This window comes from Bacillus sp. 123MFChir2, from assembly GCF_000383235.1.
In the GTDB taxonomy this organism is placed as follows: domain Bacteria; phylum Bacillota; class Bacilli; order Bacillales; family Bacillaceae_G; genus Bacillus_A.
This window is the reverse complement of record NZ_KB910937.1, coordinates 1-57,671: the sequence shown is the minus strand read 5'-3', so window position 1 is coordinate 57,671 and position 57,671 is coordinate 1. Positions and strand designations below refer to the sequence as shown.

The window sequence follows — 57,671 nt, the reverse complement described above, 5'->3', positions numbered from 1 at the left end:
TGATGATTTCATATTGCTGCTTTGTTATTAAAACATGCTGTATAAATTACGAGGCTCTAGAGCGGAAGTATATCAATATTGAGATGGATTTTTTCATGGAAAAGTGACTTTTATTGATGATGGATTTGTATATGGATTTTCAGCAAACAAAACAATTTTTGAAAACATAAGTATAGGGGAGTTTTATAAGATTCACAACAGTTCTGTCGTTCTATTTAGAGCATACATATCAGTTGAAAGGGGGAAATATTGAATGGACCATATTGAAGAGCTCATGGATTATAGTTATGAAGTAATATGTGTGATTGGTGAATATATGAAAGAAGTACGAGATCATGAATTAAAAGAATTGTTACAACAACATTTACCATATTTATTGCAGGCATACAATGAACAGATTAACTTTCAAGAAGGTGAAAATGTGCAGCATATCATTGGCCAGTATTCAACTTCATCCTCAATGGAAATAGTACATACTAACTATAATGGTCAAAAAGATGATATAGAAATTGCTTTTTCGTATATTTCATATTTAAAACGGTTGGCACTTGAATATGCGCAAGTAGCAATTCAAGTAGCAAATCCAGAATTTCGCTCTTTTTTAGAAAGTTGTTTTTTGAAAATGAATCGAAATGCGTACAGTGTATGGCAATATGTGATGAAAAAAGAATATAGCATACAAACAATAATGGATGAAGAAAAATATGGGTGAAAAAGACAGCGTTATCGCTGTCTTTTTGTACTTATTTTGTTGAAATTCTACGTTTCTGAGTCGCTATATCTTCAAAAGACAAAATCTAATTAGTATCGCAATCGTATGAATTAAAGTGTTATATATAAAACCGTTTTAATGTTTGACATATAAGTCATTGCTATACAGAATACACCATGACCGCTTCTATGCATGGCCAGACGCTCTCGACCATCTAAAAAGAAAAGGGGTTTATGTCAGGTTTTTGATTTGGATTTATATATAGTTAAAATTAACAATGATTTACTATTTCTTTACTAATCTATAATATTTCCTTTAAAAAAGAGAAGTAATATGAGAATGTACATATTCTATCAAAAGGGGGATAAGCAAATGAATAAATATGTTAAATCGTTAACTGCAGTTGCAATTGCTAGTTCTTTATTTGTGGTAGGTTGTAGTAAAAGTGAGGAAAAGAAAGAAGAGACGACGCAACAAGAAGATAAGACAACGGATAAAGAAACAAGTGGGGGAGTAAAAGATAAAAACTCGAAAGATAGTTCTTCAAGCTCTACTGAAAAGAAATAATTGTTATATGATGATAGAAGCTTTCTCGATCAATGAGAAAGCTTTTTTGTTGTATATTTTTGTTGCTTCATAAATAATAGAGAGAGTGAAAGGATGTGAGTTAGTATGAATATATGTTTATTTGGGGCAACAGGTCGAGTTGGAGTTGGAATCTTAAAATTTGCATTACAGGATAATCATAAGGTGACCGCGCTTGTGAGAAATAAAGAGAAGCTACAAATACAACATGAGAATTTTCGTGTAATAGAAGGAAATGTATGGAATGAAGAAGATGTGAAAGAGTGTGCAAGGGGAGCAGATGTTGTAATTAGTGCACTTGGTACCGATGGAAACAGCACGTTATCAAAAAGTTTGCCACATATTATAGACGCTATGAACGAAGAAGGGATTATAAGGATTATAACAATTGGAACGGCTGGAATTTTGCAGTCACGTGTGAATCCGCAATTATATCGCTTTCAATCTAGTGAATCACGTCGAAAGACAACAGCTGCAGCGGAAGACCATGTAGTGGCCTATTTAGCTTTAGCGAATAGTAAATTACAATGGACGATTGTCTGTCCAACACACTTAATAGATGGAAAAGAAACAGCTATTTATCGTACTGAAGAAGATGTGTTACCGCTAGATGGTATGAAGATCACAGTTGGAGATACAGCCCATTTTGCTTATCAACTACTCTATCATGATATTCATTATAAAAAACGAGTTGGCATTGCCTATTAAAAAACCATCCTTATGATAAGGATGGTTAAAAAAGAATGTAGCATACAAATATAATGATCATTATGATTTGTAAAATCGCTTTAGCTATCGTACTGCTTAAAAATCCGATGACAGTAGCAACCCCAACCATAAATGCTTCTTTTGGTGCTTTTTTATGCATTAATTCTGTTACGAAAACGGAAAGGAATGGGATAATAATCAGTCCAAATGGCGGGAAAAAGAACGATCCAACAATGATTGAAACCATACCGATACGTTCGCTCCATTTTGTACTTCCATATTTTTTTAAGAAATAGCTATTTGTAATAAAATCCGCAATGAAAATAATAATTGTAAATATAATTTGAACGATCCAAAATGACTTTGTTAATTGCAAGTCGTTAATACCAAATTGATAAATGAAAAATCCAGCCCATAAAGCGAGTATACCTGGAATGATCGGGTAGATGAACGCGATAAACGATATAATAAAACAAGCGATAATACATATAGTTAATAAGAAATTCACAACATAACCCCTTTTTGTGCATCTATTTTACTAACCGCAATTTTTTTTACTTGATGCCCATCTAATTCTATTGCTTTAAACTGATAATTTTCATATTGAATACTATGACCGGGCTCAATATTTATGTCAATGATTTGTGACAAAAACCATCCTCCAATTGTATCTAAATCACTATCATCAATATGAAGACCAAACATATCATTTACATCAGAAATAAGTACTTTTCCATCAAGTACAGTTAATGTCGGATTGCGTTTTTCAATCATTGGTGTTTCATCTGTGTCAAATTCATCTTGTATTTCTCCAATAATTTCTTCAATAATGTCTTCCATTGTAAGAAGACCTGCAGTTCCACCGTATTCATCCATAATAATTGCTAGTTGGACGCGATTTTTTTGTAGGTGAATAAGCGCCTTTTTAATTGGTACGGTTTCGAATACCGTTAAAACTGGATGTATGTACGACTGTAGCGGTTTATAAATTCCTTTAGTTTGATCATGGAAGATTTCTTTCGTATTAATTATACCGACAACATCATCTTTATCTTTTCCGATAACTGGATAACGCGTATATTTTTCGGTAGAGATAATTTCCATATTTTCTGCGAAGGAATTTTCAGTTGATAAACAGATCATTTCAGTACGCGGAACCATAATCTCTTTTGCAACTCGATCATCGAATTCAAAAATATTGTTTACATATTTGTATTCCGATTGATTAATTTCTCCGCTCTTATAGCTTTCACTTAAAATAAGACGTAGCTCTTCTTCAGAGTGAGAGAGTTCATTTTCTTTTACTGGTTGTAATCCAAATAGTTTTGTGAAAAAGAGCGCTGTACTATTTAATAACCAGATGAAAGGATACATTATTTTATCGAATAGAATTAAAGGCCTTGCGAACTTCAATGTAATTTGTTCGGCTTTTTGAATGGCAAATGACTTTGGAACGAGCTCGCCTAGTACAACATGGAAGAACGTTATAACGCTAAAGGCTATAACAAAAGATAACGTGTGCGCCACCCTGCTTGTTATATTTATTTTTTCAAAAAGCGGCTTCAATAAATGCTCCACAGTTGGTTCACCAAGCCAACCGAGACCTAATGATGTAATCGTAATACCAAGCTGACAAGCAGATAAGTATACATCTAAATTCGAGATAACTTTTCTTGCTAGAAGTGCTTCTTTATTACCTTCATTGGCAAGTTGATCAATCCGACTTTTGCGTACTTTCACAACAGCAAACTCTGACGCAACGAAGAATCCAGAAATAAGAATAAGTAAGGCGATGAGAAAAAGATTTAATATGTCCAAGGATATTCTTTATTCTAAATTTAGAATAAAGATGTCACCTCCTGAATAAAAGTTTTACTTTAATAATATATGGAAAAGGAAAGGATAGTCAAAGAAAGCAGAGGGAAAATAATGTTTTAGTAAAAAACCAGCTATAAGAGGGGGAAGCGGGCTAATAAAAGTTTTAATCTATTTGTCCATATTGACGATTACAAAGGACACGCCAATATGGACTTTAATTGATTAACCAATGATTAGTTGGAAGTAAAGATTCACTCTATTGTTGTGCGAGATAGGCTATGCATGTGTTCGGCATGACGATTTCTTTTCCATAATAATTGTAAAAGAGAAAGCAGTATATATGGGATATATAGTAATAAAAGGCCTATCGTAATAAGTATAGGGGAAGCAGCACAGTATTGTACAATGAATTGAAATAACCCATTTACATGAAAAATACATTCCATATATGTAAAGGAAATTAATATGGATCCAATGATAGACTTTTGATTGGCAAGTAGAGAAACGAACAGTGTATTACTATAAAAACCTAAATCATGAATATGTGTTGTTTTTTGGACTGTATACAAGAAAGGAATCCATTTTTTAATGGCCTGGATTATTATAACCATGGACGTACTGCAAATAATTAAAAGGGAAGAAAAGTATGGAAAGGATATGTATGATGCTAGGAATAGACAGAGAATAATGACGCTACATTGTAGGAAAACAGTTCCAAATGAAAATGGAACCAAGCGTAACACTAAAAAATGTTTTTTATTTTTAGAAGATAATCTACTAAAAAATAGGCCAATTCCAAGACTGATGAAAAACCCGACAGTAAGTGAAAAGAAGAGCCGTATCATAGATGAAAAATATAATTTCCATATGTATGGGAACAATGTAGTTGAATGAAATGATTTTGCCATATTTTCTGGATGATAAGAAAAGAAAAAGAATAATTCATGCATCCAATCTGTTATCGGAATAGTAATGGAACGGAAATGTATGAACTCATTAATTATTGTATGTAATACTTCAGGATAGGAATGTTCACTGTTTAGAAAAACGGAAGGAATTGGGCTAATAAGGATAATGATTATAATCCCCAAGAGACAACGATATACATAAGAAATAATAGAATTCGCCATACACCCCACCTTATCTTGGAATATTCCGAAAATTATTTCTATTATTGTAACGTTTTTTTATAGAATATACAATCAATTTTAAGGAGGAAAGAAAATTTTTATAGAATATTTTCTTCGGTATTTGTTGAAAAAATGAAAGGTTTAGGCAGGATTTGTGACGAATAACGATTAGAATTCAGAAAAATTAAATAAATTTATTTATTTTTTTCTAAAAATATTATATATTTATGTCACAGAAATTATTTTAACATAAGGGGGATTTTTATGAGAGTAAAGGGAAACTATGTTTTAAAAAGAGAAGTATTATTTTGTAAGGAAACATATACGTTACAAGAAGCATTAGATCATTTAAATAAAACGGGATATCGCTGTGTTCCGGTTCTAGATGAAAAAGAAGAAATGTTTCTGGGGAATATTTACAAGGTAGACGTTTTAGAATACAAAGGTTCTTTAGACGATAATGTGAAAGAATTATTGCGCAATAAAGATGGCTATGTAAAAGAAGATTCTTCATTTTTTAAAGTTTTCTTTACAATTAAGGAGTTACCATATATCTCTGTTGTGAATGATAACGGAATCTTTCTTGGAATTTTAACGCATAAAAAAGTGTTTGAATTACTAGAAGATGCATGGGGGCTTCATTCTAGTGAATATTCAGTTATGATCGGAACACAAGATTATAATGGTGCTATTCAAAAACTATCAACTGTATTAAAAAAATATAGCGGGATCCAAAGTTTAATGACTTTTGATAACAAGGCACTATATGTACGTAGAATTATGTTTACATTAGGAGAAGAGTTTGCGACAGAAGAGTTACAAACGCTTTTAACAGATTTAGAAGATCATGGATTCCGCGTTATACATGTAGAAGAAATGAAAAATTCACGTGAAGTAGAAATTGTAGAGTAAGAGGAAAATCCATCCCTAAAAAATAGGGATGGATTTTGTATATACAAGTTAAAGACGACATAAAAATTTCTTTTTGTTGCGGTTATCAATTTTCTGTCCAAACGAGTGGCAGCATTCAAATCTGAAGTTCTTGTACTTGGTGGTGTTCCTGAAAAAGAAGATGTCATTTTACTGGAACCGGGTATGGAAGTGCCGAATGGGACAGCGATTAGCTAAAAATAGGGGGAGGAAAAATGGACATAGCACAAGCTTATTTGCAGTGTGCAGTAGAAAATGTTCAAGCTATAAAAAGGCAAGGGGATCGAGCGTTATCGCAGCTTACTTATGAAGAAATGTGCTGGATTCCTCATGAAGAAGCAAATAGTATTGCGATTCTTGTGAAACACTTATCTGGAAATATGCGTTCAAGGTGGACAAATTTTTTTACGACAGATGGCGAAAAGAAAGATCGAAATCGTGATGATGAGTTTGAGGGTGGATACGCTTCAAAAGAAGAATTGTTACATGCTTGGGAAAAGGGATGGTTATTTGTATATCAGGCGCTGGAATCTATTACAGTTAACGATATTCTAAAAACCGTATATATACGCCGAGAGCCGCATACCGTAATGCAAGCGATCGAAAGACAAATTGCTCATTATGCTTCGCACGTTGGGCAAATGATTTATATTGGAAAACTATTGAAGGGAAAAGATTGGACATGTTTAAGTATTCCGAGAGGAAAGTCTAATCAGTTTCTGTAAAAATAACGTTGAATATACCGCAAGTAAAACAAAGAAACATGATAATACAATTGGAAGTGATCCAATCAACAGCTTCAATTCTTTTCACCCAAGTAGCAATGTTATCAAATTCCATTTGGTCTATTCTCTATAGCTTGTACATATGTTTAGAGAGAGAGGGTGATCTAATGAATCGAAGCTACTTTTATGTGAAACGGACAAGTCTTCCAAAATTTATCTTCCTACTTTTATTGGGCATTATGGCAGCTTTTTTATTTGTTAGTATGATTGTAACCTCATTAAAGGAGACAAAGTCAACGTATTTATATAAATGGTTAAATGAGCTGTCTATGAATGGTTATATGTATGTACTTGGTTCAGAAAATCGCTATTTTACACAAGAATATCGCCATTTAAATACAGATTTTTCGATTTCTTCTTTTGTTTTATCTGCAGCGACAAATATTCGCTTTGATGACGTTCGTAGCTTAATCGGAATAGAGCTTCCTGGATTTTCAAAATATGACACGGAAATTGTAATTGCTGGAGAAGGAACAAATTATACAAATTTACCGATTGAATCGAGTGTACCTTTAGAAGAGCTTGTAAAAGAGCGGACGGGGGAACAAGAAAAATCTCAAAGAAACGAATCATCTGAAGAGAAAAAGAAGCCAGCCCAAACGACAGGAAATCGAAAAGTAGCATTTATTTATCATACGCATAGTTGGGAGTCATATTTACCATTGTTAAATTTAACGAATAATCCAGATCCAAATAAAGCAACTAGCTCAGTAAAGAATATTTCTATATTTGGGGATAGATTTCGCGAAAAGCTAGAAAATTATGGGATAGGTGCAACGGATGATAAAACAGATGTTGGAAAAATGTTGGTAAGTCGTGGGTTAAATGATCGCAGTTCATATAAAATGTCTCGTGAGATTGTGCAAGAAGCAATGACAAGTAATAGAGAGTTGCAATACTTTTTTGATTTGCATAGAGATAGTGCTAGGAAAGAAGTAACGACGAAAACAATTGGTGATAAATCATATGCGAAGTTGGCATTTGTTATTGGAAAGGGAAATAAAAATTATGCGAAAAACCTGCAGTTGGCAACAGCGCTACATGAGTCATTAAAGGAAAAATATCCTGGAGTAAGTCGAGGAGTTATTCAAAAAGATTTTAGCTCGGGAAACGGTGTATACAATCAAGATTTATCCGGTCAAGCTATGCTCATTGAAGTAGGCGGTGTTGATAATACAGAAGAGGAACTCGATCGTAGTATAAACGTACTTGCAGAAGCATTTAGTGAGTATTACTGGCAAGCTGAAAAGGTAAATGGTTAAGCGTAAGCAAGTGTTGCTTGCGCTATTTATTTTGCACAAAAGATGTTTCTGTATCTTCTGAAAAGGGATTTGGAAGAATGATAGCGAATTTTCATTTATAAAGCATATTTACCAATAATTATATTATGTAAACAGTCAATTGAAGTATAAGCATTCTTAGAATTAGATAAGTAATTGTCATATATTTGTTTAAAGAAGTAAAAAAATGGGCAAAAATACATGGTATGTGATGGGAATAATCAATTGTTGTGAACTGTAGTGGAAGTTGATAAGTGTGTTGTGGAAAATTATTAGAATAAAAGGATGTTATATGAAAAAAAAATGGATGCTATTTAGTATAGTCATTGTTGTTGGCGTGATTATGATTGCAATGCCCCAATATATAAAACATAAAGAAAAACAAGCAATAGAAGCACAAGGGAATATTGTGTTTCCAAAGGTACAAGAAACGACTGCGAAGATAGAAGGAGGACTTGCAGTTGTTAATAATCCAGATTCAACGCTTGTTCTTGTAAATAAGAAAAGGCGCTTGCCTGATTTGTATGAGCCGCAAGATTTAGTAATACCCCAAGTTCGTTTTTTATATGAAGGCGATAATGAAAAAAAGAAAATGCGTAAAGAAGCAGCTCTATCATTGGAGCGTATGTTTCAACAAGCAAAGCGTGAAAAAACCTTTTTGTTTGCTGTTTCGGCATTTCGTTCATTTGAAAGACAAAAAGCATTGAATACGATGTATAAAAAACAAGATGGAGAAGCAAAAACAGCGATGTCTAGTGCAACTCCTGGTACAAGTGAACATCAAACAGGATTAGCAGTTGATATTACATCACAATCGGCAAAGTTTCAATTAGAACCTTCCTTTGGAGAAACGAGAGAAGGGAAGTGGCTTGCTGAAAATGCCCATAAGTTTGGGTTTATTATCCGTTATGAAAAAGAAAAAGAAGAGGTAACAGGGTATATGTATGAACCATGGCATGTTCGCTATGTTGGACACCCATACGCTACCTATTTACATGAAAATCAGCTTACTTTAGAAGAAGCTATAAGGTAAAGCATCTATTGGTGTTTTTTTGAAAATATGGATTTTATCAATTAGGGGCATATTTTCGGAAAATGACAATGTTGCATAAGAAAAAAATATATGAGTAAACAAGAAAGCGATGTTTCCTATACGGAAATATCGCTTTCTTGCGATTGTGATTTAAATCATTTATCGTATCAGGAGAAATTTTCTTTTTTAGAGAAGATTTTGATTTTTCGTCACTTTTAGAGAGGGTTTATCATGTATAATAAAGAATATATTAATATATAATTTTAATGTATTTTCCCCTATTAATGGATGTTGCGGATGCAACGTGATAAAGTTTTCTTTCTCTCATATACATATAAAAATAGAATGGAAGCGAGGGTTGCACATGACAGGGTGGGTGATTTGGTTTGTCATTGCCGGTCTTTTATTTATTGCGGAAATGCTGACTGTAACGTTCTACTTATTATGGCTTGGGATAGGTGCTGTGGTCGGAGGTCTAATTGGACTATTTGTACCAAACTCTTTGCTACTTCAAGTTGTGATAGCATCTGTCGTTAGTCTTAGTTTGACATTTTTTACAAAGCGAATTTCTAAAAATTTTCGAGAAGCAAAAGGGTATACAGATGCAGTAGATCAGCTTGTTGGGAAAAAAGGTATAATTGTGCAAGCAGTTACAAATGAAGCGCATGGCATTGTAAAAATAGAGGGAGATATGTGGACTGCTGTGTCAGATGAACCAATTTTAGATGGCGAAAGCGTTATTATTGTAAAGAGAAGCAGCACGGTAGTACATGTGAAAAGGGAGTGTGAATTATAATGGTTGGTTTAACATTATCAATTATTTTAGCATTAATTGTGATTGTATTTATTGCATTATCAATTAAAATTATTCCGCAACAAAAAGTAGGTGTTGTAGAGCGTTTAGGTAAATTTCAGCGTGTGATGCATCCGGGTTTAAACATGATTATCCCGGTTATCGATCGTGTACGCCTTTATCACGATTTGCGTATTCAACAAACGACTGTACCGCCGCAAAAAGTAATTACGAAAGATAACGTACAAGTTGAGATTGATACGATTATTTTCTATCAAGTTGTTGATCCAGAGCTTGCAACGTATGGTATTTCAAATTATGAGCTTGGGGTTCGTAATATTACATCTGCAACAATGCGACAAATTATTGGGAAAATGGAGCTGGATGAAACATTATCTGGGCGTGAAAAAATTTCCACAGAAATCCGTTTAGCACTTGATGAAGCAACGGAAAAATGGGGTGTTCGTATTGAACGCGTTGAAGTTGTAGATATTAACCCTCCAAAAGATATACAAGCAGCAATGGAAAAACAAATGAAAGCAGAGCGTAATAAGCGTGCCATTATTCTTGAAGCTGAGGCAGCAAAACAGGATAAAGTTCTACGGGCTGAAGGGGAGAAACAAAGTAAAATTTTAATGGCTGAGGGGGATAAAGAAGCGCGCATTCGTGAGGCAGAAGGTTTACGAGAAGCGAAAGAATTAGAAGCGCAAGGGGAAGCGAGAGCGATTGAAGAAATTGCAAAAGCAGAACAAACCCGGATTCAAATGTTGCGTCAGTCAGGACTTGATGAGCGAGTACTTGCATACCAGTCATTTGAATCCTTAGCAGAGATTGCAAAAGGACCTGCAAATAAGGTATTCCTTCCTTCAAACGCCGTTGAAACATTAGGAAGCTTAGGAGCAATTGGAGAGTTGTTTAAAGAGAAAAGGCAGCTTTCTATAGATGCGAAAAATGAACAATAGAAACGAGGAAGAGAGATGGATGTCATTTCTCTTCTTTTTTGTAATGAAATTGAAGAAGTACAAAACTTACCTATGAATTGGAGAGTAGTTTTGTTAATCTTAGAAATTTCAGTTGGAAAATATGCCGAATGTAAAGTGAATGAATTAGTGTAAAAGAATGTATATGACATAAAGCTTGTACATACCCATGTATAGAAAGGGTGGTACGATGAAAAAGCATTTTATACATTCTCAAGTACATAGTAAGAAGATTATTATTTTATTGTGTTCTTATGCATTTGTTATTTTAGTGGCTGCATCTTTAGTTACTACAATGTTACATACAATGAAATCATTTTATGTGAATCAATGGTTTGGAAAAGTTTCCTCACAAGGATTTATGCAAATGATTGAAATGGAAAATCATTATTTTTCTTTTGAATATTTTCAAACAAAGGAACGAGAATCGGTAGGATCGTTATTGTTTTCATTAACAACAGATATGCGTTTGCAAGATATTCGAACATTTATGGGGAAAGAAATACCTGGAATGGCAAACTATTATTCTGACATTCTTGTAGCTGGAGAAGGAACAGATTATACAAATGTACCAAATGAATCAAGTGTCCCGCTAGAAGAAATTACGAAAGAGCGTGAAGTGGCTAAAGAAAAAGTTCAGGAAGCAGAAAAGAATAATCCTGTTCAAAAGAAAGGGAACGCTATAGAGGGAAAAAATGCTGTATTTATTTATCATACACATAGTTGGGAGTCATTTTTACCGTTATTACCTGAAGCGAAAATTCCAGATGAAGCATCAAGTCCAGATGTAAATGTGTCGCTCCTTGGCGTTAGATTAAAACAGCAATTAGAAGGACAAGGGATTCCAGCCTTGCATGACAAAACTAATATGGGAGACTTATTAGCAAAGAAAAAGATGAAATGGTATCAAGCTTATAAAGCTTCACATGGATATGTAAAAGAAACGCTCGCTCAAAATAAAGAAATTGCGTTTCCAATTGATATTCACCGAGACGATCAGCGCAAGAATGTTACGACAAAATTGATTAATGGGAAGGCATATGCAAGACTCTACTTTATTATTGGTATGGAGAATGAAGGACGAGAAGAAAATATGAAGATTGCAGGCGCAATCAATTCCTATTTAGATAAACATTATTATGGGCTTAGTCGTGGGATTTTCAAAAAAGACAAAAATAAGGGGGATGGGACATATAATCAAGATTTATCTTCGAATGCATTATTAATAGAAGTCGGTGGCGTCGATAATACTTTAGAAGAGTTGTATAACTCAATTGATGTATTAGCAGAAGCATTTAGTAAGTATTATTGGGATGCAGAGAAAGTAAATAGGTAGTGAAGTGGTCCTTAAAATTCTTATTCAAACAAAGAAATTTCAGGATCTTTTACATGTTCTGTTAATAAAGTATGTAACTGACTACGATGATGATAAAAATGAGCAACAATTTCAAGTAACCATTCAAATCGAGAGTAGGAAGCGCCCCAGTAGGAATGGGTGACTTCTTCAAGTTCTGTTAAGGAATAGGCTTGAAATGTTTTAGATAGAATACGGAAACCTTCTTTCATTGTTTGTTGAATTTCTTCAAGCGTAAGTGGTGTATGTTGTATGTAAAATAAATCTAACTCTTCCTTTGATGCTTCGTTTAAAATTAGAAAATCAGCATGGCAAATTAGAGATAGATGCGTACAAATTTCAAATAGAGAGCGTTTATTTTTGAGCGGTTGTAGCTGCAATTCAGCGTAAGTAACCTGTTCTAACATCTGTATTGTAGAATGAATCGCAAGTTCTAATTGGCGCAGTGCAGCTTGAACAAACATTGTATTTCCCCTCACATCTGTTTATAATAAGATTTTAAGGGTATTATATCATACTTAAGATTCTGAAGATTCTAGTAGTTTGACTAGGAAAATGAAAAGTATTATAGTGTTAAAGGTCCTATTGAACGATAAGGAGAATGGAATTATTCAGTTAGGAGTTAAAATGATGATTTCAAGATACGGAAGAGATACAATTGTTGAAATAAATTTAGATGCTGTAAAACATAATGTAAGAGAATTTAAAAAAAGTGTAAACGATGAAAATGTTGCGATGATGGCAGCTGTAAAAGCAAATGGATATGGTCATGGTGCGATTCAAGTTGCAAAAGCGGCGATTGAAGCGGGAGTAAGTCATATTGCAGTTGCTTTTATAGATGAAGGAATTGAACTTCGTGAAGCAGGTATAACAGTACCAATTTTAGTTTTGGGATATACGCCAGAGGAAGCTGTAGAAGACGCGATTGAATACGATATTATGATGACTGTATATAGAATTGAAGATGTAAGAAATATCGAGCGTATAGCAGAGCGTCTGCCAAAGAAAGCTTGTATCCAAATTAAAATTGATACTGGTATGAGCCGGATTGGTTTACAAGAAGAAGAAGTGGTCCCGTTTCTGCAAGAATTGCAAAATATGCAATATGTAGAAGTGGAAGGAATATTTACTCATTATTCTACTGCTGACGAAGTAGATAAAACATATACATTGATGCAAAAAGACTTATTTGAGAAAGCTGTAAATACTGCAAAAGATATGGGGATTCATTTGCCGCTTATTCATAGCTCGAATAGTGCAGGAACAATGGAGCTAAATAATGAATTTCAAAATATGGTTCGCGTTGGGATCGGGATATATGGAATGTATCCATCGAAAGAAGTGAATCATAAAACAGTAACACTTCAGCCGATTTTAACATTAAAGTCCAAAGTGGCTCATGTGAAACAGGCTAAACAAGGAAGAGGGATAAGCTATGGCAATACGTATGTTGCGACAGGGGAAGAATGGGTTGCTACGATTCCAATCGGATATGCAGATGGATTTAGTCGTCAATTGTCAAGTAAAGGACATGCGCTCATCAATGGTGTGAGAGTACCTATTATTGGCCGTGTTTGTATGGATCAGCTTATGCTGGATGTAACAAAAGTGATGCCTGTCCATGTTGGCGATGAGGTTGTCTTATACGGTAAGCAAGGGAATGAAGAGATTGCGGTAGAAGAAATTGCCGATTTGTTAGGAACAATTAATTATGAAGTAACGTGTATGTTAGATCGAAGAATTCCGCGTGTATATAAAGAAAATGATAAAATTGTCGGAGTTGTAAATCCATTGAGAAGAAAATGATGCATTAATAATTAAGAACGGACTTTTTTCTATATAGGTGAAAAAGAAAAGGGTAGATAAAGCAGAGTGGCCTCTGTGTTATCTATCCTTTTTGTATAGCTTAAGAATTCTCTATTTTAAATTCTCTTCTGTAAGTAATAGTGAGTATGTCCTCTTGGGAAATCTTCTATTACACCATATACTTCATAACCATGTTTTTTATAAAATTCAGGTGCTTGGAAACTAAAAGTATCAAGTTTGATGAGTGTACAATCGGTCTCTTTCGCTATTTTTTCGGCTTCCATTAGTAGTTTACTGCCATAACCTTGGTGACGCAGGCTATCATCGACCCATAAAATATCAACATGTAGGCATTGCCAAAATATAATACCGATTAAACCAGCTACGATTTCTTCATTTTCATTTTTTACTGTTAAACAGACGTTTTTTAGAGGTGATGGTTTACTTTCTGAAACTTGTGAGTTATTGAAGGAAATGAGTTGTTTTCTAATATAATCGCTATCTTTTTTACTCCATTTGTTTTGAATTTTCATCTTGTATTCTCCTTTTTATATTGTGTTGTTTGATAATTAAAAGAAAGATGGGTGTTCCATCCACTCGTCTAGGTCTACACTTCCTTGAACAGACAGTAAACAATATAAGTATCGATAGGGTTCATTTTTCGAAAAATTCATTTAAAATTATTATATAACATTTATAGGTAAAATAGGTATATTTTAGGTGATTAAGTGCTGGGACAGAATAAAAAAGGTGTTGTAAACAAATAAAATACATCGTTTACAGCACTTTTTTTGTTGCTTATGTCACCTAAAACCAAGTTCTCTTTAATAATTGTATAGCAGAGAGAATGTCGTCTGTTGATAGCCCTCCAAACCCCATTAATACGTAAGATTCCTTTTGTAAATCATTTACTGCATCATACAAAGATAAAGGATATACTTTGACATCATGTTTTGCAGCGGAATGAATAAGCTCTTTCTCATTCATTCCGTTATGAACATGTAATACAATATGAAGTCCTGAATGAGAACCTATGATATCGACGAGGGGACCCATTTCTTGTTGAATTGTATGTACTAATAATTGATGTTTCTTTTTATATACAGTGCGAATTCGATTCAAATGTCGATTCCAATAACCCTCTCTCATAAATGTCGCAAACGTGAGTTGGTGTATTTTTGAGACGGTTTGCTTGAAGATGGTCCCATCAGGTTGATAAATTTTTAGTAGAGCTTGTGGAAGAACCATGTAACTCATTCGAAATGAAGGTAAAAATGATTTTGAAAATGTGCCCATATAAATCACACGTCCATTTGTATCTAATCCTTGTAAGGAAGGGATAGGTTTTCCTATGTAACGAAATTCGCCGTCATAATCATCTTCTATAATGTATCCACTAATGTCGTTAGCCCACTTTAGTAGTTCCATTCGGCGAGAAAGCGGCATAATCATTCCATATGGAAACTGATGAGACGGTGTTACATATACGACATTAGCCCCACTTTCATATAGAGAAGAAATATGAATCCCTTTTTCATCTAGAGAAATTGGCTGTATCTGTAGGCCGTAGCTTTGCATGACAGCTCTTACGCGGTGAAAACCTGGATTTTCCATTGCATATGTGTACTCATTCCCAAGCAATTACAAAAGTAACCACAGAAGTGGCTGAGTACCTGCTCCAATGATAATTTGTTCTGGAGTAGAATGCACACCACGTGCCTGATAGAGATACCGAGAAATTTCAGAACGTAGCTGCCATTCACCTTGAGGATCTTCTTTTGTAAACAAATTATTCTCATATTCTAACAGACTGTTATTTGTGATCTTTTTCCAAGTAGATAATGGAAAGGATGAGGTATCTATGCTTCCATGACTGAAATCGAAACGTAAATTCTCCCGAACAGGTTTTTCTTTAAATACAATATGTTTATTGTCCGTTGTTTGGATCATATCATACTCTGCATCAGCAACAAATAAACCTCTCTTTTGTTTACTTTCTACATACCCTTCAGCTATTAATTGCTGGTATGCATATTCCACTGTATTACGGCTTACACCAAGCTGCAAAGATAAATTGCGGTGAGATGGTAGACGACTACCAATCTCAATATTTTCTTGTAAGATTTCTTGTTTTATATGGTTATAAATTTGTATGTAAAGCGGTATTTTACTTTCTGAATCTAATGGGATGCTAAGTTCCATTTTCATTTTCCTTTCAAACTGTCCCTATAAAAAAGAATAAAACTGCCACTTATAAAAGGGGCATGAGCTTTTTATAATAATCATAAAACATTTTGAATTTTTGATAAAGTAAAACGTTAATTAGTGGCAGGCTTACTGCCCGGAAATAGCGGGATAAATATTTGGAGGGAAAGAATATGAATACACGTGTACACGAAGTAAAAACAGAGCAAGAATTTTGTAAGGTGTTACCAGTGTTGCGGCAACTGCGGCCCAAACTTTCTCTAGAAGAAGCGCTGTCTCTTTTAGAAAAGATGAAGGAAGAACATTATCGTCTATTTGCTTTGTATAATAGCGAAGGAGAGGCAGTGAGTTTAGCCGGAGTGGCAATATGTACAAATTTTTATAACGAGAAACATGTCTTTATTTATGACCTTGTGACAGCAGAAGCACATCGCTCGAAAGGATATGGAGAGACATTGCTATCGTATATTGAGGGATGGGGAAAAGAGAATGATTGCTCATGTGTCGTACTAACCTCAGCGTTTCCAAGAGTAGATGCACATCGTTTTTATGAGAGAGAAGGGTATAAAAAGGTGAGCTATTCGTTTTGGAAAGAAATCAACTAAAGCAGGGAGAAATCTCCTGCTTTAGTTTGATACAAAGAGTTCGATTTAGAGAGAAGAAGACTGCTTTTGATCTTTTATGAACAAATATATCGTACTTCCAATGACAATAACGGTCATAATGATAATTGTTCCAAGTAGAGCATAATGCATGTAAGAAGAAGGGAATACAAGTGATGAAATTCCGATACATAAACCTACCAACGTAATAGAAATACTACATATCTGTTGTGCTTTTTTCCCCAGTTCTTTACTATTCCACTGATAGGACATAATAGAACTTTGTAGGTCAACTTTCATGATGAAATATCCAACAATAATAAAGAGTAATCCAACAGCTGAAAGTGTGAGATGTTCATGAGGAAGATTATATCCAAGTGCAATGCAAGAGAGAGTCATGTCGGTCAAGAAAAGGAACAGCAAGATCGCATTTCCAATCCACTTCAAAAAACGTGCATTTACCATTATGTGTGAAAAACCCTCAAATAAAAAGGCGATAAAGGATGACAAAATAATAGATATAGTTACATGTATTCCTTTCGGTAGAGTAGAAGTGGGATTCCCATTAAAATCCCACTTTATGACAACTTTGGGTGGTAAGAAAAAGTATAGAATGATGTTTGTTGTAATCATGATACATAGTAAAATTAAACCAAATTTATTTTTCATAGTAAGCTCTTCTTTCTACATATTTGCAGGAGAACGATAAGAATGTTCGGAATTGTTAGCGAAGGTAAAGGACTGCTTATTCTTTTTGTATTGAGATGTTTCTTTATATCTTTCAATTTTTTTAATAGAATATTTTTGTTTTGCTAAAGCATCTTGAATTCCTGTTGTCATTAGTTTCAATATGAGGATAGTTAGAAAAAGAGCTGCAAGTGTGCTAAACACAATCCACATAGATACGTTTAGTTCAAAATAGTTCAGGCCTACAAGACCTGCCCAGTCGTTAGATAGTGAAATGAATTTATCTTCTCCAAAATCTGCGCTTTTCTTTTGCACTCCTCCGATAAATTGGCTCACCAGTGCAAGGTGGGTAACTAAAAGAAGGGTCTGAATAATATGCTGCATAAACAATACGAAGAGGCGATCTTTAAGTAAAACGCGTAAATGTTTCCGAACGATGTGTATGCGGCTTGCTCCCATCAGTTGTGAACTCAAAATATATTCTTGTTTCATAAATTCATCAACTTCAGAAGACACATAGGTAGTTATAGTAGGTAAAACAACAAGGATAAGGATGACAGCTTGATAAGACAAAAGGGGGAAGTTCACGTCAAGTTTCGTATCCAAATTTGAAAAAATCATTTTGTTCATGGGCTGCATTAATATATATGCTACGAAAACGGTTGGTAAATAATAAAATACTTCTGTACATGTTTTTACAAAAGATTTTAGTCTCGTTGCATATAAACTTAATAAAACGCCAAGCATTGTACCTAGTAAAACACGAAATAAACTGATTCCAATCGCAAATAAAATTGTGAACTTTGCCCCATCTAAAATTTGATAGAAAATTGATTCGCCGAAACGATCTGAACCAAGCGGTGGCATTTGTGTTGGTGAAAATGGTGAAGCGGCAATTAAGTCTCCATTCTCATTGTATAACAGTCTCATAGGCTTTAACGTATCTTCTTTGAAGTAAAAGCCGTAAATAAAACTAGCGATGACTAAAACAACTATATATGTTAATCCGAAAACAAAACGTTTTGATTTCCAAATAGCCTTCATATAATCTCTCCATTCATTTGTGTTTGCCATCTTTTCATAAAATAAGAACAAATCTGAAACAAAAGATAAAAAGGTATAACAATCATTAAAAGTACAATACATGTAATAGATGCTGAAAAATGATTTGTGAGAATAAGGAATTGAATAATACCTGACATGTGAAATACACATTCTAGTACAAATAAATTGGAAAGCAAAAAGACAAAAATCATTTTTGAATGATGGAATAGGTGAATGAAAATATTCTTAAATAAATGTTTACGAATGATATAACTCGATGAGAGGCCTTTCCCATAGGCAACTTCTACATACGGTTTTATACGCTCTTCCTCTATGTACAATATCATCATTCGAAACATTTGAATTGTAGGAAGTACCGACAAACAAAGAATAGGGAGAATGTAAGCTTTGTTTTCGTTGAATGTCATAATATGTACCGGTAATTCACCTGTTTGACGAAAATACCACATAAAAAACATTTGTATACAGATCATAATCATTACATCAGGGATGGCCTCCAATACAAAAACAATACGCTCGATTATATTTTTAATCCGTTTTGACGATAAAAAATAAAAATAGGAAATACTTACTGCAATAATTATAGAAAGTATTAGGGCAGCAAGTAAAATTGTAAATGAATAAATGTATGGCTCTAATACAGTGGGAAACAAGTGAACGGTCTTAAAATTACCCGTAGGTGTAGGGATTTGCAAAGTAATCGAGTGTAAAGAAAAAATTTGTTTTCCCATATTAATAACGGCATGTATGAATTGACTTGGTTGAAATGAAATGTTTCCGCTTTCGCTTATAAATAGAGTTGGGGTGTTTAATAGAATAAGTAACGTACCGAAAACGATTAGTAGGTGTATAAAAGATTTCCATAGCTTCCCTAGCATAAAACTCCTCCTAAAAATACATTTTTACAATATTATACAAAATAATTAGCTGTTTGTTTTGATTTTTCTGAAAAAATATTATAATAAATGGGACTAGTAAAAAATATAATGTTTATCTAGTTCGTGTGCAAGGTTTCAAACAAAGGGAAAAAGAAAATGTATGTCAGGTCAGTGACTTGTATGGCGAGTAATTTAAATGGAGAGTATTATGACTCAATTCGGATAGGAATGATCCGTGAGGAATGGGAAGAAATAAGCCATTTGCACTGCGTATGAATGATTCGCAAGATAAATAAAAAGAAGTAGGAGGAGCATCTATGGATTTTGTGATTCGTGAAATGAAAGAAGAGGATATTCCATCTGTACAATATGTGGCCAAGACTTCTTGGAACGATACATATAAAGACATTATTCCGGAAGCAGTACAAGAGAAATTTTTAGGGCATGCTTATTCTGATGACATGATGAAGCAGCGATTACAACATTCGCATTTCTTTGTAGGTGAAGTAGATGGGGAAGTTGTGGGGTTTGCCAATTTTTCACCAATCAAGTATCAAAATGAAGCTGAGTTAGGAGCGATATACTTATTGCCCACATATCAGGGGAGTGGTATGGGAACAGCGTTATTACGTAAAGGGATTACAATGTTGGAAGGTGTTAAGAAGATTTATATTAACGTAGAATCAGAGAATAAAACCGGAAAAGCATTTTATAATGCAAAAGGATTTGCAGTAGTAGATGCGTTTGAAGATGACTTTGATGGGTATATGCTGAAAACATTAAGAATGGTATTACATGTTTAGTAGAGGGAGGAAGATGTTCTTATGATCCAAAGAGCAACTGAAAGTGATGCGGAAATAATTTTAACTCATGCGGCTGAGTCTTTATATGAAGGGACAATGAAAACGAGTAAGTTTAGTCAAGAGAAAGTACTAGAAATTACGATGCCTCTTTTAGAAAAAGGCGCATATTATCTTGTTATGAAACAAGATAATATTTTAAAAGGGTGGGTATTAATTGGAAGCAATAAGGACTATTTTTCTGGAGAAGAACTGGGTTTTATTTATGAATTGTATGTATTCCCTCCTTATCGTGGACAAGGTTTTTCACGACAGCTTATGAGAGCTGCAGTTGATGAACTCGATAAGCTAGGTTACTCAGAAATTCGTTTGAACGTATTTGCAGGGAATTTTGCGAAAGAGTTGTATAAAGAAATGGGGTTTGTTGAAAGACAAGTTGTTATGAGTTTGAAACTTGAAGATAAATAAGTTGGGAAGAAAAGAAGGATTTCGAAAATCGAGTGAGTATGAAGAATGGAAGAAGAGGTTACATCACTATTATGAGCTGTTTCCAATTGTTGAGCATTTTCAGAATGTAGATTTAGATAGGATTTAACATGAATATAATGAAACTGCCATCAGTGGGGAACGCAGATATCCTATGCTGATGGCAATTCCATTTTAACGATACATCGTCCAAATTCCAATATCCTCAAAACCTAAACGTTTATAAATTCGTCCAGCAGCAGGGTTGTTGTAAAATAAACAAAGCGTTCTTCCTTCGGCGATAAAATCTTGAATCATTTTACTTACAATTTGCGAAGCATATCCTTTGCCGCGGTGATTTGGATGCGTACATACGCCAACAACCATAGCAGATAACGAGTTTTCAGCAGATGTGGATGCACATGCGGTGATTTCTCCGTTTTTCTCTATGTAATATGTCCGACCTGTGTTTGTTTCAATTGCTTGGCGAAGAAGTTTCCCGCTATTGTCTGCTAACGAGAATTCAGTAATTTGCTTTCGTAAATGCATAATACGATCTACGTCCAAGGTAGTTGCTACTTTGATGTCCTCTTTGATTGGTTCATTGCTTAATTGCTTCTTAGTCGTACATTCACAAAAGTATGTCTGCTGTTTTTTACCAAGCTTTAAGTTCGTGATATTTTCAAACTGTTCCACAACCTCTGATTTTCCTGAGAGTTTAATATCATCATAGCTAATAAATTGACGAATGAAAGCCTCAGGCTGGAATAAATCCCTAGCATAAGCGATAAAGGAATCATGGAAACGTAATAAGACGGCGTGTAATTGATTATCTATCGTAAATTGTCCCCATAGTTCTTGAAAATCTTGATCATATCCAAATGCCTCAATATCACCGATTATGAATAAGTTATATGCAGCTTCTTTCTTCAAGAAAGAAATTACTTGTTCATGATCTAGTTCTGTTAGTTTGCGAATCATGTTTCGCTCCTCTTTTTTTGTATTTTCTAAATATTAGTACACATTATTTTAAAAATCAACAAAAAATTTATGTTTAGTTCACAATGTTTAGGAAAAACTAGGAAAGATATGAAAAAGGAGGTTATGAACGGTGGATCATCCAATTCAAGGGCTGATGAAAGCAGCGATGGAGAATTTGAAGGAAATGGTTGATGTAAATACAATTGTCGGTGAGCCTGTCCAAACAGCTGATGGTGGCATTGTATTAACTGTTTCAAAGGTAGCGTTTGGTTTTGGAGCAGGTGGATCAGATTTTTCCACAAATGATGTACAAAAGATACAAGGTAATCCTGCATTTGGTGGTGGTAGTGCTGGTGGAGTTTCTATTACACCGGTTGCTTTTCTTGTTGTAAATAAAGATGGTGTAAATATTCTTCATTTACAAAATGCAACGCATCTAGCAGAGAAAGTAATTGAACTTGCACCGCAAACCATTGATAAAATTCAGTCGATGTTTCAAAATAATAAAAAGCAAGATCATTTACATCATCCCCAAAATCCAGATGAAATCGTATAAAAAATGCCTGTTTTTAAACAGGCATTTTTTCTTGTAATGGAGATGTAATAAAACTCATAAAAATGTAAATAGTTTTTGAAGTTTTTTCTATATTTCTAAAAATTTTCGTGATAAAATATCCTATAGTATTGAAACATATAAAACGAAGGTGGCTAGGTGCTTTGTCTGGAGGATCTGACCAAATCAAGAATATGATTTATATTAATGGTAATCGTCGCAATCATTGTTTTATCACGTCTGGAATTACGTTTGAGGAGTTTGCAAGTAATATTCCTTCACCGCTTCATCAAATGCTGCTTTTAAAGCATAATTTTGAATGGACGGATTTTCATTATCATACTTTATTTGAATATGTAGAAGAAGAGAATATGCATAAATTAATTTCAGCAAATGTCGAGGAGTTTGAGGAATTTTGCTGGATTGATTTTGATGATGTAAATGACTTGGATGAATTGGAGCCAAAAGAAATTGCAGAATTGCTTTATTTGGCACACAAAAAAGAACCACTTGGGAAGCCTTTTTTCCCGCTTCTGAAAAATAGATTTGTTTATCTTTCTCACGATGATGGCTGGTATAATAAAGTATACTACCGAAGAATGCAGGATTTTGTAGGCATGCTTAGTAAGGTAATTCCTTATAAACTTGGCTCATTTGGAAAAAAACGATTTGCATTCTTTCAAAAATCGAAAATTTATCCAGCAATTTCAAAAGAGGTTATTCTTGAACTTCTGCCATTTATGGAAGATGGCTTATACTTAGACTTAGCAGGAAAAGTAGAATCAAGACGCGGTTTAGAGATTCCTGTTTATGTTATCGGTTCTTATGAAAGTACGGATGAAGTTTTAGATGGGTTAGAAGATTTGAAAAGTGAAGCTTCTAAAACAGGATGGCTTATCTTTGAGAAGAAAGAACAAGAGTGGCAGTGGATAATGGAGAACTTGACGATATAAGTCAAGTTTTCTTTCTTTTTTGGGAAGGAGACAAGATGGAGAAGAATTTTATAATAATAGGGATTAGTAGTATTATACTTGTTGCAATTTTGCTATTAACTTGTCCGAAAGAAGTGGACTTTCAAAAGCATTTAGAAGACAAATATTCAATAGCGTGTAATGAAGTGGATTTCAAATGTACGCAGAAAAAGGATCAAAAAGAAGAGAAATTGGAGTTTGTTAGTAAGGATGTTCGAAATGGTGTGTTTTTTATAAAGGTAGAGCAGACGTTTCAAACAGAAACAGAGAAAAAGAAGAGGTGCAGCGCTATTGGAGTATTGGGCATGTTTCTCTTTTCCTCTGAAAAGACTTTCTAATCTAGAAGGTCTTTTTTTTGTACTCTCATTCATATAGTTAGGATAAGACAAGCTTAAGGGGGGAATTAAGTTGAATAAGATTTGCATGATTTGCGGGGGAGAAGACTTTTTTTCATCTACCTTATATGCTCGTACAAAACAAGACTGGGCATATGCACCGAATATGTATCGCTTTGAAAAAGTATTCATTGAACAGCGAAATGAGGAGAACTATCCAGTGTTTCAAGAGATTACTGCCTATCATTGTAGTAGCTGCGGTTATGTCATGTTATTTCGTTAATAAACAGCAGGCACATAAGGGATGCAATATTTATTGCATTCCTTACATAAGAGAAAGCATATCTTTCTTATACTTGAAAGGAAATAGGCAAAGTTTTTTCGTTAGTTGGAAAGAGTGTATAAGCATTTAAGAGATAAAAAGTTTAAGTCCGCTGTCGGAAAGTTGTTGCTCTGTGTTTGATGAATCTAGAGCTGCATTATTTCCTGCCGCACTGCTTCGACCAGCGCCGCTTGCGATTTGTGTAGTATTTGGTGCATTGGTAAATTGGTTGTTAATTACAACAACAATTTTCGTTTTCTCAACTACTGGTCGTTCAACCTTTGTTTTCTTTCCATCAATTTCGACGAAGATAGCTACTTTTTCATTTTCCCAATGATTATAACACTCCTTTTTTAATATATAATATGTACATAAATATATTTAGATATGGCCAAACTACCAGATTAACAATAAATTGGAAGGATTAATCTGTATACGAGAAAAAGGAGTGGTAGATTCACTCCTTTTTTTGATGTGTAAATTTTTGTGTCATAGTTTGTATAAATAGTGTTTTTAAAGTGCTGATAAAAAGAGTGGATATAATAAACTAAACAGTAAAGAAAATCCCCCAAAGCCTATAGCTGTATATCCGAGTGTCTTCGCTTCGTAATGAACAGCAAGAAGTCCAGTTAAAATGGAAAGCGATCCAAGTGTAATGGGATAGAAAGCAATTGAAAATAAAGAGAGAAATAATGCAACGTATCCAACAATTACACCGATGTCTGTCCGCTCTGCTTCTTTATGAATTTCTTTACGACGACGTCTAATTGGAAGTCGCTGAGGGGTAATTTCAACCGCATATTCTTCTTGTTTTTCTCCGCTTTTTAGATGATGTGTTCGTTTTTTCGGCAAGGAATGTCCCTCTCTTTCGAATTAGGGTATGCTTAGTATTTTTTATTAAATAAGAAAACATGCGTATTATTTATATGCAATCAAAGAAAAAACTGGAGAAATAATGACCTGTTGCTATATTATCCATCTCTTCTTAAGAATAAACAGGAAAAATGTAAAATGGTGTAGAATGACTTTTACGTAGATGTAAAATGGGAAGGTGGGAGAAGAATGACGAAGTTTAATTGGCATGAAGCAGCGCAGCAGAAATGGGATGATAATGCGGATTTTTGGAATCAAAATAGTCACGAAATGTGGGATAATGGTAGCCGTAGTACAATTATTCCGTTTTTCCAAAAATATATTCGAAGTGGAGAAACAGTTCTTGATGTAGGATGCGGGGATGGATATGGTACATACAAACTAAGTAAAGCTGGTTATAAAGCTTGTGGTGTCGACTTATCGGAGCAAATGATTGAAAAAGGGAAAAAGCGAGGTGAACATTCTCATTTATCGTTTATTGTGGGCGATCTTACTTCACTGCCCTTTCAAGACGAGGAGTTTGCATCTATTTTAGCGGTAAATTCATTAGAATGGACCGAAGCACCTCTTCAAGCATTGCAAGAAATAAAACGAGTGTTAAGAAAAGAAGGTTATGCCTGTATTGCTATTTTAGGACCAACTGCAAAGCCGCGTGAGAATAGCTATCCACGTTTATATGGAAAAAATGTCATTTGTAACACAATGATGCCATGGGAATTTCAAAAACTTGCACAGGAGCAAGGGTTATATTTGGTAGATGGAATGGGAGTATATAAACGAGGAGTAAATGAAAAGATGATTGGGCAACTTCCTCTTGAATTGCAGCAATCTTTAACGTTTATGTGGGTATTTATGTTTCAAAAGAAGTAACTTCTCTTGCTAAAAACGGGTAGTAAATCTGCATTTATGGAAGTTTTACTTTAATATGGATTATAAGTGCGGAAAATATAAAAAACTGATACAATATTTTTAGAAACAATTAAAGGGGGATTAGGGAATATGACAGCAACAACTACAGTAAAATCTGACATTGAAATTGCGCAAGAAGCAAGTATGAAGAAAATTCAAGAGATTGCAGCAGAATTAAACATTTTAGAAGAAGAATTAGAGCCGTACGGTCATTATAAAGGGAAGTTATCTCTTGATATTTTTAAGCGCTTACAAGACGAAGAAGATGGAAAAGTTGTACTAGTTACAGCAATCAACCCTACTCCAGCAGGGGAAGGAAAATCAACGGTAACAGTTGGTTTAGGACAAGCCTTTAATAAAATCGGTAAAAAGGCAGTGATTGCGCTTCGTGAACCATCTCTTGGACCAACTATGGGATTAAAAGGCGGTGCAGCAGGTGGAGGTTACTCGCAAGTTGTACCAATGGAAGATATTAACCTTCACTTTACAGGTGATATTCATGCGATTACAACAGCAAATAATGCACTTGCAGCATTTATTGACAACCACATTCAACAAGGAAATGATTTGCGCATTGATACGCGGAAAATCGTATGGAAACGTTGTGTAGATTTAAACGATCGTGCACTTCGTAATGTTGTAATCGGTCTTGGTGGACCAGTACAGGGTGTGCCGCGTGAAGACGGCTTTGATATTACAGTTGCATCTGAAATTATGGCTGTATTCTGTTTAGCGACAGATGTACAGGATTTAAAAGGACGTTTAGCTCGCATTGTTGTTGCTTATAACATGGACAATGAACCTGTAACAGTAAAAGATTTAGGTGTAGAAGGTGCATTAACACTATTATTGAAAGATGCGTTAAAGCCAAATTTAGTACAAACGTTAGAAAATACACCAGCAATCATTCATGGCGGCCCATTTGCTAATATTGCACACGGTTGTAACAGTGTAATTGCAACGACAATGGCAGCAAAACTTGGTGATTATGTGATTACAGAATCTGGTTTTGGTGCAGATTTAGGTGCTGAGAAATTCTTAGACATTAAAGCACGTGCAGCAGGCATTAAACCAGAAGCAGTTGTTATTGTTGCAACAATTCGTGCCCTTAAAATGCATGGCGGCGTAGCGAAAGATGGATTAAAAGAAGAGAATGTTGATGCACTAGCAAAAGGTATGGAAAACTTACAAAAACATGTTGAAACCATTCAAGAATTCGGTGTTCCATTTGTTATTGCAATTAACAAATTCATTACAGATACTGATAAAGAAGTGGCATACTTACAAGAGTGGTGCAGTGAGCGGGGTTACGAAGTATCTTTAACGGAAGTATGGGAAAAAGGCGGTCAAGGCGGTGTTGACCTAGCGGAAAAAGTATTAAAAGTAATTGAAAAAGGTGAGAATACATACGCGCCTTTATATGATTTAGAGCTTCCATTAGAAGAGAAAATTCGTACCATTGCTCAAAAAGTATATGGTGCAAAAGATATTGAATTTGCGCCAAAAGCTCGTAAGCAATTAACGCAATTTGCTGCAGAAGGTTGGGGTAACTTACCAATTTGTATGGCAAAAACGCAGTATTCTCTTTCTGATGATCCAACAAAACTAGGACGTCCATCTGACTTTATTGTGACAATTCGAGAATTTAAACCATCTATTGGTGCTGGCTTTATCGTCGCATTAACAGGAACAATGTTAACAATGCCAGGCCTTCCAAAGAAACCAGCTGCTCTGCAAATGGATGTAAATGAAGATGGAAAAGCAGTAGGTTTATTCTAAAAGGTTGTATTTCTTCTCTTTTATCGGTAAACTATACGTACATCATTCGGCGCCTTTCGATGGAAAGGCGCTTGTTTTTTGGAGGAATATATGTTTGATCCAACTGCTTTTGAAAATTTAAAAGTTGTCGTTGAAGGAGCTGTATATGATTTTGATTTACATGCTGATATCATTGTAACGAATCGCAAGGATATAATGGATCTAGCATCACTTAGTCGTACATATACCATTTCGTTTCAGCTTACAGAATATATAGAGCCATTAGTGGAAGCGACGTTTTTATTATCAGTTAATGCAAAGAATTTATCAGGTGAGATATTAGCGGTACCCAATTTTGTTCCTGGTTGTGAAATGAAACTTCTCTTTGAATTTCCTATACGGCATCCAGAAAAAGATTGCCAAGAAATCGAAGCGTTGCTACAATCCATATGGGGAAAAGAACGAATGATTACGCAGCAAATTTCATACGAATATAATAAGCAAGCGATTTCATATCATAATAAAGTAAACATCTTATTTCAAAAAGCGATTACAGAAGATCATGTTGATGACTTAGTAGCAGTTATTCCTCATATGATAGAAACGATGCGAATAATACAACAATTTCTTCAAAAATAGAGATAAAGGAGAAAAAGAAATGATAAAAGAGATGCAACCATTTTTGCAACAAGCTTGGGAGAAGGCTGGTTTTAAAGAATTTACTGAAATTCAAAAGCAAGCTATTCCACCAATTCTAGAAGGACAAGACGTTATTGCTGAATCTCCAACAGGAACAGGTAAAACATTAGCGTATTTATTACCACTTTTACATAAAATTAACCCTGAAGTGAAACAACCTCAAGTGGTTATTTTAGCGCCAACACGTGAACTTGTGATGCAAATTCATGAAGAAGTACAAAAGTTTACTGCAAGTACTGAGATTTCAGGTGCATCTTTAATTGGCGGTGCAGATATTAAGCGTCAAGTAGAGAAGTTAAAGAAACATCCGCGAGTAATCGTTGGGTCGCCTGGACGTATTTTAGAACTAATCCGTATGAAGAAATTGAAAATGCATGAAGTGAAAACAATTGTATTTGATGAGTTTGATCAAATTGTAAAACAAAAGATGATCGATGTCGTTTCCGATGTAATTAAATCGACAATGCGTGATCGTCAAGTCGTATTTTTCTCGGCAACAATGACAAAAGATGCAGAAGAAGTAGCGCGTGATTTTGCAGTTCAGCCGCAATTTATTCGTGTGAAACGCACAGACACGAAGAGTCTTGTTGAACATACGTATATCGTTTGTGAACGCCGAGAAAAAAATGATTTTGTTCGTAAAATTATGTATACTGGTGATGTGAAAGCAGTTGCCTTCTTAAACGATCCGTTCCGTTTAGATGAAATTGCTGAGAAATTGAAATTCCGTAAGATGAAAGCAGCGGCTCTTCATGCGGAAGCAAGCAAACAAGAACGTGAAGCAACGATGCGTGCATTCCGTCAAGGTAAAGTAGAAATTTTATTAGCAACAGACATCGCAGCGCGTGGATTAGATATTGATGACTTAACACACGTTATTCATTTAGAATTGCCAGATACGCTGGATCAATATATTCATCGTTCAGGACGTACAGGTCGTATGGGGAAAGAGGGGACAGTTGTTTCCCTTGTAACACCGCAAGAAGAGAAAAAGTTACTTCAATTTGCGAAGAAGCTAGGCATTCAGTTCAATAAGCAAGAAATGTTTAAAGGATCGTTTGTTGATTCGAAGCCGAAAGCGCCAAAGAAGAAGAAACCAGCGTTTAATGGGAAGAAAAAGCCTAGATAAAGTGAAACTTTAATCAGTGGGGGTCATCTCCCACTGATTATCAGCCCCACCAATTGGGCTTTTACGAGCAGTTGGTATCCCGCCGAACATTCTAGGTACTAGAACTGGACAATGCTTTTACTGAATTTTTAGATGGGAGTCTTACTGCCCACAAATAGCGGGGTAAATTGAAAAGCTGTGGCTACGAATAATATGTAGCCGCGGCTTTTTTATCATTTTATTAGGTAATACGCAGTTGTTCTAAATGGAACACACTTTTATGAAGAGAAGTTTCTATATAGCCAATAATTTGATCCAGTGTAAATACTTGTAGGGGTTCATATAAATCTTGTTGAGGGTACAGTAAATCTTCAAAGACTGATGATTTAAAAGAATCAATGTTTTCCCCTGTTACTTCATCTATACATACCAAATTCGCATTCATATTTAAAGTATGAAATAAGCTCTTATTACAATCATAATATTGAAGCAACTTTCCGTTTAAAAGCTTAAAGTCGTGATGATACAAAGAAAGGATATTAGGATTATGTTCTATTCGATTTTTGAGCCAGGAGAGATAGAATCCTTGCAGCCATAAATTATCAGCAATGAGGTGAGTGTAATATCCTAATATGAAAGGAAAATCTTTATATGCTTTATATTTATTAAGAAATGCATCATAATCAATTTTCCTTGTATAGTTTTTTACTGTGCCTGTATAAAAGTGGGATATTTCTTTTTCCGCACTTGAATGGACTGCATCTGCAGCAATTCCCCCAAGCAGGAAAGAGGTTTTGTCTTGAATCTCTAATTTTTTTGCAACTAAATCCGCTATAATAACATGCATAATTCTAGATCCCATGAGTAGTACCTCCGCTTGAAAACCGTATTATGTTGGCTGAACAAGTAATAAAATTTTCCCTGTACTTTGTCTACCTTCAATCCATTCATGTGCTTTCCTTGCATCTTGAAGTGAAAAACGTTTTCCGATTTTAATTTGTAAACGACCATTGCTTAAAAGAGGAAATATTTGCTCTGCAGTATGCCCAAGTAGATAAGGGCGTTTTTTTCGAGTTGTTCCAAAACTAAAACCAAGAACAGATCGGCAGCTTGCATGTAAATCTTTTGTTTGAAATGTTCCGATAGCACCGCTTGCATTTCCAAAATGGACAAGGCGTCCGTAAAAAGCGAGACATTGCAAGCTTTGTTCTGATATGGTACCGGAAATAGAGTCTAAAATAACGTCTGCACCTTCTCCATTTGTAATCTCATTTACTTTATGTACAAAATCTTCTCCCTTATTACAAATAACATGATCTGCTCCGGCTTCTAAAGCGATTTTCTTTTTTTCTTCGGTTCCAACTGTTCCGATGACTTTTCCGGCACCTAAAATTTTAGCGAGTTGAATAGCTGTTGTACCAATTCCTCCTGCAGCGGCATGGATAAGAACTGTTTCGCCTTGTTGCAATCTTGCAACATTTGCAAGAAGCGTATAACTTGTAAAGGAAACAATCGGACAAGCTGCAGCAGTTTCAAAATCAATTTCATCTGGTAATACAAAAGTAAGTTCTTTATTTGCTACAACATATTCGGCATACGATCCGTTAACTGGAAAAGCAATAACGCGCTGTCCCACCTTAATATTCGTTACGTTAGAACCGACCTGTTCTACGATTCCAGTAGCATCTATACCAGGTATAAAAGGTAGATTTTCGGATCCTTTTTTGCCATATCGAGACTTAATATCAGCAAAGTTCACGCTTGTTGCGACAACACGAATCAAAACTTGATTGGCGTTAATAGACGGCATAGCTACGTCTGTATATTTCATCATTTCAGGGCCTCCAAAGGCAGTTACAACAATTGCTTTCATGATCTGTCCTCCTATAGTGCATTCTATAATGTATTTTAAAATACAATCAAAATTCGGAAAATTATATAATGGTTATGGAGATTTATAAGAAAATGTTATGAAAAAAATTTTTCGAAAAAATCGAACGGGATTTTTAGTTCTTGCCAATATATAGTGTACGACATAAGAAGGGAGGGGAGTAAGGATGGAGAAAGAAGGCGAATATAGTTATCTTATTGAGCAGACGTTATTAGGTAGTCAGGAAGCATACAGTGAGCTATACGATAAAACAATTGAAGCTGTGTATAAGACCGCTCATTTTTTAATAGAAGAGAAGTCGGATGTCGATGATGTCGTTCAGGAAATCTATATGCAATTATATCAATCGCTTAGTCAATTTGATTGGGAGCGATCTTTTCGGCCATGGTTAATCGGGCTTGTTGTGAGACAACAAGAGGAAATGATGAAGGCTTCAATGGTAATTCAACCGTATTTCGATAAGTTAAACGGAGAGAAATCAAGCAAAGAAGTGTTAACTCCTGAAGAATTTAAGCAATATATACATGCTTCAATGACATATGAAAAATACAAGCCAAAATGAAATCAAGTGAACCTATAACGGTAGATATGGTTCCTGAAGAATATAAAGCAGAATTTCAAGAAGCAGATCATTTTATGAATTATGTCAGCGAGAAAGTACATAAGTAATATATCGAATAAACAGCAAAAAAGAGTCCAGGACAAGAAAAATGGACTCTTTTTTGCTATAGCGACAAGATACTTCCTAATTTGAAGTTGTTTTTGTTTGTTCTCGTTTTATCAAATAATCAATAATTCCCATAGCCCCGATTTCTAAATCGAGTTTTAGCAAGTCATAAATAGAATGTGACGATGGGACACCTTGATTTGTAAGATGTAATGAAACTTTTTTTAGTAATAAATTGGACAGTTCTTGGCTTGCCTTTTCAAAGTTTTGTTCTTGTTCAAACACTTGCTCTCCTGCTTCAACAAATATTGGGAGCCAATGTTCTAGCTGATTGCAAATTTCAGAAATATGAGAAGAAGCACCGTAATGACCGAAATAAATAAAATCGACATTCATATTTTGAATACGATCTTTTGAAGCTAGCATCGCATTGGGTTGGAATTGTGTAGGCGATGTTGTAGGCAAATAAAGTTCAACACCTAGTTCGGCTAATTGACGATAGTAAATACCGATTGTATCACCTGTAAATATACCGTTTGTTAAAGAATCATGAATGCTAATATGGTGCTTTGCATGACCGGGTGAATCGTAGAATGTCAGCGTCCGGTTATTGGCAATTTGCAATGTTTCACCATCTTGTACAATGTGAACACGTTCTTCTGGAATAGGCAAAATGGGATGAAATAGTTTATCAAATGAATCACCATAAACAGCTTTTGCACCTTGAATGAGTTTTGTTGGATCAATCATGTGACGAGCGCCCCTAGAATGAACGAACAGCGTTGCATTTGGGCATTTTTCCATCATTAAGCCAGCAGCACCAGCGTGGTCCAAATGAACATGTGTAACAATAATATTTTTTATATCGATCAGTTGGATATTCAATTGTTGTAATCCATCTAATAGATAAGGAACAGATGGTGAGGCGCACGTTTCAATTATCGTAATTTCATCACCAAGTAAAACATATGTACCTGTACGTTGTTCATGTTGTAAGTCATGATCATCGATAAGGTATAGCTGTGAAGAAAGTTTTTCTACTTTTTTCAAGTTTATCACTCCTTGTTATCCTATTATTCTTTTATTATAAAAGAAAAGGCAGAAAACGAAACATCGTTTTCTGCCTTTATGTAATACGTTTAGTTCTTTTGTTGTTTGCTAAGCGACATAATAAAGTAGCCGACAAGGCCACCGATTGCTGGAAGAGTAATCATTCCTGCTAGTGTAAAGTATTTGCTTAAGAAAATACCGTTAACATCCATAAACCATCCTAAAACAAATAACATCATCATGTATAATACGAAATAAAATTCGCGATTAGAAAGCTTTTCACGTTGTGCAGTTTTCATTATCAACACCATCCTTATTTTTTATAATGGAATTGAAATGTCACAATTTAGAAGATAAACTGTCACATTTTGTTCACACTTTCATTGTAAAACTTTCCAAGTAAAATGTCTAGTAAATTGTGACGATTTTTCGAACGAAAATATAGCGTTCTCATTAGACAATGTACACCATACATTTTATGATACATATATAGGAGTGTATGAACTTAAGGAGCTGATATAATATGACAATTTATGACTTTTTTGCAAAAACAATAAAAGGAGAAAAAAAGTCGTTACGTGAATATGAGGGAAAAGTAGTATTAATTGTGAATGTTGCTAGTAAATGTGGTTTTACGCCGCAATATAAAGGATTGCAAGCTTTGTATGAAAAATATGAAGAACGAGGCTTTGAAATACTAGGATTTCCATGCAATCAATTTGGAGGTCAAGAACCTGGAACAGAAGAGGAAATTACGGAATTTTGCGAGTTAAATTATGGTGTAACGTTCCCCCTGTTTATGAAAGTTGATGTAAAAGGCGATAACACACATCCATTATTTCACTATGTAACAGAGCAAGCACCAGGATTATTAGGAATGAAAGCAGTAAAGTGGAATTTCACAAAATTTTTAGTAGGGCGTGATGGTAAAGTAGTGAATCGCTTTGCACCGCAGACGAAACCAGAGCAGTTAGAAAAGGAAATTGAAAAGGTATTATAGAAAGAAGATGCTCATTTTGAAGAGCTTCTTTTTGTGTGGGACCATTCATGGAATAGTTTTTATTTGATGATAGGTGCGTTCGGGAAAATATAGTAGTATAAGGTTGTAGGGGGGAAATAGCTTGAAAAAACTTATTTTTACAATAGGATGTTTATGGATTATGTTAGCTGGCTGTAGTGTTAGTAATTATGATGCGCACGTTGAAGTTGGTATGAAAGCATTGAAAGATGCGAAGTATAGTGATGCGATTATGTGGTTTGAAAAAGCCGACCAAGAAAAATCTACTGATGAAACAAAAACATATATGAAAGTTGCAAAATGGATGGAGCATGGTGCGACCGCATTAAAAGCTGGAGATTATAAACAAGCGATGGAAGATTCGAATCAAGTGATAAATACAAAAAAAGATACGACACTTGAAAAGGCTGTAAAGTCCAATGCTGAAGATATGTTGCAAAAGGCAAAAGATATAGAGCAAAAAGAAATAACGAGAGAAGAAAAGAGAAAGAAAATAGAAGAACAAGGAATTGATAAAGCAATTAAAGCGGTAGATAGCGTTGATGAAGTAGAAGAAAAACAAAAAAAGATTGGGGAATCTTTAGATAAAGCTGAAAAAGTAAAAGAAAAAATAGAAGCAAAGAAAAATTAACATATAGGGCAATAAGCAAGGTGGTCCTCGGTATGGATGATTGTATTGACTTTCTTGTCGGTGGAATATAAAGGGAATATAGTGGAAAAGAAGCTCGTATAGAAGAGCTTCTTTTTTATGTATTCATTTTACATAAAAAAAGAAAAAGTTCACACGGAATACAAATGTATTCGATACAATGTGTCGGTGAGAAAAAAGCCATAAATATAATGAAAAGGTATTAGACTACCACTGTTCAGTCAGAGAGGGAGAGAGAAATGAAAGAAGCGTTAAAAAAACAATTTCAAAATATGCGTTTTTCGTTATTAGTCGCTATTTTGATTTGGTTAAAAACATATATTGTTACGCGAACTAGTTTTGACTTAAAGATAGAATCTGCTATGCAGGAATGGATCCTTTTTATTAGTCCATTAGCGTCTTCTTTAGTGTTAGTTGGACTTTCATTATTTGCAAAGGGTCAAAAACGGAATTATATAGCTATCGTTATTAACCTTATTATGACCATTATCTTAATTGGTAATGTGATGTTTTATGGTTTTTATAATGATTTTGTTACACTTCCAGTTTTAATGCAAACGTCAAATATGGATGGATTAGGATCTAGTGTCAAAGCATTGTTAAACATTAAATTTATAGCAATGTTTATAGATATTATCGTTTTACTTTACATTGCGAAAAAGAAGCCGAACTTTGCAAAAACAGAACGTGTTTCTGGTTCTATGAAGTCACTGTACTTTTTAATCTGTATTGCAATTTTTATGGTAAACCTTAGTTTTGCGGAAAAAGAAAGACCTGAATTATTAACTCGTTCATTTGATCGCGTGATGCTTGTGAAAAACCTTGGATTATATGTCCATCAAGTATACGATCTTGGCTTGCAAGTAAAGACAAGCTCACAAAAAGTATTTGCGGATGGAAGTAAAATTCAAGAAGCCGAAAATTATATGAAGACGGTGGATGTAAAACCTGATCCAAATATGTTTGGAATGGCAAAAGGAAAGAATGTCATTGTGGTCTCTTTAGAGTCAACGCAGTCTTTTTTAATTGATTCTAAAGTAAATGGACAAGAAGTTACACCGTTCTTAAATCAATTTAAAAAAGAAAGTTATTATTTCGAAAACTTTTATCATCAGACAGGACAAGGTAAAACATCTGATGCAGAGTTTATGATTGATAATTCTTTATATCCGTTAGACCGTGGTTCAGTATTCTTTACGAATGCTGGGAACGAGTATAAAGCAACTCCGGAAATTTTACATCAGCAAGGCTATTATACAGCTGTTTTCCATGCGAATAATGCTACGTTCTGGAATCGTAATATGATGTATCCGTCTTTAGGGTATGATCGATTCTATAATGAATTAGATTATAAAGTCACTCCAGAGAATAAAATAGGATGGGGATTAAAGGATAAAGAATTTTTTGATCAATCTGTGGATAAATTACAAAAGATACAACAGCCGTTTTATACTCGTTTTCTTACGTTAACGAATCATTTCCCGTTTACGTATGATAACAGCATTAAAATGATTGAACCATTTAATTCAGGTGATGAAACATTAGATAACTATTTTGTTACAGCACGTTACGAAGATGAAGCTTTAAAACATTTTATTGAACGCTTAAAAGAAACGGGAATATATGACAACTCAGTTATTGTATTTTACGGTGATCACTATGGTATTTCAGATAACCATAATCGTGCGATGGCACAATACTTAGGGAAAAATGAAATTACTCCATATGATCACATGCAACTGCAACGTACACCATTATTTATTCACGTTCCAGGTCAAACAGAGGGGAAAACAATGACTGCTCCTGCTGGTGAAGTGGACGTAAAACCAACAATTCTTCACTTATTAGGAGTTGATACTTCTAATGATATTGAATTTGGTCATGATTTATTTTCACCAGAACGCAAACCATTCGTTGTAGAACGTGATGGAAGCTTTATTACAGACAAATATATTTATTACAACAACACATTCTACAATCGTCAAAATGGTCAAGTCGCTCAATTACCAGAACAAGAGGCAAAATCACTTATTGATCGAGCGCAAACAGAATTGAAAATGTCCGATAGTATTATTCAAGGTGACTTGTTACGCTTCTTTGATGGAAATAAAGTAAAATCAGGTACGATTAAAACAGCTATTAAAGAAGAAGAAAAAAAATAACGAAAATCCCGATGCCTGGGAAGGCCTCGGGGTTTTTGTTATTATCCATTAATATTATATGTGATCGAAAAAATTCGAAGAGATGAGATTGAGCTAAAAAATGATTTTAAATTATGTATAGGATGTAGAGTTAAAATGAAGGGAGTATGAGATGAAATCTGAAAGTATATCACGCCATTTTCAAACTTTACAACAGCAACGGCATTGTTTCTTTCAAAAAGTACAAGGTATTTCAAGTGAACAACTTTGGCAGCAAAAAGAAGGGAAATGGTCGAGTGGAGAGCATTTATATCATTTATATTTAATTACAAAAATGCTCAAAGTCGCGACAAAACTTTCTTTTGTTTTAATTCCGTATGCAAAAATGAGAAGAAAGAAACCATTTCATAATCAAATTCATGATATATATGCAGAATATAAAGAAAAGCATGGAAAAGGAATGAAAGCTCCATTTATTTTAGTGCCGCCAAAAAAAGTGATTCATGCTTTGAATAAAGAAGAGTTAATGAAATTGCTATTAAATGAGACGGATAGATTGAGAGAATTAGTTGCGGATATCGAAGAGGATATCGCTGGACATATTATATTTTTGGATCCGTTAGCTAACTATCCTAACTTAATTCAAGGTATTCAACTTTTAGCGATACATGAAGAACATCATTTTAAACTTATTGAAAAGTATTATGGGGATGTAATGAGTGATTCTATAATAAAATAGTTGATTCTAATTGAAATACACCTCCAATTGTTAGACTGTGTCTAGCAATTGGGATGCACTTTTCTCCACTTTGTGTGGGGATAATTTTTTTGATAAGGTGACTATTTTTAAAAATTTAATTTTACTCATGGAAAAATGAGTTTTTGACTATTTGTACCAATTCATCTTATGTCATATACTTAAGTTACTTTAACAGTCATTTTGTAGGAGAGGCGATAAAAAGCAACTCCTATTTTTTATGTACACATAAATGTATGGTCAATGTAAATATAATTGGAAATGATACATAAAAATGTGTGAAACATAACATATACATATACACATATACCGTGGGGAGTTTATCAGTTTTGATTTTTAATATTTAAAACATTGAAATATATAGTATAGAAGGTTACAAAATAAAAACAGGATAAAAATTTTTGTTGGATAAACATTGTGTAAAACTTGATATAAAGGCTTTTTTCTTTGACCACGAATAATACAAAAATATTTTTGTGATAAAATAGATTATAGAAAGAAAAAAGTGCCAAAATCCTTTTATATCAAGGTCCTTTAGCACTTTTATAGTTTGTATGTGCTACAAAATGAATAGATTTAAAACTGCTCATTTTTCTCCCAAGATTCAACAATATAATGAGCAACTGTTGGATTAAAACCTTTTCCAATTAAGTATGTGATTGCCGCAATTTCCGTCATTGCGTGTGGTACGGATGTATGCTTTGCTTCTTTTACACCGTATTCTACCCAAGGTTTTACGAGGTTTAATACGGGTTGTTTTAAGTGTTGAAATTGTGAAGCGTATTGTTGGATTTGTTGCTGAGTTGGTTCTGTTGGCGTTGTAGGGCCGGCTTGAGGGAAACGTGGATCATAATGGTACGGGTAGTATAGTTGTTGTTCAGGGTGCGGTGGATTATAGGAGTGCTGCGGATAAGGGTGTTGTGGGTTATAAAACATTTTTTTTCCTCCTTCATGCTACTTGGTACAACATATAATATGGGCGGACAAGAAAATGTGTGATGAAAAAATGAGGTCGTGTTACAATAATGAATTGGGTGAAGATATTATGAATAAACAAGAACAAATTAAAAAAACGATTACATTTGTCAAAGGCATATTAGAAAAAGATGCAAGTGGTCACGATTGGTATCATATTGAACGTGTGCATAAATTAGCAATTGCATTGTTTGAAAAAGAAGGTGGGAATCGCTTCGTTATTGAAATGGCGGCTTTACTTCACGACGTTGCAGATGAGAAGTTAAATGAAAGTGAAGAAGCTGGTATGAAGAAAGTAATAGACTGGCTTGAACTTTTAGGAATTAGTCAAGAAGACGCACAGCATATTGTTCATATTATTGCGAATATGTCTTATAAAGGTGGACACGGCGGAACTGTGTCGACGTTAGAAGGGAAAATTGTTCAAGATGCGGACCGCCTAGATGCACTTGGAGCAATCGGAATTGCTCGAACATTTGCTTATGGAGGGGCAAAGGGACGTTTACTATATGATCCAGCTATTCCACCGCGTGAAACGATGACGAAGGAAGAATATCGAAAAAGTGATGAACCATCATTAAATCATTTTTATGAGAAACTGTTAAAATTAAAAGATTTAATGAATACAGTTGCAGCGAAGGAAGAAGCGGAAGAGCGTCATCGCTATATGGAGCAATTTATTGATCAATTTATGAAAGAGTGGAATGCACAAATATGAGAATGTTAACAGTCGAAAATGTATCGAAATCATATGGAGATAAACTGTTATTTAATGGTCTTTCTTTTAGTATTGCCGAAGGGCAGCGCGCTGGTATTATCGGTGTAAATGGAACGGGTAAATCAACGTTATTAAAAATTATTGCGGGCGCGGAAATTCCAGATACAGGGGAAATGACGCATACACGTGGATATACAATTAGTTATTTATCACAGCAACCAGATTTTAAAGAAAATTTAACTGTATTAGAGCAAGTGTTTCATGGTGATACACCACTAATTCGTCTCCTTCGTGAGTATGAACAAACGTTATTGAATTTAGAAAAAAATCCAACAAGCGAGAAAGCACAGGAAACATTATTTGCCGTGCAGCAGCGCATGGATGCAATGAATGCTTGGGAAGCGAATGCAAATGCAAAATCATTACTAACAAAGCTTGGTATTACTGATTTCTCTGCGGAAGTAGGAAATTTATCGGGCGGACAGAAGAAACGCATTGCAATGGCGCAATGTTTCATTCAAACACCAGATTTATTAATTCTAGACGAGCCGACGAACCATCTCGACCATGAAACAGTAGAATGGATAGAAGAATATTTATCACGTTATACAGGTTCCGTTTTACTTGTTACGCATGATCGTTATTTCTTAGATCGTGTAACGAACCGTATTTTTGAATTAGATAATGGTAAGTTATATAGCTATGAAGGGAACTACGGTGCTTTTTTAGAAGCGAAAGCACTTCGAGAAGAGCAAGAAATGACGCAAGAAGCAAAGCGTCAAAACTTATATCGCCGTGAACTTGCGTGGATTCGCCGCGGTGCAAAGGCACGCTCTACGAAACAAAAGGCACGGATTCAGCGCTTTGACGAACTGCAAAAGCAAGAAGGTCCAAGTGCAAAACAAAACGTTGATATTGCGCTTGGAGGCAGTCGATTAGGAAAGAAAGTACTGGAATTAAAAGATGTGACAAAAACATTTGGTGATAAAACGGTTCTACGTAATTTTGGGTATATTGTGAAACCAGGAGATCGCATTGGTATTATTGGTGCGAATGGAAGTGGGAAATCTTCTCTATTAAACATGCTTGCTGGTAAAATTACACCAGACAGCGGTGAGATTGAAGTTGGGCAAACAGTAAAAATTGCATACTATACGCAAGAAAATGAAGATATGAATTTAAATCAGCGGATGATTGAGTATATTAAAGAAGCGGCTGAAGTGATTCATACGACAGATGGAAAAACGATTAGTGCTTCGCAAATGTTAGAGCGGTTCTTATTCGAGCCGCATACACATGGGACACCACTTAGTAAATTATCAGGTGGTGAAAGAAGAAGATTATATTTATTGCGTATTTTAATGGGAGAACCGAATGTTTTACTCTTAGATGAGCCTACTAATGATTTAGATACGCAAACATTAACAGTACTTGAAGATTATTTAGAAGAGTTTCCTGGTGTAGTCCTTACTGTATCACATGATCGATACTTCCTTGATAAAATTGCAGAAGAACTGTTTGTATTTGAAGGGACCGGAAACGTGCGCATCTTCTTTGGTAGCTATAGTGATTATTTAGATGAGAAAAAATCGCAAGAAGTGCTGTTAAAAGCGGAAATTCAAAAAGAAAAGAAAGTAGAAGAAGCTCCTAGACAACAAAGGAAACGTAAGCTGTCCTATAATGAACAGCGTGAATGGGAGACGATTGAAGATAAGATTGCAGAATTAGAAACGAAAATTGAAAGTATTACAGAAGAATTAGAAAAAGTGGGTGCTGATTATACGAAAGCACAGCAACTCTCTGAAGAGCAGCAGCGAACAGAAGAAGAATTAGAACAGACAATGGAGCGTTGGAGTGAATTATCTGACATTGTTGAAGGGTTAAAGTAAAAACAAGCTGCATATGTTGAAATGTAAAGGAAAAATCTTTACACTATGGGTAGAAACTATTTTAGGAGGGAAATCATGCGCACATCTAATCCAATGTTAAAGAAAGACGCGTTTCGTAAAGAAGGCGTAAGCACTTCAGCGATGACAGTCGGTGGTGCAGTTGCGAAAACGTTCATTATGCTTATTTTGTTATTAGGAACGTCAGTGTACGCATATATGCAGATGATACAAAATAAAATGCAAATGCCAGTGTTAATTGGTGCTTTAATTATTGCGGCAATTATTGCATTTGTATCGATATTCGTACCGCGTATTTCACCAATTACAGCACCGATTTATGCAGCAGTCGAAGGGATTGTATTAGGAAGTATTTCTGCTGTATATACAATGAAATTTGGTGATTATATTATTTTACACGCAGTATTATTAACAGTTTCTATTTTACTAGCAATGTTAGTGTTATATGCAACGCGTGTTGTGAAGGTGACAGATAAGTTTCGTACGGGTGTGATTGCAGCGACGTTTGGAATTGCGATTATGTATTTAATCGTTTTATTTTTACAATTAGTTGGCGTACCAGTTCCATTTTTACATCAAGGCGGAACAATTGGTATGATTGTCAGCGCAGTTGTAATTGTTGTTGCTGCATTAAACTTAATGTTAGACTTTGATTTCATTGAAAGCGGTGCACGCGGCGGCGCTCCAAAATATATGGAGTGGTACGGTGCGATGGGCTTAATGATGACATTAGTTTGGTTATACTTAGAAATTTTACGCTTCGTTTCTTATTTTGTAAAAAATGATTAACGAACCGAAATCCTGCATGTTTGTATCATGCAGGATTTCTTTTTGGAATTTTATAGGGATAAAGATATGTTTTCGTATGAAAAAATATGTTTTTACATTTTTTACTACACGTTTCGTTTTTTCTACAATAAAGAAAAAAACGAAGAGGTGACATGAATCGTATGATGAATCGAGTTGCGTTAATTGGTAGATTAACAAAAGATCCAGAGTTATTCTATACAAAACAAGGGATTGCTTATGCACGTATATGTGTTGCGGTAAATAGAGGGTTTCGTAACAGCTTAGGAGAGCAACAAGCAGATTTTATTCATTGCATGATATGGCGAAAATCAGCGGAAAATGTAACGATGTACTGCAAAAAAGGAGAACTTGTTGGTATAACAGGACATATTCATACGAGTCAATACGATAATGAGAGTGGCAAAAGAATATATAAGACAGAAGTTGTGATTGAAAGAATTACATTTTTAGAGAAGAAAAAAGAGCAAGCACCTCAGTAGGAGTCTTAATTGAGAACATGTTACAATACAGCTAAGAACAGCAATAAAGGAGAGAGAGAATACGTGAAGATTAAAGGCATTGAACCGACACCAAGTCCAAATACAATGAAAGTTATTTTAAATGAAGTATTACCAGCAGGAGCACGAAATAATTATACACGTGATAATGCAAATGAAGCTCCGGGGAGAGTGCAGCAAATTTTGCAAATTGAAGGTGTAAAAGGTGTGTATCATGTAGCGGACTTTTTAGCAGTAGAGCGTAATGCGAAATATGACTGGAAACATATTTTACAGCAAGTTCGTGCAGTTTTTGGTGAAGAAGTCGTAACAGAGAGCGAACAAGAACAAAATGCCCACTTTGGAGAAGTAAAAGTGTTTATTCAAATGTTCTTTACCATTCCAATGCAAGTGAAACTAACTGATGGTACAACTGAGGAACGCGTAGGATTACCAGATCGTTTCAAGGAAGCGATTATGAAAGTGCAAATGTCAGCACCAAATGTTGTGAAAGAGCGGAAGTGGGCCGAGCAAAGTACGCGTTATGGCAGCTTTGACGAGATTGGAAAAGAAGTTGTGGAAGAGGTTGTTGCGGCATATCCAGCCGATCGTGTAGATGCAATTGTCCAAGAATTATTACAACAAGCAGGAGAGGCTGAAGTAACGATTACAAAGCGTGAGCCATATAAAGTAACAGTGGAAATGATGAATGATTCTGATTGGACAAAACGTTATGCAGCGCTGGAACAAATGGATCCAACAGAAGAAGATATTCCCGTACTAGAGAAAGCGTTAGAAGATGAAAAAGTATCGATTCGCCGCTTAGCAACTGCTTATTTGGGAATGGTCAAAGGGGAACGTGTCTTACCTTTACTCTATAAGGCATTATTAGATAAATCTGTCAGTGTACGCCGCACAGCAGGTGATTGCTTATCAGATATCGGTGACCCTGCTGCGATGTTTGTCATGATGAAAGCGTTAAAAGATTCAAGTAAACTTGTACGCTGGCGCGCTGCAATGTTTCTATTTGAAATTGGTGACGAAAGTGCAATCCAAGCACTTCGCGTAGCGCAAGAAGATCCAGAATTTGAAGTAGCTATGCAAGCACGTTTAGCACTTGAACGTATAGAAGGCGGTGAAGAGGCTAAAGGTTCTGTATGGAAGCAAATGACGGAGTACCGAAAAGGGGAATAATAACTATGATTGTCTTTTACGATAGTTGGTGCCCGATGTGTACAAAGGTTGCAAATCGAACGAAGGAACTAGATAAAAAAAGAAAAATAACATTTGTTTCTTTTCGCGAAGAAGAAATTGTTCAGCAATATTGTTTATCAGATGAGATGATGCAAAATATGGAGAGGCATTTGTACATTTATAAGGATGCGCGCTGGTATAAAGGGATTCAAAGTATATATGTCTTAGCGAAAGTAATTCCTGCATACTGGGCAACCGTACCTTTTATTAAACTATCGATTTTGTTCGGATTTGGTCATGTCCTATATGATTATATTGCGACAAAAAGGGAAATTGTCCCTGTTGGTCATTGTAAAAATGGTGTTTGTGAAATCCAAAGAAAAAAATAACAAAGTCATCATGTTTCTTTTGCGTCTAGTATTAGAGCGTGATATGATGAATTTGGAATGAAAGTTGAAGGAGAGATTGCTAACATGACAAATGCATATGAAGAATACATGCGCCAAATGGTAATTCCAATGCGCCAAGAATTAGTGCGCGCTGGATTTAAAGAATTACTGGCAGCAGAAGATGTACAAGAATATATGGAAAATGTAGAAGGAACAACATTAGTTGTTGTGAACTCTGTTTGTGGTTGTGCGGCAGGTTTAGCGCGTCCATCAGCTGGTCAAGCGGTTGTACGTTCTGAGAAGCAACCTAACAATCTTGTTACTGTATTTGCAGGTCAAGATAAAGAAGCAACAGCGATGATGCGCTCTTATTTTGATGATATCCCGCCATCTTCACCATCTATGGCACTATTAAAAGGAAAAGAAGTTGTTCACTTTATTCACCGTCATGAAATTGAAGGGGCAACAATGGACGCTATTATTCAAAACTTAGAACAAGCTTTTGAAAAGCATTGCTAAAAAGGGAGAGATTTTCTCCCTTTTTCTTTTTAATGAGGTGAAAGAATGATTGTAACGACAGCAGGGCGAACAAATAAAGAAATGACTGCATATGCTGAAAAAATAGCAATGGATTTGCAAAGTTCTTTTTTTGTGAGGAATGATCGTCCTATTTATGAATTTCATGAGCAATATAAACAAGATGTACTTGTTGCCCAGAAAAATCGCTTAGCGATTTATCCGCAAGGAACGGAAGAATCGTTCTTTTTTCATCCAAACTCAGCGATGTTTCGCGTGAAGCGATTAATGCGCGGTGAACATGATCCATTTTTGCAAGCTGCGCAGCTAGAAGAAGGGATGAAGGTATTAGACTGTACACTTGGCATGGCATCTGATAGTATCGTGGCAAGTTATGCTGTAGGAGAAGCAGGGCAAGTCACTGGGTTAGAAGGTAATCGCTATATGGCATATTTGATTGAAAAAGGTCTTCAGCAGTGGGATGCAGGTGTAATAGAAATGAACGAAGCGATGCAGCGAATTACTGTAAAGCATACAGAGCATTTATCTTTTTTAGAGCAATGTGCAGATCATAGCTATGATGTAGTATATTTAGATCCAATGTTTGAAGAAACAGTATTAGAATCAGATGGTATTCGTGGTTTGAAACATTTTGCATTGTACAACGATATTACGGATGAGACAATGAAAGAGGCTAAGCGTGTGGCGCGAAAACGAGTCGTGTTAAAGGATCATTTTCGCAGTATACGTTTTGAAAAACATAACTTCTTTGTCTACAAACGAAAAAGCGCAAAGTTTCATTTCGGTGTAATTGAAACTTGCTAATTATTAGACAATATGTATAATAGATTATAATAAATTTTATAGAAAATCTTGGATGAAGAGAGTAATTATTTTCAGAAGCAATAGCGAGCTAGGGATGGTGAAAGCCTAGTGCAGAGAAAATAATGAAGCGCACTTCGGAGATGCTGCTTGAATGGTGTAGTAGAGTAAGCCGGGGCTCCCTCACCTCGTTATAAACGGGAAAGTGGTTCGGAATGAACAACAAGGGTGGTACCACGGGTGTAAACTCGTCTCTTTTTTAGAAAAGAGGCGAGTTTTTTTATTGATAAAAAGGAGGAAGAAACTGATGGAATATAAAATGAAGTTTGTACAGCATGTATTCGATGTATTAGAACCAGGTTTATCATTACAACAAATTGAAGCTTTAATTGAAACGCCAAAGCAAGATGAGTTTGGAGATGCAGCATTTCCGTGTTTTACATTAGCGAAACAATATAAAAAATCTCCAGCAGTTATTGCACAGGAACTAGCAGATAAATTATCTCACCCGTTTTTTACAAAAGTAGAAGCAGTTGGGCCGTATGTAAATGTGTTCTTCAATCGTCAAACTGTAAGTAATGAAGTGTTAAATGTAATACTAGACGAAAAAGAAGAATATGGACAGCTGTACTTTGGACAAGAAAAAACGGTTATAATTGACTATTCATCTCCTAATATCGCGAAGCCGTTTTCGATGGGACATTTACGTTCTACAATGATTGGCAATGCATTAAAACATATATGCGAAAAATGTGGGTATGAAGTTGTAGGCATTAATTACGTTGGTGACTGGGGAACTCAGTTTGGAAAGCTGATTACCGCCTATAAAAAATGGGGCGATGAAGAGCTTGTTAGAGAAGATCCGATTCGCGAGTTATTTAAGTTATACGTACGTTTTCATGAAGAAGTGAAAGAATATCCGGAGCTCGAAGAAGAAGGACGTGCTTGGTTTAAAAAATTAGAAGATAACAACGAAGAAGCAGTGTACTTATGGAACTGGTTCCGTCACGAATCTTTAAAAGAATTCTCTCGCATTTATGAACTGCTTGGCGTAGAATTCTCGAATTTTCAAGGAGAAGCATTTTACAATGATAAGATGGATGATTTCGTTAAACTTCTAGAAGAAAAATGTTTATTAGAAGAATCAGACGGAGCGCAAGTTGTTAATTTAGAAGAAGAAGGAATGCCGCCATGTTTAATTAAAAAGTCAGATGGTGCTACGCTTTATGCAACGCGTGATTTAACAGCTGCATTATATCGTCAAAACACGTATTCATTTGATAAAGCACTGTATGTCGTTGGCGAAGAACAAAGCTTGCATTTCTCGCAATTTTTCACTGTGCTAAAAAAATTAGGATGCCATTGGGTAGAAGGGATGTCTCACGTTCCATTCGGACTTATTTTAAAAGATGGTAAGAAAATGTCTACTCGTAAAGGGAAAGTTGTTTTACTAGAAGAAGTGTTAGAAGAAGCAATTCTGCTAGCAAAACAAAATATTGAAGAGAAGAATCCAAACTTAAAGAAGAAAGATGAAGTAGCAAGACAGGTCGGGGTTGGCGCAGTTATTTTCCATGATTTGAAAAATGAACGCATGCATAACATTGAATTTTCGCTTGGAAATATGTTGAAATTCGAAGGGGAAACAGGACCATACGTACAATATACACATGCCCGTATTTGTTCACTATTGAAAAAAAGTAATATTGATATGGAAAGACAGGGGATCAAGTTAACAGATGATATAAGCTGGGCAGTAATAAAACTGCTTCATCGTTTTCCACAAGTCATTGAAACAGCGTTTGCGAAATACGAGCCATCTCATATTGCGAAATATTTATTAGATGTGGCACAGGCGTTTAATAAATATTACGGTAACATTCGTATTTTAGAAGAAAATGAAGAGAAAGAAAGTAGACTTGCACTTGTATATGCGGTAGCAGTTGTATTAAAAGAAGGTTTACGTTTGTTGGGAATGGAAGCGCCTGAGGAGATGTAACAGACGTAAAAGAGAAAGGGATTTAAAATGATAATTTTAAGTAATTGTGAATGTTATTAAAAGAAGAAAGTAGGGAGACATATAAAATCGAGTTACCATGAAGGTAACTCGATTTTGTAGATTTAGCAGTAGGGATGGTATTAATAAGTATTATGTACTTAATTTTCAAAGAACCCTAACGCATATTTTACTCCTTCATGGATATCGGTTGTTTCGTATCCTGCTAATTCTTCAAGGGTAATATGCATTTTGACATTTTCTAATTCGTAACCACTGTCTAAGTCAATATTCAACAGAACCTCATATCCATCAGTAGTAACGTTTGTTTCTATAATGCTGAAGGTTTGAATTGCAGTACCTGTTTCGTATTCGATTGGTTCTAAAAAATCTGACATAAAAACACCACTTTTCCTGATAATAACCATGTTTGGTTCTTTCAGTAGTTTAACCATGCGACATGCTGTTATTCGTGTAACGTTCTTAAAGATGTAGAATAAAAAAGGGTAGTAAAGACAAAAATGAAATAAATTGTAACTACTCAGCCATACATTTCATTTAGAGGTTAAGGAGTATAATTCCAGCGAAAATACGCCCCTTATTACCTATAATTGCTGCCATGAAGATAAAAATGTACTTAAACCTCGCTGCCTTTCTTTGTTTTAAAACTTTGCGCGTGGCAGGACAAGGCCCTGACCGCTACTATACATAGTCAGTCCCTCTCGACCACTTAGAAAAATGCCTTTCTATCGGTTTCTCATAGAGTTAAATTAAACTTGAAAAAATTCTAAATTAATTGACAATTAGTGTTGTTTTGGAATAAAATAACTGTTAATAAAAGTATACAAATCTGATGACGAGAACGAGTAAAATATATCACTGTTCCCCAGAGAACCGGTGCCTTGCTGAAAGCCGGTGTTCGGTATATGTTTGAAAATCATCTCCGAGGAGTCGAGCTGAACATAGTAAGTTCGAACGGTTGTCTACCGTTACAAGGAACGCGTATGATTGTACGTTGCTGAGTGCTATTGATGAACGATTAATCAATAGAAGTAGGGTGGTAGCGCGGGTAAACCCGTCCCTAATGATAGGGACGGGTTTTTTGTGTACTTTTAATTATTTCTTAAGGAGTGATTGTAGATGAAGAAGGTAGATGTGAAAGAATTAGCTGTAAGGAGAGAAGCGCGAATTCGTAAACAATGGAATGAACAGAATACCTTTATACAATCGATTCGAAATCGTGAAGGTGCACAATCTTTCGTATTTTATGAAGGACCGCCAACCGCAAATGGTCTTCCACATGTTGGGCATGCCCTAGGACGCACAATTAAAGATTTGGTTGCAAGATATAAAACGATGACAGGATATAAAGTACTGCGTAAGGCTGGATGGGATACACATGGATTACCGGTGGAATTGGGCGTTGAAAAGCAGCTTGGTATTTCTGGTAAACATGATATTGAAAAATACGGTGTAGAAGCCTTTCTGGCAAAGTGTAAAGAGAGTGTATTTACGTATGAAAAGCAGTGGCGTGAGTTTACAGAGAGTATTGGTTACTGGGTTGATATGGATGCGCCGTATATCACGTTAGATAATTCCTATATTGAAAGTGTTTGGCATGTTCTTGGGATGATTCATGAAAAAGGATTGCTGTCTAAAGGGCACCGCGTTTCTCCTTATTGCCCAAGCTGCCAAACATCATTAAGCTCACATGAGGTGGCGCAAGGATATAAATCAGTAAAGGATTTAAGTGCAACGGTTAAATTTCAGCTTACAGATCGAGAGAATGAGTATCTTCTCGGTTGGACAACGACGCCATGGACGCTTCCAGCTAATGTAGCGCTAGCAGTTCACCCAGAGCTGGAATATGTGAGGGCGCAGCAAGGAGATGCGGTATATATTGTGGCGAAAGAGTTAGCGAAAGATGTTTTGCAGCAAGAGTATAAAGTGTTATCTGTTCACAGAGGAAGCGAGTTAACAGGTCTTACTTATATACCTCCATTTCAATTTGCAGAAGTCACAAATGGTCATTTTGTTGTAAGTGCTGATTTTGTCACAGCCAATAGCGGTACTGGAATTGTTCATATTGCACCTGCATACGGAGAAGATGATTATAAAGTGGTCGAAGAACATGGACTATCGTTTGTGAATGTTGTAAACGAGAAGGGAGAATACACATCTGATGTTCCTTTTTTACAAGGGAAATTTGTAAAAGAGTGTGATGTTGATATTGTTCGCTATTTGGCTGAGCATGGTCTTCTTTATCATAAAGAGAAGTATGAACATAGTTATCCGCATTGTTGGCGCTGTGATTCACCGCTACTTTATTACGCAAATGAAAGTTGGTTCATTCGAACAACTGCGTTAAAGGAGCAATTTTTACAAAATAATAATGAAGTAACATGGCATCCAGAACATATCCAACATGGCCGGTTTGGTAACTTTTTAGAAAACATGGTGGATTGGAACATTAGCCGGAAACGATATTGGGGTACACCGCTAAATGTATGGGAATGTGAAGCTTGTTACCATCAATTTGCGCCGAAAAGCATTGAAGAATTAAGAAAATATGCAATTGGCACGGTTGATGAAAATATTGAACTGCATAAACCATATGTAGATGAAGTGAAAATCAGTTGCCCAGAATGCGGTGAAACAATGAAACGGACACCAGAAGTAATTGATGTTTGGTTTGATAGCGGTTCAATGCCGTTTGCACAGTATCATTATCCGTTTGAAAATAAAAATGTATTTGAAGAGCAGTTTCCAGCGGATGTGATTGCTGAAGGAATTGATCAGACGCGAGGCTGGTTTTATAGTTTACTTGCGGTGTCTACTCTGTACACCGGAAGAGCGCCGTATAAGCGTGTATTATCACTTGGGCATGTGTTAGATGAAAATGGGCAAAAAATGTCGAAAAGTAAAGGGAATGCGTTAGACCCAGTAGATTTAGTAGAGAAATTTGGAGCGGATGCTTTGAGGTGGGCGCTGCTTGTAGATAGTGCACCGTGGAATCCAAAGCGATTTTCAGAACGAACTGTACAAGAAGCAAAATCAAAACTCGTAGATACGTTGTTAAATGTGTATAGTTTTTACGTATTGTACGCGGATTTAGATGGATACAATCCAAAACAGGAATATCGTACAAAGAAGACAAAACTGGATGAGTGGGTATTATCAAGGTTGCATAGTACGATTCAAAAAGTAAGTATAACTTTAGAAGACTATCAATTTACAACAGCTGCGCGTGAAATAGCATTATTAGTGGAAGAAGTAAGCAATTGGTATGTAAGACGTTCGCGCAATCGCTTTTGGGCGTCTAGTATGAATGCTGAAAAAGCGGCAGCATACGCTACACTTCACTTCACGAAGTACTTGTTACGCTTAGTAAGCTGCTTGCACCGTTTACACCATTTTTAGCTGAAGATATTCATTTCAATTTAGAAGACAGCAGTGTTCATTTGGCGGATTATCCAGTATGTGAAGAAGCGCTAATTCAAGCGCAGCTTGAAAGAGAGATGGCAACTGTTTTACAAGTAGTTGAGCTTGGACGTAGCATTCGTAATCAACATACATTAAAAGTAAAACAACCATTAGCAAAACTTGTTGTATTTGAGAATACGAAGGAAGAAATGGATTGGGATTCGTATAAAGAAATTATAATGGATGAGCTGAATGTGAAAGAAGTGGCGATCGAACATAGCGAAGCGGAGTATATGTCATATCAGTTAAAGTTAAATTTTAAACAGGCAGGACCGAAGTTTGGAAAACAAATCAACTTGGTCAATCATTGGCTGCAAAATTTATCTAACGAAGAGGTAAAAGTGTTTCTAAAAGATGAAAACGTAGCATGTCAATTGTCGTCTGAAGAAGTTGTCATAGTAACATTAGAAGATGTGTTTGTTGAAAAAATACCGAAAACAGGATTTGCTGGTGCTACGAATGGAGTATACACCGTTATGATGGACACGAATGTGACGGCTGAATTGCTGGAGGAAGGCATGGCGCGAGAATTTATTCGCGCTGTGCAGGAATATCGCAAACAATTGAATTTGCCAGTAAATTTGCGAGTAGACATTGAAATTGAATGCGACGAGGAATTACAGGGTGTAATGATGAAGTATAAAGAATTACTGCAAGAAAACTTACTTATGAAACAATTATTTATCATGGAATCGATGCAACAGGCAGAACAAATGCAAGTAGGGAATAAGCAGGTATTGATTCATCTTAGAGCGAACGAAATATAAGAGAAGAAAAACAGAGTGTACGCTCTGTTTTTTCTTTTAAAGAAAATGTGAAAAACATTGTAAGTTCTATACCTAGTATATAAAATTATGAAAAAAAGAATGGAGTGAAAAGATGCGAGGGTTTGAGAGATTAAGGGTATATGTAAAAAAGAAAGAATTTTTAAATGGTTTATTGGAAATTCAAAAGGAAATTGAGGAAATAAGAGCAAAAAATTCCCTTTCCTATATGAAAGAACGGTTAGGTGAAATTTCTTCAGAAGAAGATTTTTATACACTCATTCAACTGCTAGATGAAGGCTTGATGCCATCTTATAGTAGATTTATAGTGCGGTATGCGCATCGTCGTTTTAACAGTTTCCGAACGCTTACTTGGTTTTGTGATGATTTAATTGATGAACGAAAATCATTAGATGCAGAAGAGTTGTTAAAAGAAGCATTACAAAAAGAGGGGCATGCTGTTAAAAAAGAGCACCTTGCAAAGACATATTTCGTATTGGCACGTTGCGTACTTGAAATGCGTCGTTATGAGGAAGCTTATAAATATATGAAGAAAGCAGACGAATTAAGTGAAATTCCGATTTTGGATAAATGGGGCTACTTCTATTTATTTAAAGGCGATTGGCTGAAGGCAGAAGAAGTACTGCGAAAAGGAATGAATTGTGAGGAATGTGCAGATACATCAACATATTTATTGGCTGAGTTGTATTCTATGAAAGGAGAACATGAAGAATCCTTACAAATCATTACGGAAGCGATGAGGAAATTTCCGCAAGTTCCGTTCTTTTATTTAGAAAAGATAAAAAGATTATACGATAAAAAAGCGTATGGTGAGTTGTGGCATGTTTTACATGAAGTGCAAAACTTGTTGCCATTTCATAGTTATCAACCGTATTTCTCACAAATTTGGGTGGAATTCCATTATATGGAAGGTGATTGGGATAGTCTACAAACGTTGCTAGAAAAGGAGAAAAGTTTAAAAGATTCTCCTTATCATAACGCACTTCGTTTTACTGAGAAAAAAGAAGTGATGCTTTCTATTGTACCTGTCGTGCAGAAAGATAACTATTGCGTACCTGCAAGTATCGAAATGATATTGAAGCTTTTTGGAAAGCAGGAAACGCAAGATGAAATTGCTGAGCATATTTTTGATGGGATAGGATCGAAGTTGTCAAAAACAGTAGAATACGTGGAAGCGAACGGTTATAAAAGCCGCTTCTTTGTAGGTACAGTAGACATGTATAAAAACTTTATCGATGCCGGTGTTCCAGTTTTGCTTAGTGTTGATGTAGATCATGTTTCGCATGTGCAATTGGTAGTTGGTTATAATGATCAGCTGCAAGTTTTATATATTCAAGATCCCAATTTTGCTGAGCGCATACTTGTTACATATGAAGAATTTGCAAAGCAGTATGTAAATACGAATTATTTATCCATCGCAATTGTTCCAAACGAGAAAAGTGAGCTTCTTTCTTCATTATGTAAAGAAGATGATTTGTATTTCCGGCGCATCTTTTCGTTAACAGATCAAATGGAATTTGCTGAAGATGACGATGTGGAAAATTTATTAAGGTTTTTACACGAGCATAAAGAAAATCCGTATACATGGTTATATGCGATTAAACATTTAGATTTACAAGATGGAAAGGAGTTTGTATATAACTGTGCGAAGCGTGCTTTACATGCTTATCCGGAATCCGATTATGTAAAACTTCATACAGCGCAATGTTTTGTGCGCATCGAAGAACTAGAACAAGCATATACAGTATTAGAACAAGTAAAGCATAAAATTACTAATCCATTCTATCATTTTACGCAAGGACGCATTGCATTCGATGAATCTCGTTATAATGATATGATTGCTAGTTTTCGCGCGTCGCTCCAGCTAGACCCTGATCAGCCAGTAGCTTGGAGTTATATGGCCATTGGCTATATGTATTTAGATGATTTGAAGCAGGCTCTAAAGTATTCGTCTATTGCAACGAGTCGTCACGAAGATCGTTTTGTTTTCGTTAATCATGCCCTTATTTTAACGGATGCCGGCCATGATGAAGAAGCATATGAAGTGTTTACTACGTTGTTAAAACAGTATAAACGAGACGGATTTGTTTGGTGTGAGCGCGCTCGGTGTGCTCATAAATTAGGAAAGATAAGATCGGCAATTCGCGGACTTCAAGTTGGTAAGGAATTGGATCGTCAATTACCGCTACCATATATCATGTTAGCTGATATTTATGAAGCGGAATTAGAAGATGAAAGAAAAGCAGAAGAAGTTTTACTAGAAGGAATGCAACATGATGTCCAATCAGCTGCATTATATGCGAAATTAGGTGATTTTTATTTAGAACGAGAGCAATATGAAAAAGCGTTGAAAATGTATGAAGTCGGGCTTCAACATGACGAGGAAGAAATATCCTGTCATATAGGAATCAGTGAAGTTTACATGAAACAAAAAAGCTATGAAACTGGAAAACAATATATTTTTAGACTGAAAGAACAGTTCACTGAAGATAGCGACTTCCTTATTAATGCTGGAAAGATATTATGGAATGCCGCTATGGAGCAAAACATAGAGCAAAAAGAAGTAGAATCAGCTTTAACGATAATGGAAGAAGGAATCGTTTGTATACAAAATAATTTCCGAGATGCACTAGAGATATATGTAACGCAAATAGAAGATACACCGTATTTACAAAGAGGAATTTCGTTTTTAAGTACTTTAGTTGAGAAAAATAATCGTAATATAGACTATTTATGTTATTTAGGTATTTTACAGGAGTCGGCTGGAAATTATATGAAAGCTATTCAACTATATGAGCGAGCAGTGCAGATTACTGAAGATCCATTCCCGCATTTTAGGATCGGGGAAGTGTATAAAACATTGGAAGAATGGGAACAAGCAAAGAAAGCTTATTTACAATGCGTGAAACGAGATTCTACTTTTGCGATGGCACATTTAAAATTGGCTGAGATTTACTATATTGAAGAAGATTTAGAAAATGAACAGCATTACATGTTTGCAGGTTGTAAACATGCTCCTTTATTAGTAAATATGGAACATTTAGCGAATACTTCAGTAAAAACTGGGCGTCATGAGGAACTGATTACGGTTTTAAACAAAAAGAATGGAATTATTTCTGAGTCATGGCGTTTAAATAGCCTTGCATATGTGTACGGGGCAATTGGTGATAGGCAGAAAGAACGTGCTTATATAGAAAAGGCGCTGGCAAAGGAAAATAATCATGAAGAGATATTACATCATTATGCGAAAATATTACTTGCCTCGGATGAAAAGGAAGGCTTACATGTTATTGAAAAGCTTGTTATGCAAAATGTTCACAATGAAGAAGTGTATGTAACATATACAGAAGAGTTGCGAAAGCGAAGAAAAAGTATAAGTGATAGTTTGGAGAATTTAGACATATCAAACGAAGAAAAAAGCTATGCGTTTATGTATGCAGTTTCTGCACTAGAACAAAAATTTATGGAACAGATGGAGCAAGAAGAACAAACAGGAGCATTTTTCACAAAAATATATCGCCGTATTCGAAAAAGTGCTCAGGATGTACTTTCTATTACATCTATTATTGATTTGTATGAAACGGCAATTCGTCTAAATCAAAAAAACAGTGCAGCGGTACAGCGATTTGCTTACTTTTATGTGAATGGCAATCTTATTGATGATGCAATTGAAACATTACGTAAGTCGCTCGAAAAACATTGGAATTATGAAGTTGCACATCAGTTTATTATGCTGCTCCTAGAACATGCAGATGAGAATGAGGAAAGGCTGAAAGAGGCATTGCGTGAAACGGAACACATTTTGCAAGAAAGACCGATGGACGCATTGATTCGAATGTTACAGGGCACAATTTTACTAGATTTACAAAGGGAACAAGAAGGAGAAGTTATTCTCCGTGCTTTAACAGAAGATGTTCCAATGATGAGTGGGAGCTTTATACATTTAGGTGCTCTTTACAATAATCAAGAGCGTTACCGAGAAGCAATTGCTATATTAGAAAAAGGATTAGAGTATCATCTAGAAGAAGGTGAAATATACATCGGGCTTGGTGTTTCTCATCATTTAAATGGTGATACAGAAAGGGCGTTGCAGCTCATGGATGATGTGTTATCGATGGATGAATCACATTTAAATGCCACATATAATAAAGCATGCTATTTAGCTGTATTAAATCGAAATGAAGAAGCGACTGTTGAATTAGAGCGTGTATTACAGGAAGATGAAAGTGGCTATTTTGCAGAATTAATGGAAGAGAACCCAGAGCTAATGCGTATTAAAAAGCATGTAAAGCAGTATACTTGATGAATTAAAGAAGTTAGAAAAATAACCTTTCAAATAATTTTTAAAAATAAAGAAAAACAACTTGCATTTTTTCGTTTGAAAGGATAGAATATTCTGTAAATATAAAAACGATGAGCAGGAAAAGTACATCGTGAACTGATCTACAGAGAGCAATCGGTAGCTGAGAAGATTGCGATGCAGCGTGATGGAAAGACACCTGTGAGTGTTATTTTGAACGTGAACAACTAGTAAAAGTAAACGGAACCTACCGTTATCAGGCGAAAGTGGTCAAATTGACAATTTGGGTGGTACCGCGGTGAAATCCGTCCCTTGTATAGGGGCGGATTTTTGTATTCTTTGAAAGGGGTGAGCGGCCGTGGATGATGATGACAACGATAATAATAAATTTACAATCATACAATTAATGGTAGGAGGCGGAATGTATGAAACAGATGAAGCGGTCGCTTATTAGCGAATGTACACCGCATGAAACAGTCGTATTACAAGGATGGGTGAAGCGAATTCGTCACCTAGGGAATATAAGCTTTTTATTACTTCGTGATCGAACAGGCGTCATGCAATGCGTACTTGAAAAAGAGTGGGCTGGATATAAAGTGGAAGTGGAAAGTGTTGTGCAAGTGACAGGAAAAGTAATTGAGACAGAGAAAACGAACCTTGGAGTAGAGTTAGTAGTTGAGGATGTATTGCTTCTAAATGGTGCGGAGTCAATTCCATTTGAAGTGAATAAAAAGAAGCTGCAAGTCGGTTTAGATCAAATGTTACAGTCGCGAACGTTATCACTTCGGCATGAACAAGTGCAAGCGATTTTTACAATTAAATCAATGTTTGCACATGCTTTTAGTGAATATTTACTACAACATGATTTTACAAGAATTTTCACACCGAAAATCGTTTCACAAGGAGCGGAAGGCGGAGCAAACGTATTTCAGTTTCAATATTTTGAAAAAGAAGCATATTTAGCGCAATCACCGCAGTTTTATAAGCAAATGATGGTTGCGGGTGGATTAGAACGTGTTTTTGAGGTGGCACCTGTGTACCGCGCTGAGCATCACAATTCATCTCGTCACTTAAACGAATATATTTCCTTAGATGTCGAACTTGCATTTATTCAAGACTTTTATGAAGTAATGAATCTTGAAACGGATGTACTTCGGTATATGTTTGAAAAAGTACAGCAATATTGTATAAAGGAGTTACAGTTGTTCCAACTTGAAATTCCGGTTATTACAGACATTCCAAAATTAACGGTGACCGAAGCGCAAAACATTTTACAAAAAGAGTATCGAAAAGAATCACCGATAGGCGATTTAGATTCAGAAGGAGAAAAATTGCTTGGGAAGTATGTAAAAGAAACATACAATAGCGATTTTGTCTTTATCACTCATTATCCGAAAGAAACACGTCCGATGTATACAATGCCAAATCAAGAGAATCCTTCTGTCACAGACTCTTTTGATTTACTGTATAAAGGATTAGAAATTACATCAGGTGCACAGCGTATTCATAACTATGATATGTTCGTTCTTTTGAAGAAAAGGGATTACATGTAGAAAACTTTCAATCGTATATCGACACATTCCGATATGGATGTCCGCCGCATGGTGGGTTTGCGATTGGATTAGAGCGGCTTGTATACAAATTTTTAAACTTATCGAACGTTCGTGAAGCAAGCGCATTTCCGAGAGACTGCACACGGTTAGTACCTTAATATAATAAGAAATAATCCCCGGTTAGTTTAATCTGTACCCTTTGTAAAGGACATTTTTAAAAAAGCCTAGGCAGTTTTAAGAAGATGCTCCCTGAATTGAATAGGGCTCATCTTTTTTAAATTCCATTGGCATCTGTCGTGGTTGTAATATTTCATATATTGCTTTATTTCATGTTTTAGTTCAGCTAGGCTTGTACATGATTTAATAAAGGCTTCGTCTTTAAAATGTCCAAAGAATGATTCTTGAGGAGCGTTATCCCAACAGTTCCCCTTTCTTGACATTGATTGAAGTAG

The 57,671-nt window shown here is 35.4% G+C and carries 54 protein-coding genes, 7 pseudogenes and 3 other annotated features; of the genes and pseudogenes, 44 read left to right on the top strand and 17 right to left on the bottom strand.

The features are described from left to right. Window positions 1–253 precede the first annotated feature (253 nt). The 3 genes from H280_RS0109860 to H280_RS0109850 all read left to right on the top strand — a co-directional run bounded on the left by H280_RS0109860 (window position 254) and on the right by H280_RS0109850 (window position 2,005). On the top strand, window positions 254–712 hold the full coding sequence (locus H280_RS0109860; RefSeq protein WP_020060956.1) for a spore coat protein: 459 nt from the start codon (window positions 254–256) through the stop codon (window positions 710–712). 372 nt (window positions 713–1,084) lie between these two features. Continuing rightward, window positions 1,085–1,279 (top strand): hypothetical protein, encoded by a 195-nt coding sequence (locus tag H280_RS0109855; RefSeq protein ID WP_020060955.1) that lies wholly within the window; start codon window positions 1,085–1,087, stop codon window positions 1,277–1,279. A gap of 105 nt (window positions 1,280–1,384) precedes the next feature. After that, the gene (locus H280_RS0109850; RefSeq protein WP_020060954.1) at window positions 1,385–2,005 is read left to right on the top strand and encodes an NAD(P)-dependent oxidoreductase; all 621 of its coding nucleotides are present in this window, start codon (window positions 1,385–1,387) and stop codon (window positions 2,003–2,005) included. Between the two features lie 25 nt (window positions 2,006–2,030). Here the strand turns inward: H280_RS0109850 and H280_RS0109845 are convergent, their stop codons facing one another. Both H280_RS0109845 and H280_RS0109840 read right to left on the bottom strand, forming a co-directional pair. Continuing rightward, a complete protein-coding gene (locus tag H280_RS0109845; protein ID WP_020060953.1) occupies window positions 2,031–2,513 on the bottom strand; it encodes a DUF456 domain-containing protein in 483 nt (160 codons plus the stop codon). Then, on the bottom strand, window positions 2,510–3,823 hold the full coding sequence (locus H280_RS0109840) for a hemolysin family protein (protein ID WP_020060952.1): 1,314 nt from the start codon (window positions 3,821–3,823) through the stop codon (window positions 2,510–2,512). The genes H280_RS0109845 and H280_RS0109840 overlap by 4 nt, the downstream gene beginning before the upstream one ends. Window positions 3,824–4,411: 588 nt before the next feature. Between H280_RS0109840 and H280_RS0109835 the strand changes: the two genes are divergently transcribed. From H280_RS0109835 to spoIIP (H280_RS0109790), 10 genes and pseudogenes are all read left to right on the top strand, one after another. Next, window positions 4,412–4,717 (top strand): hypothetical protein, encoded by a 306-nt coding sequence (locus H280_RS0109835; protein ID WP_020060951.1) that lies wholly within the window; start codon window positions 4,412–4,414, stop codon window positions 4,715–4,717. 500 nt (window positions 4,718–5,217) lie between these two features. Then, window positions 5,218–5,865, top strand: coding sequence for a cyclic di-AMP binding protein CbpA (gene cbpA, locus H280_RS0109830; protein ID WP_020060950.1), 648 nt, complete (start codon window positions 5,218–5,220; stop codon window positions 5,863–5,865). 75 nt (window positions 5,866–5,940) lie between these two features. Beyond that, a pseudogene (locus tag H280_RS23420) lies at window positions 5,941–6,081 on the top strand (tRNA-binding protein); the annotation flags it as partial. 17 nt (window positions 6,082–6,098) lie between these two features. Beyond that, window positions 6,099–6,608 (top strand): DUF1572 family protein, encoded by a 510-nt coding sequence (locus tag H280_RS0109820; protein WP_020060948.1) that lies wholly within the window; start codon window positions 6,099–6,101, stop codon window positions 6,606–6,608. A 167-nt stretch (window positions 6,609–6,775) separates the two neighbouring features. Next, window positions 6,776–7,930: a stage II sporulation protein P gene (spoIIP, locus tag H280_RS0109815; RefSeq protein WP_020060947.1), complete on the top strand. Its 1,155-nt coding sequence runs from the start codon at window positions 6,776–6,778 to the stop codon at window positions 7,928–7,930. Window positions 7,931–8,240: 310 nt separating this feature from the next. Then, complete coding sequence (locus H280_RS0109810) at window positions 8,241–8,981, top strand: M15 family metallopeptidase (protein ID WP_020060946.1); 741 nt, start codon at window positions 8,241–8,243, stop codon at window positions 8,979–8,981. Between the two features lie 364 nt (window positions 8,982–9,345). After that, window positions 9,346–9,777: an NfeD family protein gene (locus H280_RS0109805; protein ID WP_020060945.1), complete on the top strand. Its 432-nt coding sequence runs from the start codon at window positions 9,346–9,348 to the stop codon at window positions 9,775–9,777. Beyond that, complete coding sequence (locus H280_RS0109800) at window positions 9,777–10,736, top strand: SPFH domain-containing protein (RefSeq protein WP_020060944.1); 960 nt, start codon at window positions 9,777–9,779, stop codon at window positions 10,734–10,736. Before H280_RS0109805 ends, H280_RS0109800 begins: the two co-directional genes overlap by 1 nt. A 15-nt stretch (window positions 10,737–10,751) precedes the next feature. Continuing rightward, entirely contained in the window at window positions 10,752–10,889 is a 138-nt protein-coding gene (locus tag H280_RS25700; RefSeq protein WP_020060943.1) for a hypothetical protein, read from the top strand. 55 nt (window positions 10,890–10,944) lie between these two features. Further along, on the top strand, window positions 10,945–12,090 hold the full coding sequence (gene spoIIP, locus H280_RS0109790; RefSeq protein WP_020060942.1) for a stage II sporulation protein P: 1,146 nt from the start codon (window positions 10,945–10,947) through the stop codon (window positions 12,088–12,090). A 20-nt stretch (window positions 12,091–12,110) separates the two neighbouring features. Here spoIIP (H280_RS0109790) and H280_RS0109785 read toward each other — a convergent pair whose 3' ends face one another. Next, entirely contained in the window at window positions 12,111–12,572 is a 462-nt protein-coding gene (locus H280_RS0109785; RefSeq protein WP_020060941.1) for a DinB family protein, read from the bottom strand. A 166-nt stretch (window positions 12,573–12,738) separates the two neighbouring features. Here H280_RS0109785 and alr point away from each other — a divergent pair, with 166 nt between their 5' ends. Continuing rightward, on the top strand, window positions 12,739–13,914 hold the full coding sequence (gene alr, locus H280_RS0109780; RefSeq protein WP_020060940.1) for an alanine racemase: 1,176 nt from the start codon (window positions 12,739–12,741) through the stop codon (window positions 13,912–13,914). A gap of 116 nt (window positions 13,915–14,030) precedes the next feature. Here alr and H280_RS0109775 read toward each other — a convergent pair whose 3' ends face one another. Both H280_RS0109775 and pdxR read right to left on the bottom strand, forming a co-directional pair. Continuing rightward, window positions 14,031–14,447, bottom strand: coding sequence for a GNAT family N-acetyltransferase (locus H280_RS0109775; protein ID WP_020060939.1), 417 nt, complete (start codon window positions 14,445–14,447; stop codon window positions 14,031–14,033). Between the two features lie 274 nt (window positions 14,448–14,721). Next, window positions 14,722–16,116: pseudogene (gene pdxR, locus H280_RS23415) on the bottom strand (MocR-like pyridoxine biosynthesis transcription factor PdxR). A 176-nt stretch (window positions 16,117–16,292) separates the two neighbouring features. On the opposite strand from pdxR, the gene H280_RS0109765 reads away from it, so the two are divergent. Next, the gene (locus H280_RS0109765) at window positions 16,293–16,724 is read left to right on the top strand and encodes a GNAT family N-acetyltransferase (RefSeq protein ID WP_020060936.1); all 432 of its coding nucleotides are present in this window, start codon (window positions 16,293–16,295) and stop codon (window positions 16,722–16,724) included. A 45-nt stretch (window positions 16,725–16,769) separates the two neighbouring features. Here H280_RS0109765 and H280_RS0109760 read toward each other — a convergent pair whose 3' ends face one another. Genes H280_RS0109760 through H280_RS0109750 form a run of 3 tightly spaced genes read right to left on the bottom strand, consistent with a single transcriptional unit; the run spans window position 16,770 to window position 19,351 of the window. Next, window positions 16,770–17,390, bottom strand: coding sequence for a DUF1648 domain-containing protein (locus tag H280_RS0109760; RefSeq protein ID WP_020060935.1), 621 nt, complete (start codon window positions 17,388–17,390; stop codon window positions 16,770–16,772). 15 nt (window positions 17,391–17,405) lie between these two features. Then, entirely contained in the window at window positions 17,406–18,452 is a 1,047-nt protein-coding gene (locus tag H280_RS0109755; protein WP_020060934.1) for an ABC transporter permease, read from the bottom strand. Further along, the gene (locus tag H280_RS0109750; RefSeq protein WP_020060933.1) at window positions 18,449–19,351 is read right to left on the bottom strand and encodes an ABC transporter permease subunit; all 903 of its coding nucleotides are present in this window, start codon (window positions 19,349–19,351) and stop codon (window positions 18,449–18,451) included. Before H280_RS0109750 ends, H280_RS0109755 begins: the two co-directional genes overlap by 4 nt. Before the next feature lie 317 nt (window positions 19,352–19,668). Here H280_RS0109750 and H280_RS0109745 point away from each other — a divergent pair, with 317 nt between their 5' ends. Genes H280_RS0109745 through H280_RS0109735 form a run of 3 tightly spaced genes read left to right on the top strand, consistent with a single transcriptional unit; the run spans window position 19,669 to window position 20,746 of the window. After that, complete coding sequence (locus H280_RS0109745) at window positions 19,669–20,154, top strand: GNAT family N-acetyltransferase (RefSeq protein WP_020060932.1); 486 nt, start codon at window positions 19,669–19,671, stop codon at window positions 20,152–20,154. A gap of 21 nt (window positions 20,155–20,175) precedes the next feature. After that, window positions 20,176–20,619 carry a GNAT family N-acetyltransferase gene (locus tag H280_RS0109740; protein ID WP_020060931.1) on the top strand — a complete coding sequence of 148 codons (444 nt, stop codon included), beginning with the start codon at window positions 20,176–20,178 and terminating at the stop codon, window positions 20,617–20,619. Further along, window positions 20,606–20,746 (top strand): hypothetical protein, encoded by a 141-nt coding sequence (locus H280_RS0109735; protein ID WP_020060930.1) that lies wholly within the window; start codon window positions 20,606–20,608, stop codon window positions 20,744–20,746. Before H280_RS0109740 ends, H280_RS0109735 begins: the two co-directional genes overlap by 14 nt. Before the next feature lie 65 nt (window positions 20,747–20,811). Here H280_RS0109735 and H280_RS0109730 read toward each other — a convergent pair whose 3' ends face one another. Then, entirely contained in the window at window positions 20,812–21,597 is a 786-nt protein-coding gene (locus H280_RS0109730) for a GNAT family N-acetyltransferase (RefSeq protein ID WP_020060929.1), read from the bottom strand. 130 nt (window positions 21,598–21,727) lie between these two features. Between H280_RS0109730 and ytfJ the strand changes: the two genes are divergently transcribed. From ytfJ to H280_RS0109710, 4 genes are all read left to right on the top strand, one after another. Beyond that, a complete protein-coding gene (gene ytfJ, locus H280_RS0109725) occupies window positions 21,728–22,153 on the top strand; it encodes a GerW family sporulation protein (RefSeq protein ID WP_020060928.1) in 426 nt (141 codons plus the stop codon). Window positions 22,154–22,314: 161 nt separating this feature from the next. Further along, window positions 22,315–23,103, top strand: coding sequence for a hypothetical protein (locus H280_RS0109720; RefSeq protein WP_020060927.1), 789 nt, complete (start codon window positions 22,315–22,317; stop codon window positions 23,101–23,103). A 35-nt stretch (window positions 23,104–23,138) separates the two neighbouring features. After that, the gene (locus tag H280_RS0109715; RefSeq protein WP_028411181.1) at window positions 23,139–23,459 is read left to right on the top strand and encodes a hypothetical protein; all 321 of its coding nucleotides are present in this window, start codon (window positions 23,139–23,141) and stop codon (window positions 23,457–23,459) included. Window positions 23,460–23,529: 70 nt separating this feature from the next. Beyond that, complete coding sequence (locus H280_RS0109710; protein WP_020060925.1) at window positions 23,530–23,739, top strand: hypothetical protein; 210 nt, start codon at window positions 23,530–23,532, stop codon at window positions 23,737–23,739. 552 nt (window positions 23,740–24,291) lie between these two features. Here H280_RS0109710 and H280_RS0109705 read toward each other — a convergent pair. After that, window positions 24,292–24,630 (bottom strand): hypothetical protein, encoded by a 339-nt coding sequence (locus H280_RS0109705; protein ID WP_020060924.1) that lies wholly within the window; start codon window positions 24,628–24,630, stop codon window positions 24,292–24,294. 210 nt (window positions 24,631–24,840) lie between these two features. Between H280_RS0109705 and H280_RS0109700 the strand changes: the two genes are divergently transcribed. The 4 genes from H280_RS0109700 (at window position 24,841) to H280_RS0109685 (ending at window position 29,146) form a co-directional block, all read left to right on the top strand. Continuing rightward, on the top strand, window positions 24,841–25,521 hold the full coding sequence (locus H280_RS0109700; RefSeq protein ID WP_020060923.1) for a class I SAM-dependent methyltransferase: 681 nt from the start codon (window positions 24,841–24,843) through the stop codon (window positions 25,519–25,521). 129 nt (window positions 25,522–25,650) lie between these two features. Next, the gene (locus H280_RS0109695; protein ID WP_020060922.1) at window positions 25,651–27,339 is read left to right on the top strand and encodes a formate--tetrahydrofolate ligase; all 1,689 of its coding nucleotides are present in this window, start codon (window positions 25,651–25,653) and stop codon (window positions 27,337–27,339) included. 90 nt (window positions 27,340–27,429) lie between these two features. After that, the gene (locus H280_RS0109690) at window positions 27,430–27,957 is read left to right on the top strand and encodes a hypothetical protein (RefSeq protein WP_020060921.1); all 528 of its coding nucleotides are present in this window, start codon (window positions 27,430–27,432) and stop codon (window positions 27,955–27,957) included. A gap of 19 nt (window positions 27,958–27,976) precedes the next feature. Then, the gene (locus H280_RS0109685) at window positions 27,977–29,146 is read left to right on the top strand and encodes a DEAD/DEAH box helicase (protein ID WP_020060920.1); all 1,170 of its coding nucleotides are present in this window, start codon (window positions 27,977–27,979) and stop codon (window positions 29,144–29,146) included. Between the two features lie 220 nt (window positions 29,147–29,366). Here H280_RS0109685 and H280_RS0109680 read toward each other — a convergent pair whose 3' ends face one another. Both H280_RS0109680 and H280_RS0109675 read right to left on the bottom strand, forming a co-directional pair. Continuing rightward, window positions 29,367–29,987, bottom strand: a complete 621-nt coding sequence (locus H280_RS0109680; protein ID WP_020060919.1) for a zinc dependent phospholipase C family protein — start codon at window positions 29,985–29,987, stop codon at window positions 29,367–29,369. 27 nt (window positions 29,988–30,014) lie between these two features. Beyond that, on the bottom strand, window positions 30,015–30,998 hold the full coding sequence (locus H280_RS0109675; protein WP_020060918.1) for a quinone oxidoreductase family protein: 984 nt from the start codon (window positions 30,996–30,998) through the stop codon (window positions 30,015–30,017). 184 nt (window positions 30,999–31,182) lie between these two features. Here H280_RS0109675 and H280_RS26430 point away from each other — a divergent pair. Both H280_RS26430 and H280_RS26425 read left to right on the top strand, forming a co-directional pair. Then, a pseudogene (locus tag H280_RS26430) lies at window positions 31,183–31,428 on the top strand (sigma factor); the annotation flags it as partial. 9 nt (window positions 31,429–31,437) lie between these two features. After that, a pseudogene (locus tag H280_RS26425) lies at window positions 31,438–31,685 on the top strand (DUF3600 domain-containing protein). A 76-nt stretch (window positions 31,686–31,761) separates the two neighbouring features. On the opposite strand, the gene H280_RS0109660 reads toward H280_RS26425, so the two are convergent. Further along, window positions 31,762–32,733 carry an MBL fold metallo-hydrolase gene (locus H280_RS0109660; RefSeq protein ID WP_020060915.1) on the bottom strand — a complete coding sequence of 324 codons (972 nt, stop codon included), beginning with the start codon at window positions 32,731–32,733 and terminating at the stop codon, window positions 31,762–31,764. An 89-nt stretch (window positions 32,734–32,822) separates the two neighbouring features. Beyond that, window positions 32,823–33,044 (bottom strand): DUF3925 family protein, encoded by a 222-nt coding sequence (locus H280_RS0109655; protein ID WP_196060679.1) that lies wholly within the window; start codon window positions 33,042–33,044, stop codon window positions 32,823–32,825. A gap of 212 nt (window positions 33,045–33,256) precedes the next feature. On the opposite strand from H280_RS0109655, the gene H280_RS0109650 reads away from it, so the two are divergent. The 4 genes from H280_RS0109650 (at window position 33,257) to H280_RS0109635 (ending at window position 37,280) form a co-directional block, all read left to right on the top strand. Further along, window positions 33,257–33,733, top strand: coding sequence for a glutathione peroxidase (locus H280_RS0109650; protein WP_020060913.1), 477 nt, complete (start codon window positions 33,257–33,259; stop codon window positions 33,731–33,733). A 160-nt stretch (window positions 33,734–33,893) separates the two neighbouring features. Further along, a complete protein-coding gene (locus tag H280_RS0109645) occupies window positions 33,894–34,382 on the top strand; it encodes a hypothetical protein (RefSeq protein WP_155894993.1) in 489 nt (162 codons plus the stop codon). A 257-nt stretch (window positions 34,383–34,639) separates the two neighbouring features. Then, entirely contained in the window at window positions 34,640–36,562 is a 1,923-nt protein-coding gene (locus tag H280_RS0109640) for an LTA synthase family protein (protein WP_020060911.1), read from the top strand. A gap of 151 nt (window positions 36,563–36,713) precedes the next feature. Then, the gene (locus H280_RS0109635) at window positions 36,714–37,280 is read left to right on the top strand and encodes a DinB family protein (protein WP_020060910.1); all 567 of its coding nucleotides are present in this window, start codon (window positions 36,714–36,716) and stop codon (window positions 37,278–37,280) included. Between the two features lie 594 nt (window positions 37,281–37,874). Here H280_RS0109635 and H280_RS24970 read toward each other — a convergent pair. Beyond that, a pseudogene (locus tag H280_RS24970) lies at window positions 37,875–38,222 on the bottom strand (hypothetical protein); the annotation flags it as partial. Between the two features lie 121 nt (window positions 38,223–38,343). On the opposite strand from H280_RS24970, the gene H280_RS0109625 reads away from it, so the two are divergent. From H280_RS0109625 to argS, 9 genes are all read left to right on the top strand, one after another. Continuing rightward, window positions 38,344–38,991: an HD domain-containing protein gene (locus H280_RS0109625; protein ID WP_020060908.1), complete on the top strand. Its 648-nt coding sequence runs from the start codon at window positions 38,344–38,346 to the stop codon at window positions 38,989–38,991. Then, window positions 38,988–40,880: an ABC-F family ATP-binding cassette domain-containing protein gene (locus H280_RS0109620; RefSeq protein WP_020060907.1), complete on the top strand. Its 1,893-nt coding sequence runs from the start codon at window positions 38,988–38,990 to the stop codon at window positions 40,878–40,880. The genes H280_RS0109625 and H280_RS0109620 overlap by 4 nt, the downstream gene beginning before the upstream one ends. A 75-nt stretch (window positions 40,881–40,955) precedes the next feature. Then, window positions 40,956–41,687 carry a Bax inhibitor-1/YccA family protein gene (locus H280_RS0109615; RefSeq protein ID WP_020060906.1) on the top strand — a complete coding sequence of 244 codons (732 nt, stop codon included), beginning with the start codon at window positions 40,956–40,958 and terminating at the stop codon, window positions 41,685–41,687. Window positions 41,688–41,848: 161 nt separating this feature from the next. After that, entirely contained in the window at window positions 41,849–42,187 is a 339-nt protein-coding gene (locus H280_RS0109610; protein ID WP_028411180.1) for a single-stranded DNA-binding protein, read from the top strand. Between the two features lie 63 nt (window positions 42,188–42,250). Further along, window positions 42,251–43,378, top strand: coding sequence for a conserved virulence factor C family protein (locus H280_RS0109605; RefSeq protein ID WP_020060904.1), 1,128 nt, complete (start codon window positions 42,251–42,253; stop codon window positions 43,376–43,378). A 5-nt stretch (window positions 43,379–43,383) separates the two neighbouring features. Beyond that, entirely contained in the window at window positions 43,384–43,767 is a 384-nt protein-coding gene (locus H280_RS0109600) for a thiol-disulfide oxidoreductase DCC family protein (RefSeq protein WP_020060903.1), read from the top strand. A gap of 84 nt (window positions 43,768–43,851) precedes the next feature. Further along, window positions 43,852–44,286 carry a BrxA/BrxB family bacilliredoxin gene (locus H280_RS0109595; RefSeq protein WP_020060902.1) on the top strand — a complete coding sequence of 145 codons (435 nt, stop codon included), beginning with the start codon at window positions 43,852–43,854 and terminating at the stop codon, window positions 44,284–44,286. Between the two features lie 45 nt (window positions 44,287–44,331). Then, entirely contained in the window at window positions 44,332–45,108 is a 777-nt protein-coding gene (locus H280_RS0109590) for a class I SAM-dependent methyltransferase (RefSeq protein WP_020060901.1), read from the top strand. 40 nt (window positions 45,109–45,148) lie between these two features. Then, window positions 45,149–45,364, top strand: a binding site (T-box leader). Window positions 45,365–45,412: 48 nt separating this feature from the next. Further along, window positions 45,413–47,101: an arginine--tRNA ligase gene (argS, locus tag H280_RS0109585; RefSeq protein ID WP_020060900.1), complete on the top strand. Its 1,689-nt coding sequence runs from the start codon at window positions 45,413–45,415 to the stop codon at window positions 47,099–47,101. 158 nt (window positions 47,102–47,259) lie between these two features. Here argS and H280_RS0109580 read toward each other — a convergent pair whose 3' ends face one another. Further along, window positions 47,260–47,553 (bottom strand): hypothetical protein, encoded by a 294-nt coding sequence (locus H280_RS0109580; protein WP_231401776.1) that lies wholly within the window; start codon window positions 47,551–47,553, stop codon window positions 47,260–47,262. A 389-nt stretch (window positions 47,554–47,942) separates the two neighbouring features. Continuing rightward, window positions 47,943–48,184 (top strand) — a binding site (T-box leader). A 54-nt stretch (window positions 48,185–48,238) separates the two neighbouring features. Between H280_RS0109580 and ileS the strand changes: the two are divergent. The 3 genes and pseudogenes from ileS to aspS all read left to right on the top strand — a co-directional run bounded on the left by ileS (window position 48,239) and on the right by aspS (window position 57,377). Next, window positions 48,239–51,348: pseudogene (gene ileS / locus H280_RS23400) on the top strand (isoleucine--tRNA ligase). A 112-nt stretch (window positions 51,349–51,460) separates the two neighbouring features. Continuing rightward, window positions 51,461–55,669 carry a tetratricopeptide repeat protein gene (locus H280_RS0109570; RefSeq protein ID WP_020060898.1) on the top strand — a complete coding sequence of 1,403 codons (4,209 nt, stop codon included), beginning with the start codon at window positions 51,461–51,463 and terminating at the stop codon, window positions 55,667–55,669. 101 nt (window positions 55,670–55,770) lie between these two features. Next, window positions 55,771–55,982: a binding site (T-box leader), on the top strand. 118 nt (window positions 55,983–56,100) lie between these two features. After that, window positions 56,101–57,377, top strand: a pseudogene (gene aspS / locus H280_RS23395) (aspartate--tRNA(Asn) ligase). Window positions 57,378–57,443: 66 nt separating this feature from the next. Here the strand turns inward: aspS and H280_RS23390 are convergent. Continuing rightward, window positions 57,444–57,671: IS3 family transposase (locus tag H280_RS23390; RefSeq protein WP_020060897.1), on the bottom strand; the 228-nt coding region annotated here is incomplete at its 5' end.

Bases quoted from the DNA above. Each gene is read 5' to 3' on its own strand.
- H280_RS0109650 (WP_020060913.1), top strand. From the start codon at position 33,257: ATGACAATTTATGACTTTTTTGCAAAAACAATAAAAGGAGAAAAAAAG.
- H280_RS0109715 (WP_028411181.1), top strand. From the start codon at position 23,139: ATGGAGAAGAATTTTATAATAATAGGGATTAGTAGTATTATACTTGTT.
- H280_RS0109615 (WP_020060906.1), top strand. From the start codon at position 40,956: ATGCGCACATCTAATCCAATGTTAAAGAAAGACGCGTTTCGTAAAGAA.
- H280_RS0109695 (WP_020060922.1), top strand. From the start codon at position 25,651: ATGACAGCAACAACTACAGTAAAATCTGACATTGAAATTGCGCAAGAA.
- H280_RS0109655 (WP_196060679.1), bottom strand. From the start codon at position 33,044: ATGGTGTTGATAATGAAAACTGCACAACGTGAAAAGCTTTCTAATCGC.
- H280_RS0109595 (WP_020060902.1), top strand. From the start codon at position 43,852: ATGACAAATGCATATGAAGAATACATGCGCCAAATGGTAATTCCAATG.
- spoIIP (WP_020060947.1), top strand. From the start codon at position 6,776: ATGAATCGAAGCTACTTTTATGTGAAACGGACAAGTCTTCCAAAATTT.
- H280_RS0109690 (WP_020060921.1), top strand. From the start codon at position 27,430: ATGTTTGATCCAACTGCTTTTGAAAATTTAAAAGTTGTCGTTGAAGGA.
- H280_RS0109645 (WP_155894993.1), top strand. From the start codon at position 33,894: ATGTTAGCTGGCTGTAGTGTTAGTAATTATGATGCGCACGTTGAAGTT.
- H280_RS25700 (WP_020060943.1), top strand. From the start codon at position 10,752: ATGGATGTCATTTCTCTTCTTTTTTGTAATGAAATTGAAGAAGTACAA.
- H280_RS0109860 (WP_020060956.1), top strand. From the start codon at position 254: ATGGACCATATTGAAGAGCTCATGGATTATAGTTATGAAGTAATATGT.
- H280_RS0109850 (WP_020060954.1), top strand. From the start codon at position 1,385: ATGAATATATGTTTATTTGGGGCAACAGGTCGAGTTGGAGTTGGAATC.
- H280_RS0109730 (WP_020060929.1), bottom strand. From the start codon at position 21,597: ATGATTCGCAAACTAACAGAACTAGATCATGAACAAGTAATTTCTTTC.
- spoIIP (WP_020060942.1), top strand. From the start codon at position 10,945: ATGAAAAAGCATTTTATACATTCTCAAGTACATAGTAAGAAGATTATT.
- H280_RS0109740 (WP_020060931.1), top strand. From the start codon at position 20,176: ATGATCCAAAGAGCAACTGAAAGTGATGCGGAAATAATTTTAACTCAT.
- cbpA (WP_020060950.1), top strand. From the start codon at position 5,218: ATGAGAGTAAAGGGAAACTATGTTTTAAAAAGAGAAGTATTATTTTGT.
- H280_RS0109570 (WP_020060898.1), top strand. From the start codon at position 51,461: ATGCGAGGGTTTGAGAGATTAAGGGTATATGTAAAAAAGAAAGAATTT.
- H280_RS0109685 (WP_020060920.1), top strand. From the start codon at position 27,977: ATGATAAAAGAGATGCAACCATTTTTGCAACAAGCTTGGGAGAAGGCT.
- H280_RS0109590 (WP_020060901.1), top strand. From the start codon at position 44,332: ATGATTGTAACGACAGCAGGGCGAACAAATAAAGAAATGACTGCATAT.
- H280_RS0109820 (WP_020060948.1), top strand. From the start codon at position 6,099: ATGGACATAGCACAAGCTTATTTGCAGTGTGCAGTAGAAAATGTTCAA.
- H280_RS0109805 (WP_020060945.1), top strand. From the start codon at position 9,346: ATGACAGGGTGGGTGATTTGGTTTGTCATTGCCGGTCTTTTATTTATT.
- H280_RS0109800 (WP_020060944.1), top strand. From the start codon at position 9,777: ATGGTTGGTTTAACATTATCAATTATTTTAGCATTAATTGTGATTGTA.
- H280_RS0109600 (WP_020060903.1), top strand. From the start codon at position 43,384: ATGATTGTCTTTTACGATAGTTGGTGCCCGATGTGTACAAAGGTTGCA.
- H280_RS0109700 (WP_020060923.1), top strand. From the start codon at position 24,841: ATGACGAAGTTTAATTGGCATGAAGCAGCGCAGCAGAAATGGGATGAT.
- argS (WP_020060900.1), top strand. From the start codon at position 45,413: ATGGAATATAAAATGAAGTTTGTACAGCATGTATTCGATGTATTAGAA.
- H280_RS0109680 (WP_020060919.1), bottom strand. From the start codon at position 29,987: ATGGGATCTAGAATTATGCATGTTATTATAGCGGATTTAGTTGCAAAA.
- H280_RS0109625 (WP_020060908.1), top strand. From the start codon at position 38,344: ATGAATAAACAAGAACAAATTAAAAAAACGATTACATTTGTCAAAGGC.
- H280_RS0109580 (WP_231401776.1), bottom strand. From the start codon at position 47,553: ATGGTTAAACTACTGAAAGAACCAAACATGGTTATTATCAGGAAAAGT.
- alr (WP_020060940.1), top strand. From the start codon at position 12,739: ATGATTTCAAGATACGGAAGAGATACAATTGTTGAAATAAATTTAGAT.
- H280_RS0109785 (WP_020060941.1), bottom strand. From the start codon at position 12,572: ATGTTTGTTCAAGCTGCACTGCGCCAATTAGAACTTGCGATTCATTCT.
- H280_RS0109635 (WP_020060910.1), top strand. From the start codon at position 36,714: ATGAAATCTGAAAGTATATCACGCCATTTTCAAACTTTACAACAGCAA.
- H280_RS0109775 (WP_020060939.1), bottom strand. From the start codon at position 14,447: ATGAAAATTCAAAACAAATGGAGTAAAAAAGATAGCGATTATATTAGA.
- H280_RS0109765 (WP_020060936.1), top strand. From the start codon at position 16,293: ATGAATACACGTGTACACGAAGTAAAAACAGAGCAAGAATTTTGTAAG.
- H280_RS0109640 (WP_020060911.1), top strand. From the start codon at position 34,640: ATGAAAGAAGCGTTAAAAAAACAATTTCAAAATATGCGTTTTTCGTTA.
- H280_RS0109610 (WP_028411180.1), top strand. From the start codon at position 41,849: ATGATGAATCGAGTTGCGTTAATTGGTAGATTAACAAAAGATCCAGAG.
- H280_RS0109745 (WP_020060932.1), top strand. From the start codon at position 19,669: ATGGATTTTGTGATTCGTGAAATGAAAGAAGAGGATATTCCATCTGTA.
- H280_RS0109835 (WP_020060951.1), top strand. From the start codon at position 4,412: ATGGCCTGGATTATTATAACCATGGACGTACTGCAAATAATTAAAAGG.
- H280_RS0109755 (WP_020060934.1), bottom strand. From the start codon at position 18,452: ATGAAGGCTATTTGGAAATCAAAACGTTTTGTTTTCGGATTAACATAT.
- H280_RS0109760 (WP_020060935.1), bottom strand. From the start codon at position 17,390: ATGAAAAATAAATTTGGTTTAATTTTACTATGTATCATGATTACAACA.
- H280_RS0109750 (WP_020060933.1), bottom strand. From the start codon at position 19,351: ATGCTAGGGAAGCTATGGAAATCTTTTATACACCTACTAATCGTTTTC.
- H280_RS0109620 (WP_020060907.1), top strand. From the start codon at position 38,988: ATGAGAATGTTAACAGTCGAAAATGTATCGAAATCATATGGAGATAAA.
- H280_RS0109675 (WP_020060918.1), bottom strand. From the start codon at position 30,998: ATGAAAGCAATTGTTGTAACTGCCTTTGGAGGCCCTGAAATGATGAAA.
- H280_RS0109855 (WP_020060955.1), top strand. From the start codon at position 1,085: ATGAATAAATATGTTAAATCGTTAACTGCAGTTGCAATTGCTAGTTCT.
- H280_RS0109810 (WP_020060946.1), top strand. From the start codon at position 8,241: ATGAAAAAAAAATGGATGCTATTTAGTATAGTCATTGTTGTTGGCGTG.